Origin of the sequence: Echinicola soli, assembly GCF_006575665.1 — a bacterium.
Lineage (GTDB): Bacteria > Bacteroidota > Bacteroidia > Cytophagales > Cyclobacteriaceae > Echinicola > Echinicola soli.
In genome coordinates, this window is record NZ_CP041253.1 from 2,145,001 (window position 1) to 2,202,671 (window position 57,671).

The 57,671-nt window shown below is 43.4% G+C and carries 47 protein-coding genes, 2 rRNA genes and 1 pseudogene (1 of these 50 running past the window's edge); 27 read left to right on the forward strand and 23 right to left on the reverse strand.

What is annotated here, in order from left to right; genetic code table 11:
- The 5 genes from FKX85_RS08690 to FKX85_RS08710 all read left to right on the forward strand — a co-directional run.
- A 23S ribosomal RNA gene (locus FKX85_RS08690) occupies positions 1–978 on the forward strand; it begins 1,906 nt to the left of the window's first position.
- 102 nt (positions 979–1,080) lie between these two features.
- Positions 1,081–1,192: ribosomal RNA gene (gene rrf / locus FKX85_RS08695) — 5S ribosomal RNA — on the forward strand.
- A gap of 645 nt (positions 1,193–1,837) precedes the next feature.
- Positions 1,838–2,155, forward strand: coding sequence for a hypothetical protein (locus FKX85_RS08700; protein ID WP_141614357.1), 318 nt, complete (start codon positions 1,838–1,840; stop codon positions 2,153–2,155).
- Positions 2,156–2,370: 215 nt separating this feature from the next.
- Positions 2,371–4,275, forward strand: coding sequence for an ABC-F family ATP-binding cassette domain-containing protein (locus FKX85_RS08705; protein WP_141614358.1), 1,905 nt, complete (start codon positions 2,371–2,373; stop codon positions 4,273–4,275).
- 1 nt (position 4,276) lies between these two features.
- On the forward strand, positions 4,277–5,302 hold the full coding sequence (locus FKX85_RS08710; protein ID WP_141614359.1) for a flavin-containing monooxygenase: 1,026 nt from the start codon (positions 4,277–4,279) through the stop codon (positions 5,300–5,302).
- A 39-nt stretch (positions 5,303–5,341) separates the two neighbouring features.
- On the opposite strand, the gene FKX85_RS08715 is transcribed toward FKX85_RS08710, so the two are convergent.
- From FKX85_RS08715 to FKX85_RS08765, 11 genes are all read right to left on the reverse strand, one after another.
- Complete coding sequence (locus FKX85_RS08715; RefSeq protein ID WP_141614360.1) at positions 5,342–6,205, reverse strand: nucleoside phosphorylase; 864 nt, start codon at positions 6,203–6,205, stop codon at positions 5,342–5,344.
- A gap of 10 nt (positions 6,206–6,215) precedes the next feature.
- The gene (trhO, locus tag FKX85_RS08720) at positions 6,216–7,175 is read right to left on the reverse strand and encodes an oxygen-dependent tRNA uridine(34) hydroxylase TrhO (protein WP_141614361.1); all 960 of its coding nucleotides are present in this window, start codon (positions 7,173–7,175) and stop codon (positions 6,216–6,218) included.
- Positions 7,176–7,305: 130 nt separating this feature from the next.
- The gene (locus FKX85_RS08725) at positions 7,306–7,944 is read right to left on the reverse strand and encodes an acetyltransferase (RefSeq protein ID WP_141614362.1); all 639 of its coding nucleotides are present in this window, start codon (positions 7,942–7,944) and stop codon (positions 7,306–7,308) included.
- A 55-nt stretch (positions 7,945–7,999) separates the two neighbouring features.
- Positions 8,000–9,292, reverse strand: coding sequence for a DUF2851 family protein (locus tag FKX85_RS08730; RefSeq protein WP_141614363.1), 1,293 nt, complete (start codon positions 9,290–9,292; stop codon positions 8,000–8,002).
- A gap of 302 nt (positions 9,293–9,594) precedes the next feature.
- Positions 9,595–11,673 (reverse strand): TonB-dependent receptor plug domain-containing protein, encoded by a 2,079-nt coding sequence (locus tag FKX85_RS08735; protein WP_168196238.1) that lies wholly within the window; start codon positions 11,671–11,673, stop codon positions 9,595–9,597.
- Between the two features lie 78 nt (positions 11,674–11,751).
- Positions 11,752–12,546, reverse strand: coding sequence for a tetratricopeptide repeat protein (locus FKX85_RS08740; protein WP_141614365.1), 795 nt, complete (start codon positions 12,544–12,546; stop codon positions 11,752–11,754).
- 552 nt (positions 12,547–13,098) lie between these two features.
- Positions 13,099–13,302, reverse strand: coding sequence for an HTH domain-containing protein (locus tag FKX85_RS21895; RefSeq protein ID WP_141614366.1), 204 nt, complete (start codon positions 13,300–13,302; stop codon positions 13,099–13,101).
- A gap of 469 nt (positions 13,303–13,771) precedes the next feature.
- Positions 13,772–14,590, reverse strand: a complete 819-nt coding sequence (gene pyrF, locus FKX85_RS08750) for an orotidine-5'-phosphate decarboxylase (RefSeq protein WP_141614367.1) — start codon at positions 14,588–14,590, stop codon at positions 13,772–13,774.
- A gap of 1,071 nt (positions 14,591–15,661) precedes the next feature.
- Positions 15,662–16,315 carry a LolA family protein gene (locus tag FKX85_RS08755; protein WP_141614368.1) on the reverse strand — a complete coding sequence of 218 codons (654 nt, stop codon included), beginning with the start codon at positions 16,313–16,315 and terminating at the stop codon, positions 15,662–15,664.
- A gap of 30 nt (positions 16,316–16,345) precedes the next feature.
- Positions 16,346–18,820 (reverse strand): FtsK/SpoIIIE family DNA translocase, encoded by a 2,475-nt coding sequence (locus tag FKX85_RS08760; RefSeq protein WP_141614369.1) that lies wholly within the window; start codon positions 18,818–18,820, stop codon positions 16,346–16,348.
- A 63-nt stretch (positions 18,821–18,883) separates the two neighbouring features.
- Positions 18,884–19,924, reverse strand: coding sequence for a quinone-dependent dihydroorotate dehydrogenase (locus tag FKX85_RS08765; RefSeq protein WP_141616746.1), 1,041 nt, complete (start codon positions 19,922–19,924; stop codon positions 18,884–18,886).
- Between the two features lie 350 nt (positions 19,925–20,274).
- Between FKX85_RS08765 and FKX85_RS08770 the strand changes: the two genes are divergently transcribed.
- From FKX85_RS08770 to FKX85_RS08790, 5 genes are all read left to right on the forward strand, one after another.
- Positions 20,275–22,656 carry a glycoside hydrolase family 95 protein gene (locus FKX85_RS08770; protein ID WP_229239808.1) on the forward strand — a complete coding sequence of 794 codons (2,382 nt, stop codon included), beginning with the start codon at positions 20,275–20,277 and terminating at the stop codon, positions 22,654–22,656.
- 931 nt (positions 22,657–23,587) lie between these two features.
- Positions 23,588–26,782, forward strand: a complete 3,195-nt coding sequence (locus FKX85_RS08775; RefSeq protein WP_141614370.1) for a SusC/RagA family TonB-linked outer membrane protein — start codon at positions 23,588–23,590, stop codon at positions 26,780–26,782.
- Positions 26,783–26,794: 12 nt separating this feature from the next.
- Positions 26,795–28,333 carry a RagB/SusD family nutrient uptake outer membrane protein gene (locus FKX85_RS08780; protein WP_141614371.1) on the forward strand — a complete coding sequence of 513 codons (1,539 nt, stop codon included), beginning with the start codon at positions 26,795–26,797 and terminating at the stop codon, positions 28,331–28,333.
- 24 nt (positions 28,334–28,357) lie between these two features.
- Entirely contained in the window at positions 28,358–28,996 is a 639-nt protein-coding gene (locus tag FKX85_RS08785) for a fasciclin domain-containing protein (protein ID WP_141614372.1), read from the forward strand.
- A 13-nt stretch (positions 28,997–29,009) separates the two neighbouring features.
- Positions 29,010–30,116, forward strand: coding sequence for a DUF5007 domain-containing protein (locus FKX85_RS08790; protein ID WP_141614373.1), 1,107 nt, complete (start codon positions 29,010–29,012; stop codon positions 30,114–30,116).
- 92 nt (positions 30,117–30,208) lie between these two features.
- Here the strand turns inward: FKX85_RS08790 and FKX85_RS08795 are convergent.
- Positions 30,209–30,421 (reverse strand): annotated as a pseudogene (locus tag FKX85_RS08795) (tyrosine-type recombinase/integrase); the annotation flags it as partial.
- Between the two features lie 852 nt (positions 30,422–31,273).
- On the opposite strand from FKX85_RS08795, the gene FKX85_RS08800 reads away from it, so the two are divergent.
- From FKX85_RS08800 to FKX85_RS08815, 4 genes are read left to right on the forward strand one after another with little or no spacing between them, the layout of a single operon-like run.
- Complete coding sequence (locus FKX85_RS08800) at positions 31,274–34,471, forward strand: SusC/RagA family TonB-linked outer membrane protein (RefSeq protein WP_168196239.1); 3,198 nt, start codon at positions 31,274–31,276, stop codon at positions 34,469–34,471.
- Between the two features lie 12 nt (positions 34,472–34,483).
- The gene (locus FKX85_RS08805; RefSeq protein ID WP_141614375.1) at positions 34,484–36,022 is read left to right on the forward strand and encodes a RagB/SusD family nutrient uptake outer membrane protein; all 1,539 of its coding nucleotides are present in this window, start codon (positions 34,484–34,486) and stop codon (positions 36,020–36,022) included.
- 23 nt (positions 36,023–36,045) lie between these two features.
- Positions 36,046–36,684, forward strand: coding sequence for a fasciclin domain-containing protein (locus FKX85_RS08810; RefSeq protein WP_141614376.1), 639 nt, complete (start codon positions 36,046–36,048; stop codon positions 36,682–36,684).
- A 12-nt stretch (positions 36,685–36,696) separates the two neighbouring features.
- Positions 36,697–37,806, forward strand: coding sequence for a DUF5007 domain-containing protein (locus FKX85_RS08815; protein ID WP_141614377.1), 1,110 nt, complete (start codon positions 36,697–36,699; stop codon positions 37,804–37,806).
- A gap of 215 nt (positions 37,807–38,021) precedes the next feature.
- On the opposite strand, the gene xerD is transcribed toward FKX85_RS08815, so the two are convergent.
- A complete protein-coding gene (xerD, locus tag FKX85_RS08820; RefSeq protein WP_141614378.1) occupies positions 38,022–38,927 on the reverse strand; it encodes a site-specific tyrosine recombinase XerD in 906 nt (301 codons plus the stop codon).
- Positions 38,928–39,144: 217 nt separating this feature from the next.
- Between xerD and aroQ the strand changes: the two genes are divergently transcribed.
- From aroQ to FKX85_RS08845, 5 genes are all read left to right on the forward strand, one after another.
- Positions 39,145–39,564: a type II 3-dehydroquinate dehydratase gene (gene aroQ, locus FKX85_RS08825; protein ID WP_141614379.1), complete on the forward strand. Its 420-nt coding sequence runs from the start codon at positions 39,145–39,147 to the stop codon at positions 39,562–39,564.
- Positions 39,565–39,576: 12 nt separating this feature from the next.
- Complete coding sequence (locus FKX85_RS08830; RefSeq protein ID WP_141614380.1) at positions 39,577–40,632, forward strand: aminotransferase class V-fold PLP-dependent enzyme; 1,056 nt, start codon at positions 39,577–39,579, stop codon at positions 40,630–40,632.
- A gap of 57 nt (positions 40,633–40,689) precedes the next feature.
- Complete coding sequence (locus FKX85_RS08835; protein WP_141614381.1) at positions 40,690–41,268, forward strand: MarC family protein; 579 nt, start codon at positions 40,690–40,692, stop codon at positions 41,266–41,268.
- A 76-nt stretch (positions 41,269–41,344) separates the two neighbouring features.
- Complete coding sequence (gene rnhA, locus FKX85_RS08840) at positions 41,345–41,800, forward strand: ribonuclease HI (RefSeq protein ID WP_141614382.1); 456 nt, start codon at positions 41,345–41,347, stop codon at positions 41,798–41,800.
- A gap of 60 nt (positions 41,801–41,860) precedes the next feature.
- Complete coding sequence (locus tag FKX85_RS08845; RefSeq protein WP_141614383.1) at positions 41,861–42,580, forward strand: tRNA1(Val) (adenine(37)-N6)-methyltransferase; 720 nt, start codon at positions 41,861–41,863, stop codon at positions 42,578–42,580.
- Here the strand turns inward: FKX85_RS08845 and FKX85_RS08850 are convergent.
- Positions 42,569–43,912, reverse strand: coding sequence for a saccharopine dehydrogenase family protein (locus FKX85_RS08850; RefSeq protein ID WP_141614384.1), 1,344 nt, complete (start codon positions 43,910–43,912; stop codon positions 42,569–42,571). The two genes, FKX85_RS08845 and FKX85_RS08850, sit on opposite strands and share 12 nt — an antisense overlap.
- A 123-nt stretch (positions 43,913–44,035) precedes the next feature.
- Here FKX85_RS08850 and FKX85_RS08855 point away from each other — a divergent pair, with 123 nt between their 5' ends.
- Both FKX85_RS08855 and FKX85_RS08860 read left to right on the forward strand, forming a co-directional pair.
- Positions 44,036–44,518: a cytidine deaminase gene (locus tag FKX85_RS08855; protein ID WP_141614385.1), complete on the forward strand. Its 483-nt coding sequence runs from the start codon at positions 44,036–44,038 to the stop codon at positions 44,516–44,518.
- 6 nt (positions 44,519–44,524) lie between these two features.
- A complete protein-coding gene (locus tag FKX85_RS08860; RefSeq protein WP_141614386.1) occupies positions 44,525–45,175 on the forward strand; it encodes an alpha/beta hydrolase in 651 nt (216 codons plus the stop codon).
- Between the two features lie 4 nt (positions 45,176–45,179).
- Here FKX85_RS08860 and FKX85_RS08865 read toward each other — a convergent pair whose 3' ends face one another.
- From FKX85_RS08865 to ubiE, 5 genes are all read right to left on the reverse strand, one after another.
- Complete coding sequence (locus tag FKX85_RS08865; RefSeq protein ID WP_210416919.1) at positions 45,180–45,956, reverse strand: ThuA domain-containing protein; 777 nt, start codon at positions 45,954–45,956, stop codon at positions 45,180–45,182.
- A gap of 33 nt (positions 45,957–45,989) precedes the next feature.
- Positions 45,990–46,763 carry a M15 family metallopeptidase gene (locus FKX85_RS08870; protein WP_141616749.1) on the reverse strand — a complete coding sequence of 258 codons (774 nt, stop codon included), beginning with the start codon at positions 46,761–46,763 and terminating at the stop codon, positions 45,990–45,992.
- Between the two features lie 2 nt (positions 46,764–46,765).
- Positions 46,766–47,521, reverse strand: a complete 756-nt coding sequence (locus FKX85_RS08875; RefSeq protein WP_141614387.1) for an SDR family NAD(P)-dependent oxidoreductase — start codon at positions 47,519–47,521, stop codon at positions 46,766–46,768.
- Positions 47,522–47,649: 128 nt separating this feature from the next.
- Complete coding sequence (porT, locus tag FKX85_RS08880) at positions 47,650–48,426, reverse strand: type IX secretion/gliding motility protein PorT/SprT (protein WP_141614388.1); 777 nt, start codon at positions 48,424–48,426, stop codon at positions 47,650–47,652.
- Complete coding sequence (gene ubiE / locus FKX85_RS08885; RefSeq protein ID WP_141614389.1) at positions 48,375–49,097, reverse strand: bifunctional demethylmenaquinone methyltransferase/2-methoxy-6-polyprenyl-1,4-benzoquinol methylase UbiE; 723 nt, start codon at positions 49,095–49,097, stop codon at positions 48,375–48,377. Before ubiE ends, porT begins: the two co-directional genes overlap by 52 nt.
- Positions 49,098–49,224: 127 nt before the next feature.
- Here ubiE and yihA point away from each other — a divergent pair, with 127 nt between their 5' ends.
- The 3 genes from yihA to FKX85_RS08900 all read left to right on the forward strand — a co-directional run bounded on the left by yihA (position 49,225) and on the right by FKX85_RS08900 (position 50,704).
- Entirely contained in the window at positions 49,225–49,830 is a 606-nt protein-coding gene (gene yihA, locus FKX85_RS08890) for a ribosome biogenesis GTP-binding protein YihA/YsxC (protein WP_141614390.1), read from the forward strand.
- A gap of 60 nt (positions 49,831–49,890) precedes the next feature.
- Positions 49,891–50,328, forward strand: a complete 438-nt coding sequence (locus FKX85_RS08895) for a DUF5606 family protein (protein WP_141614391.1) — start codon at positions 49,891–49,893, stop codon at positions 50,326–50,328.
- A gap of 73 nt (positions 50,329–50,401) precedes the next feature.
- A complete protein-coding gene (locus FKX85_RS08900) occupies positions 50,402–50,704 on the forward strand; it encodes a hypothetical protein (RefSeq protein ID WP_141614392.1) in 303 nt (100 codons plus the stop codon).
- A 1-nt stretch (position 50,705) separates the two neighbouring features.
- Here the strand turns inward: FKX85_RS08900 and fbp are convergent, their stop codons facing one another.
- Positions 50,706–51,737 carry a class 1 fructose-bisphosphatase gene (gene fbp / locus FKX85_RS08905; protein WP_141614393.1) on the reverse strand — a complete coding sequence of 344 codons (1,032 nt, stop codon included), beginning with the start codon at positions 51,735–51,737 and terminating at the stop codon, positions 50,706–50,708.
- Between the two features lie 58 nt (positions 51,738–51,795).
- On the opposite strand from fbp, the gene FKX85_RS08910 reads away from it, so the two are divergent.
- Complete coding sequence (locus tag FKX85_RS08910; protein WP_141614394.1) at positions 51,796–53,073, forward strand: aspartate kinase; 1,278 nt, start codon at positions 51,796–51,798, stop codon at positions 53,071–53,073.
- Between the two features lie 474 nt (positions 53,074–53,547).
- Here FKX85_RS08910 and FKX85_RS08915 read toward each other — a convergent pair whose 3' ends face one another.
- Genes FKX85_RS08915 through FKX85_RS08925 form a run of 3 tightly spaced genes read right to left on the reverse strand, consistent with a single transcriptional unit; the run spans position 53,548 to position 55,890 of the window.
- Positions 53,548–54,420: a fructosamine kinase family protein gene (locus FKX85_RS08915; RefSeq protein WP_141614395.1), complete on the reverse strand. Its 873-nt coding sequence runs from the start codon at positions 54,418–54,420 to the stop codon at positions 53,548–53,550.
- Positions 54,413–54,898: a low molecular weight protein-tyrosine-phosphatase gene (locus FKX85_RS08920; RefSeq protein WP_141614396.1), complete on the reverse strand. Its 486-nt coding sequence runs from the start codon at positions 54,896–54,898 to the stop codon at positions 54,413–54,415. Before FKX85_RS08920 ends, FKX85_RS08915 begins: the two co-directional genes overlap by 8 nt.
- Positions 54,899–54,900: 2 nt before the next feature.
- Positions 54,901–55,890, reverse strand: a complete 990-nt coding sequence (locus tag FKX85_RS08925) for a DUF6588 family protein (protein WP_141614397.1) — start codon at positions 55,888–55,890, stop codon at positions 54,901–54,903.
- Positions 55,891–56,040: 150 nt separating this feature from the next.
- Between FKX85_RS08925 and FKX85_RS08930 the strand changes: the two genes are divergently transcribed.
- Complete coding sequence (locus FKX85_RS08930; RefSeq protein ID WP_141614398.1) at positions 56,041–56,454, forward strand: Fur family transcriptional regulator; 414 nt, start codon at positions 56,041–56,043, stop codon at positions 56,452–56,454.
- Between the two features lie 52 nt (positions 56,455–56,506).
- On the forward strand, positions 56,507–57,136 hold the full coding sequence (locus tag FKX85_RS08935) for a peroxiredoxin (RefSeq protein ID WP_137402241.1): 630 nt from the start codon (positions 56,507–56,509) through the stop codon (positions 57,134–57,136).
- Positions 57,137–57,671 lie beyond the last annotated feature (535 nt).

A 57,671-nucleotide genomic window follows, 5' to 3' on the forward strand; every position in this document is an offset into this window, starting at 1 on the left:
AAACGGCGGCCGTAACTATAACGGTCCTAAGGTAGCGAAATTCCTTGTCGGGTAAGTTCCGACCTGCACGAATGGTGTAACGATCTGGGCACTGTCTCAGCCATGAGCTCGGTGAAATTGTAGTCGCGGTGAAGATGCCGCGTACCCGCAACGGGACGGAAAGACCCCATGAACCTTTACTGCAGCTTAGCATTGGCATTGGGCAAACAATGTGTAGGATAGGCCGGAGGCTGTGAGCCGGCGTCGCCAGGCGTCGGGGAGCCACTGTTGAAATACGGCCCTTTGTTTGTTCGGTGTCTAACCCGTCAAGGACGGGGACATTGCTTGGTGGGTAGTTTGACTGGGGTGGTCGCCTCCAAAAGGATAACGGAGGCTTCCAAAGGTTCCCTCAGCACGCTTGGTAACCGTGCGTGGAGTGCAATAGCATAAGGGAGCTTGACTGTGAGGCCGACAAGCCGAGCAGGGTGGAAACACGGGTATAGTGATCCGGCGGTACCGTATGGAAGGGCCGTCGCTCAAAGGATAAAAGGTACTCTGGGGATAACAGGCTGATCTCCCCCAAGAGCTCATATCGACGGGGAGGTTTGGCACCTCGATGTCGGCTCGTCACATCCTGGGGCTGGAGAAGGTCCCAAGGGTTGGGCTGTTCGCCCATTAAAGTGGCACGCGAGCTGGGTTCAGAACGTCGTGAGACAGTTCGGTCCCTATCTGTTGCGGGCGTGGGAAACTTGAGAGGATCTGACCTTAGTACGAGAGGACCGGGTTGGACGGACCGCTGGTGTACCGGTTGTGGTGCCAACTGCACTGCCGGGTAGCTACGTCCGGAAGGGATAAGCGCTGAAAGCATCTAAGTGCGAAACCCACCTCGAGATGAGGTTTCCGTATAGGGTTGTCAGAGACGATGACGTTGATAGGCTGCAGGTGTAAAGCCGGAGACGGCATAGCTGAGCAGTACTAATAGCCCGAAAGCTTGCCTGTTTGGAGTTGTATTATCTTTTGTAGGGTCGAAAGGCTTATAAGGAACAGAAAGGAAAAAAAGAAACGCGTTGTCCCTTTTCAGAGAGGGGCACATAAAGAGCTTAGGGCGGTACGGCACAGGGGATCCACCTCTTCCCATCCCGAACAGAGAAGTTAAGCCCTGTCGCGCCGATGGTACTGGGGTCACACCCGGGAGAGTAGGTCGCCGCCCGATTTTATCAAGGCCCTCCGTATATACGGAGGGCCTTTTCTTTTTTATACCTGGGTGTCCCGTACACGGCTTTCCAAAGAAGGATATCCCCAACCACCGGAATCCATGTTTTTCGGATCAATCAATATTTCTGGGGGCGGGAGAAGATTTATATTCATTTGGTATGTCGCCACGAAGTCGCCAAGACACGAAGTGTTTTGTAGGCAGGTTCCAAATTTCATGGAAAACAAACAGCTTTGGGTCTTAGAATCTTTGTGGCAAAAAAACAAAAAGGAAATCCTATTAAAATAAAGGGATTCATGCCCTCAACTTTTTCGCTTGCCTCCTTTTTAGCATATTTTGAGGACCAAGCAATATTTCTGGAAGATGAGAGATTTCCAGGTGGTTTTGGTAAGCATATTTCTCTTTAATTTAGCAATAGTAATGCGTGCTCCGGTATAAAAAAATCAGCGTAAATCTTATTAATTTGCATCATCTGCGTGCTATCGAAACCAACCCTAATCCCCACAACTTTTCCGCTTGATCCATTATGCCCTGCCTCTTCCAAATGGGTTTTAACGTGAATTTATGGGCATTATTTCAGCGTAATCTACTAAAAGCCACTTGTGGTTTGTATATTGATATTGTATTTACCTAATTGACTTAACTATGGCCACTAAGAACACATCTTTTGACGAAGTAGAAAAATTACTTCAGGAAATCGGGCATAAAATTGAAGAACTTATCACCAAAGGCGCTCAAATGAGTGGGGATGCTAAAGTGGAAGTGGAAAGTAAAGTAGAAGCGCTTAAAAAGGATAAATCTTCTATTGAAAAGGAATTCCATAGACGGAAGAAAGAGTTTGAGGAAGAATATAATTCAAAAAAGGCGTCCGTAAGCCCTATGCTGGAGAAGTCCAAAGCGCATTTCCTGGCTGGGCTCAAAGAATTAACGCAAGCAGTCAAGACCCTTATCAAGAATAAATAGGCAGCTTTATTGCTATCTTACTATATTAGTATAAGTTTTCACGAAAGAGGGTAATTATTCAGCCTGCTCCAGAATACCTAATTCTCCATTCTAAGCATTTACCAAACAATCGCCGCAGTGTATGCCTTTCTGTTCTTGCCATTAAACAATAGAAGCTTTAACTATTTCCCAATAGACATTTGCTTCAAACGAGCAATTTTTGCTTATTTTTGGACATGAATTACCTTTCTGTAGAGAACCTCTCCAAAAGCTTTGGAGACAAGCCGCTTTTCCACCAGATTTCTTTTGGAATAGATCAAGGGCAAAAAATTGCTTTAGTAGGTATTAACGGTGCCGGAAAATCCACCTTAATGAAGATAATCATGGGACTGGAAATTCCCGACGAGGGAGATGTGGCCATGAATCATGGCATAAAGACAGCCTATGTGCATCAGAATCCCGTTTTTGAAGCAAACTTGTCCATTTATCAAACCTTGTTTTCAGACTCATCAAGTGAGCCGATAAAGGCGATTGAGCAATATCAAAAAGCGATGCTAATAGCTCAGTCGGGCAAGGATAATGCTGATGAGCTTAATGCCATCATGGAAAAAATGGACAGGCTACAAGCCTGGGACTTCGAATATCAAATAAAAGAAATACTGGGAAAACTTGGACTTCATGACACCGATCTTCCAGTTGGTAATCTCTCTGGAGGCCAACGGAAGCGGGTGGCATTGGCCAAGGCTATTTTGGAAAAGCCAGATTTACTATTGCTGGATGAACCTACCAATCACTTGGATCTAAAAACGATTGAATGGTTGGAAGAGTATCTTTCCAAGGCTAATCTGTCGCTTTTTATGGTTACACACGACCGTTATTTCCTAGAAAAAGTTACCAATGAAATATTGGAGCTGGATGCTGGGAAAATTTTCAGGTACAGTGGTAACTACAGTTATTTCTTGGATAAAAAAGCAGAAAGAAGGGAAATCGAAGCGACCGAGCAGGAAAAGGCGAAGAGCCTCTATAAAAAAGAACTCGAATGGATTCGCAGACAGCCTAAGGCCAGAGGCACCAAAGCCAAATACCGAGTTGATGCTTTTGAAGCAACTAAAGAAAAAGCATTCCAACGAAAGGAGGAACGGGAAGTGGCCCTTCAGGTGTCGGCTAAGAGACTTGGCGGTAAAATTGTTGAAATCGATAAACTCTTCAAGCACTATGGGGATAAAGAGATTGTCACTGATTTTTCATATACCTTTAAAAAAGGCGATAAAATTGGGATTGTGGGGCCAAACGGTGCAGGTAAAACCACATTCTTAAATCTTCTTACAGGCGCCCTTGCCCCTGATAAAGGGGATGTAACCATTGGCCAGACCACTGCTTTTGGCTATTACAGGCAAGAGGAGGGATCATTTGATGAAAGCAAGCGACTTATTGATTTGGTGAAGGAAGTAGCAGAAGTGGTCACACTGTCCAATGGCAGCACAATTACGGCATCGCAATTCCTCAATCAGTTTGGTTTTCCACCTAAGCAACAACATACCCCAATATCCAAGCTCTCAGGAGGTGAAAAAAGGAGGTTACAGCTCTTGATGGTCTTGATCAAGACGCCAAACTTTTTGATTCTTGATGAACCAACCAATGATCTAGATATTGTTACTTTAAATACTTTGGAAGAATTTTTGGAAAATTTCCCAGGTTGCATGATTATTGTTTCACATGATCGGTACTTTATGGATCGTTTGGTGGATCACATCTTTGTGTTTAAAGGTGAAGGCAGGATTAAGGATTTTCCGGGCAATTATACTGATCTAAGGGAGTGGGAGAAGGAAGAGGAGGCCAAGGCTATTGCTGAAAAGCAAGCGGCCAAGGAACAAAAACCCCTCCAGCAAAAGCCCCCTGAACCTACCAAAAGGGTCAGTAAAGCCTCTTTTATGCAAAAGCAAGAGTTCAAAGAAGTGCAGCAAAAAATCAGTCACCTTGAGGAAGAGAAAGAAAGCCTCATCAGTAAAATCAATCAAGGTGCCGAAGATCATGAGGCCCTTTTGGAATGGTCTACTACGATCCAACGTATTGATGAGAAACTTGAAGAACTTGAATTCAGATGGCTTGAACTGAGCGAGTTGGATGATATTATGAATTAGGATGAAAGAAATTGAGTATGTAATCATTGGAGCTGGCCAGTGTGGCCTGTCAGCGGGCAGGTATTTGCAAAAGGCCAATAAGGATTTCATTATTTTGGATCAGCACCTTGAGGTGGGGGATTCTTGGCGAAATCGTTATGAATCGCTTAAGTTGTTTACCCCTGCTGCATACTGTCAGTTACCGGATTTAAAAATGGCTCTCCCCCCAAATGTCCGACCTACAAAAAATCAACTTGCTGATTACTTTTCACGTTACGCTAGCCATTTTAACCTCCCTATTCATACCAAAAACAGGGTCGCCGAAATCACCAAGACGGGAGAAACGTTTTTTATTAAGACAACCTTTGAGGAAATAAAGGCCAAAAAAGTGATCGTTGCCAATGGTCTGTGCCAAAAGCCATTTATCCCTGAGTGGGCTGAAAAGTTGAATATCCCTTATATCCATAGTAGCCAATACCGAACACCTATCTCTGTAAAAGGCAAAAAGGTGCTGGTCGTAGGAGGGGGGAATTCGGCTGCTCAGATTATTGCTGATCTTACCAGTTATTTTGATATTCACTGGTCTACGCTACGGAAGCCCAAATTAAGGTCTTTGACCGTGTTGGGTAAAAATATCCTTTGGTGGGGAGATAAATTTAATCGCTTGGAAAAGGCTCCCAAAGTAAAGAAAATCAATAAGTCCGAACCTGTTTACCTTTTTGATGAACTTAAAAAGAGCATTAGAAAAGCTAAAAGACAGCCGGAGGTGATCGGAGCGGGAAGTAATCAGGTTACTTTCTCTAATCAAAAAACCGAGCAATTTGAATTTGTGCTTTTTGCCACAGGATTTCTCCCTGATTACAGCTTTGTAAATATCGAGGGTTTTGAAAATGACATGGATACGTTAAGAAAGCAGCATGGTATTTCTAAGATTGCCGGGCTGTACTTTTTGGGTATACCCTTTCAGCGCAGCAGAAGCTCTCACCTTATATATGGTAGCCAGAGAGATGCTGAGTTTATCGTAAGGCATGCCAAAAACCCGGTTTAGTGGCCATTAGTTTAGGGGGATAGGCCAGAAATGTGACTATTAAATACCCTCCAAGGTATGGCGGATCAAGCGGTTCACTACCGCAGCTGGATCATCTACGAACTCGTGCGTAATACGATTGGCTACAATGGCATTAAGGCTGAGAACCTCGTGACCAAGCATTTTTCCCATGGCATAATACCCCGCGGTTTCCATCTCGAAGTTGGTAAGTTGAAAGCCATCTACATCAATAGCTGCCAGTCGTTCGATAATGTCCGGTAAAGCAGGCTTAAGTCTCACTTCTCTACCTTGTGGGCCAAAAAATCCTGGGCAAGTAGCGGTATTTCCCATAACCACTTCGTTTGTACATAATCTATTAAGCAGGCTCTTGGAGCCTTCAAAACAGTAGGGACGAAAACCTAACTGTAGTGATTGCTGAACAGCATCCCCTATGGCCAGTTCTTTTTGGCTGTAGTCCGCTGTATAATATTGCATTAAGGTATCCAAGCCCACGGCAAAGTTAGAAGCAACCAGTGCCCCTGCGGGAATCTCTTTACGCATGCTTCCTGAAGTGCCTACCCGTACAATCCGGAGGGTAGTATGTTTGGGCTTGATCTTTCGTGTCTGTAGATCGATATTGACTAATGCATCCAGCTCAGTCATAAAAATTTCAATATTATCAGTGCCCATTCCTGTACTCATCACGGAGAGTCGCTTTCCCTTGTAAGTACCCGTGTGAGTTACAAACTCCCGCTTGGCGACTTTCACCTCTATCTGGTCAAAGTATTGCGAAATCATGCCTACACGCTCGGGATCACCCACGGTAATAATACTTGAAGCCAGAAATTCTGGCTTCAAGTTTAAATGATAGATGCTTCCATCAGGATTAATGATAAGTTCAGATGCTGGAATTACCTTAGCCATCGTTGATTGGTTATATTTTTTCCGGCTTTCTATGCAATCCTTTGTAGGGATTGTAACCATTGGTGTTTTTTTGATAGTAGCCTGTGCCGTCGTACGGACGTTTTTCGGGATGCTCCTTGCATTCGTCGGAGCAAGCTCCTTCATATTTCCAGCCACATTCCTCACAGATAGGCACGTGGATGTTGCATTCCGGATTGGCACAGTTGACCATGCGATCAGATATCGTCCCACAACAATGGCACTTGGAAATCACTTTGGGATTGACCTTGTTTACATCTACGGCGACCCTATTGTCAAATACATAGCATTTTCCTTCAAAATCTGCTCCATCTGCTTCCATGCCATATTTGATGATTCCCCCGTGCAGTTGATATACATCTTCGAATCCCTGCTCAAGCAGATATGCAGACGCCTTTTCACATTTGATTCCGCCAGTGCAGTAGGTGAGCACCTTTTTGTTTTTGAGATGCTCAAGCGCTTTCACTTTTTCGGGAAAGTCCCTGAAATTGTCGATGTCCAGTCTTACTGCATTTTTAAAGTGACCAAGTTCATGTTCGTAATTTGACCTTACATCCAGGATGACCACATCATCCTGATCCTTCAATGCCCTGAATTCAGCAGGTTCGAGGTGTTTACCTGCTCGTAAGTTTGGGTCGATGTGACGAAGGCTGGAATGAACTATTTCAGGTTTTACCCTTACATGGATTTTTGCAAATGCATGCTTGTCAAAATGATCCACTTTAAATTCCGTTTTTGCAAATCGTGGATCTGATTTTACATATTCCATGTACTTGTCACAATCTTCCTTCAGACCGGAAACTGTGCCGTTCAGGCCTTCAGATGAGATGATGATTCGTCCCCGGATATTGTTTTCTACACAGAATAAATGATGTTCTTCTCTGTATGCCTCAGGATCCTTGATCTCGGCGTAGCAGTAATACAGTAAAACGCTATAATCTAAATTTTCCATAACTAAAGCCCTGTTTCCGACAGGGTGTTTTGGTACAAGTTTAAGTTATTAAGTTACTAAAATATATGGTTATTTGTCCACGGTTCTTCGCTAGGAATCCACCGCTGATAGTACCATTTATTGCCCATCCTTAATTCTTCATTGCCACGGCAGGATTACCAAAAACTGTAGTTTCTTCCTCCACGTCGGCCACCACTACTGAGCCAGCTCCTACACGCGCGTCCTTTCCGATTTTCACACCGGCTACCACCGTCACACCAGAACCGATAAAGGCTCCCTTCTCGATGGTCACCCCAGAGTTGATCACAGCGCCTGCCCCTACCTGTACAAAATCGCCCAGCTTGGCACCGTGGTCAATGGTAGCAGCGGTATGGAATATCCCGTGACTGCCTATTTCGGCACCTGTCCCAATATTTACCCCGGCATTAATGAAGTTTCCATGACCAATAACCGCATCAGTGGAAATATAAGCCGTTTTATGAATTGCATTTATGGGCTGGGTCTTTCTTCTTTCATTGAGCAATTTTACCAGAAATTGCCGATACTGATTATCATCCACTGCCACAAAAGCCTCGGATTTTTTACCGATTAGCTTCAAATAGCCATCATCTTCCGGGTTTCCCAATACGGGAACGACGTTTATCTCCGTACCGTGCAGGCTTTCGTCCTCATCCAAAAAGCCATAGACCGTAACCTCATTGCTGTTGAATATTTCCAAGGCTGGCTGGGCGATGCCTTTAGCACCTAATATAATTACTGGTTTTTCCATGCTTTCAGTCGTTTAGTCCGCAAAATTACAGCAAATTCCTGTTGGAACCAAAACATCATTTTGCTGGTCTCAAGACGTTTTGCCCAATTTTACAATCCAGGCATTTTTTTGGATGGCAATAACCATGGTGGATGCCGATCATTCCTTGCGTATCAAAAGCATTTTCCGGTGACCAATCTTCCTTTTCAAAGGATGCGATTATCCGGTTTTGCTCTGCCGGGATTTCTTGTAAAAAGTCAAAACACCGTTCCCGCCAAGGCGCCTCATCTACAAATTGGCCATAAGCATACCAAAGTGGCACAATGAAATTGATCCCCAGCAGATAAATGGTCTGATTGCTTAGCAATCTATTTTGGCGTTTTAGACCAGGTTTGCTCAGTTGATAATGATGTTCCCAGTAAGTGTTTGGTTTTGCATGAAAAAACACCATTAAATCTTTTATGGAATGAATTTTTTTTGTCAGAAAGGAAAATAGACCTGGGCTTTTGGAAAGTACTGCTGCAAGTTGGCCAATACGGACCGAGGGGTAATTACTCGGCCTTACCCGCATAAATCGCCATTCAGAAGGATAAACAGCTTCCTGTAGCTGATACTTTTTTCGGTAAAATTCATATTCCTTCTTTAAAAAAATGGTATAATCATCCGCTTCAGATTGATAGCAAAAGCCTGCTTGGCCTAGCAGTAAGGCTTCCTGTATCAATGGTTGGTCGGCATGTTTTTTAAGCAATCGATAGGGCATGGCACGTGCCAGTTTGAGCATGGGCGTGCTGTTCACTTTAAATCCGAAGCAATAGAAAAGCCATCTGTAGGCCACTTCTTCCCAGTCACCGGCGGTGGCTGCCACTTCTTTATGGATGAGCGATGATTTGAGGTGTAACCGTTCTACCAGTGCTCGTTCGAGCATAGAAAACTTGATGATGGGCTTTACATGATCCAAAAAATCGCTGCAAAGCAATTGTTTGCGCGTATTTATCAATCGTTGGTAGTTTCTAAGTACATCCAGGAACACTTTGCCTTTTAGCGCTAAGGTGGGAATAGTGGTGCCATCCTTTCTGCGCACTTCCTGATCATGCTCCCAAACGACGTGCAGGATGACCGAGTCATAATTTATATCCTCTTCATGACCATGGGCATTCCAATCAGAGGAACGGATATGAACCTCAATATTACCAAAAAGATCTATTTTGTCAATGACGATATGCGCCTCTGAAAAGTCCGGTCCTTCATGGAAATTTTGAAAACCAATTTTCTTGATTTCCAACTCCGAATCAGCGACCGTCGTCAGTCCCCGTTTGTCAAAATATTGGTACTTCCACAAAGCATGGATGAAATCCTCCTTAAAACTCATGATAAAAAGTCATCTTGAATTTGAAATTCTAAAACTAAACCATTTCCCATGTTCTGGAATTTAGCGGAAAATCTGATAAACAGAAAAATATCCTCTAGGAAACCAATAGTTTAGGTTTTTACCGATTATAACTGGCGATAAATAGTAGTAAAACTATGTTTTGTGTTGATTTTGTTTCACTATTCTATCCCCTCTTCAGTCTTATCAGCCTGCCATCCTACTTCCCGCATCTTCACTGGTTATATCTGTCAAGCAACTTTGCCATTTCCGCCTGGAGTTTTTGTGTAAGATCCTCTTACCAATTAATAATTTAATTGCCATATTAAACCGATATAGACTGTCCTAAGCTGGTAATAATCAAAGTGCTTGATCGAATAATTCTGGTTATACTGTGCTGTTCTTTCGTTACGAGTATTAAAAACATTGTTCAGTGAAGCAAATGCGATCAAAGCGTTTTTGCCCAAGGACATGTACTTACTCACACCAATATCGAGACGACCATAGCTCCCATATTGCTCATTGAATAGATCAACTGAAAACATTGGTCTATAGAAGCCTGACTGGTTATCGAGTGTGGCACCTGCTACTTCAGTATAGTAGGTGCCTGGACGTTTATTATATATTAATGACATGGAAAATAGGTCAGGGTTATTATACTTCAATGCGGCTTTTATCAGGTAATTCAGGTCTTTAGGCCCATGGTAAGACTCCTTTCCAATCTTTATTTTTTGATCTATAAGAGCGTTGGAAATAAAAAAACTGAGATGCTTTTGAATGCTATGTTCGCAGAAAAACTCCAACCCAAAAGTAGTCAACCTATCAGTAGAAAAATTAATATTAACAGGCTGTTCACCTGTTTCATCTTTAAAATAAATAGCAGCTTTTACCTTGGTACCCTCCAGTTCATATGAATAATCTAAAGCTACTTGGTGACTGAACAGGGGCCGATATGTTTTAGTATAATAGCTCGGTTGAGAATAACTGTGATATCTACCTCCGCTCAGCAAAAAGGTGTGTTTTTGATTTTCTTGGTACCTTAAGCTTAATTGGCAACTTAGGTAATCTTTTTGGTTTTTGACAGGCAGATTCTTACGCATACCTGATGAAAGCAACCACTTGTCGTTAATATCCCATTTTGCATACCAGAAGCCCTCCAGTAAATGATTACTGGTAGAAGTTCCTGAAAACTGGCTGGGCGAATCAGGCGATAACGCATAATAATATAACGGCTGATCATCTCGAAAGCTATTTCGTCTAAAGTCATGCGAAATCCCCAAGTGTAGATTTAGCCTTTCCCATATCTCCCGTTCATAGCTCATCGACGTAAATAATTGACGACGCTTTTGCCTGGAATTAATATTGCCAAAACGAAAGTGCTGAGAAGCATTGTCCGCTCCAATATTTAAACTGAACACAGCTCTTTTTGAATAAAGTCTTAGATTATTGACCGTAAAAAATCTCCTGCTATTTGTAGCGTTCTTTCCTTTAAAGGTAAACTGCTCACCATAACCGTCAAACTGTTCATCGATAAAATAATTGTAAGAATTCAAATCGACTTTTTTCCCAAGTCTTTGATGGAAATTGATTCCCGCGTCTTTAGTATAAAAATTATTCACATAGGGCAGCTTTTCCTTTTGGATACCCACAAAAGCATCCGAAAACTGGTAATTGCCATAAGCCTGAACAAAGGAAATATTTTTTTTGATATTTTGTGATAGCATAAAGCCAGTACTTGCCAAACTGGCGGAAAGCTGTAATTGATTACCCATCAAGTTTTTTAACGTCTGAATCTCAACTAACCCGGCACTCGTGTTGCCATAGGTCAACGGGGGATTGCTGGCATAGACATATTGTTTATCTATCATTTCGGGATTGAATAAACTAAAGAAACCCTGGTTATTCAGTTGGCTGGACCTTACAGGATTATAGATAGGTACACCATTTAACATCACCCTTGACCTGTCCGGAGAACTTCCTCTCAGTGAAGGGTTGGCTGTTTCATCGACAGTGGTTGAAGCAGGCAAAGCGGTAATGGCTTTTAAGGGGTCTCCCTGGGCCATTGGATTGAAGTATATGTCCATTTTCTCCATGCGTACCACCGAAAATTGCTCGGATATAGGATCCTTTGTTGTAATTATGATTTCCTCTAATGTCAGATCGGTTCCCCTCAGCACGACCGTTAGCTCCTTAAGCTTGTCAATGGAAGAAAGCAAGATTTTTTTGGTTTCATAACCAATGAAAGATACTACCAATGTATCATTGCTATTACCGATATCCAAGCTGAATTTTCCGTCAAAATCAGTAGTTACACCGTTTTCTGGAGCTGATTGCGAAAAAATATTAGCGGCGAACACTGGCTTTCCCCTTGTGTTTTTTACCACTCCATTTATAACAGATTGACAAAAAACAGCATCTTCAATAAATAGTAAGAAAATGATGATAAATAAAATCCTCACCGATTAATCTACCAGTTTTGGAGCAAGCTGGTTAATAGTATAACTCTCTGGAAATTTGGAAATCCCTTCCTGAAAATATTTTTTTGCCAGCCCCCACTTTTCCTCTTTTATATAAAGCTTGATCAGCAGTTCATAGGACTCCTCCTTTCCCCAAGAGGGCAAATACGGGTTTTTTACTTTTTGGGCAGGAAGAGAAATCGCTTTTAGTAGGTATTGTTCAGCTTTTTTTCCCCCACCATATTTTTTGGGCGTATGGAAATCATTGCTCCCATACACGTAATAAGCCCTTAGGTTGGTGGAATCCTGGGCTATTGCCTGCTTTATATTACTTTTGATGTCCATCGAAATAACCATTGCCTTTAATCCCTTGAATTGAATACCGAAGCCCTGTAGCATGGCAAGAAGTGCATTGTCTTCCGAGTTTCTTTTCTTCAACTCTTCCAACAATTCTATTCCCTTATCGATTTCCTTTTCTGCATTTTCCTTATCGCTATTTTTGAGATAAAATATGGAAAAATAGAACTGTAAATAAGCCCGCCAATAGGTGATTATCGGTTGTCCCTCTGTTTTATTGAGTTCAGTTAATTGATCACTTAATTGAACAAGTGAACTTTTGTCCTGGGATACCACACTTTGAACAAATACATCATATATTTTATCTTGTATCCCTACAAGTAAGGTGTCGGGATTTGCCAATTTTAGTTGCTCTTGGTAGCTTGGACCTTCTGCTTGAGCTGATTGGGATGTATTTCCCGTACAGGAAATAAAAAGCAGCGAAATAAATAATAATCGTATCATAGCATGAACGTTTTAAATTTTACAAGTGAGACAATAATTAGGGTCCATGTCATAAAATGGGCGTACCATCTTAGCGTATATTGATGTTTCTGGAAATGTTCCTTATTATTTTTCTTTGATTTATTTCTTACTTTATCCTGCTTATTATTACTTGCCATTGCTATGGTGAAGTCAGAATAAAATGGATTGGTCTCAATAGTCAGCTGGACTACAAATGCCCAATACAAAGCTTCCAACCCGAAAAAATGATAATAGATGGAAGTTAAATTACAAACCCCATATTGGATAACTCCATCTGCTTGAAACAAACTATCTTTAAACTAATTCTTCACTGTCTCCCCAACTACAGCAAGTGTTACAGTTACAACAGGTACAACAGCAGCACGGTACTACTAACAAATCGTGCCCAAGTGATCTTCGGCTAAGTCTTGTTATTTTCATGGTGAACTAGCGTTTTGATTAATTATTATGAATGGCTTTTATTTCGAGTTCATTCTATCCCCGATTCATTTGCTAAATTTCAACCATCAGGAGGACAGATTCTGTCCTCTCCTATTTTTCATTAAGAAAAAATCTCATAGACACCTTACAATAGCTAATTTTGTATCCTTGGTCTCTCAATTCAGCTATCATTCTTTTTACAGTTCTCCGGCTTACTTCAAAATTGTTTGCAACTTGAGACAAGGATATACACCTTCCTTTTTCAATCAATTCCAGTAAATAGTCTAGTTTTTCCTTCCGTTCAATAAATCTCATTTTTGGCTTTCTTTATATAAAAAAACAAGGTTTAGCCTAAAAGCGATTAAGAATCACTTAATACATGATTTCTGTTCGTTCAACCAATTAATCAAAAAGCTCTGAAATTAATATAGCCAATAGATAGTGTAACAACAAAATATAATGTATAAAAATCAGTATAAAAAAGTATAATATAGTAAATAAAGATGGTTTTAAGTAATAAAAACCTGATTTAACACCCTTAAGCTCAGTTCAATTTAAAAATCGTCACTGCTAAGCGTAAGAAGGGAGTTTGAGGGAAGGAACTATGGCAGCTCGTCGCGGCGAGTTGCCGCGGCCTTTTCCAGCGCACTATACAGCCTAAAGGGCTCGCGATGAATTGTTGTATAATACTAATTATGAGTCGAACTCAGGTCCCTTATTAAATGGATGGGAGACGAATACCTGCCCCATTCCATTTGGATCGGTCATCCTACTTCCCGCACCTTTATCGGCAATACCGCTCCAGGTACTTAGCCATCTCTTTCTGAAGTTTCTTAGCCTCTAACCTGGCCTGATCGCCAAAATCCTTACCATCGGAAGCGTAAATAATTCCCCGGGATGAATTCACTAACAGGCCACAGCTCTTGTTCATGCCGTATTTGGCCACTTCCTCTAAGCTTCCTCCCTGGGCACCGACTCCGGGTACCAAAAAGAAATGTTCGGGAGCGTTGCTTCTCACCTCAGCGATTTTTTCTCCGCGAGTAGCCCCTACGACATACATTAGGTTATTATCCGTTCCCCACTGTTGGCTCTTTTCGAGGACCTGTTGAAATAGTGGCTTGCCACCTTCTGTTTCCAGTACCTGGAAGTCCTTACTGCCTTCGTTGGAGGTTAGCGCCAATAGGATTACCCACTTATCCTCAAATTCCAAAAATGGGCTCACACTATCCTTTCCCATGTATGGCGCGACAGTAATGGAGTCAAATTCCATTTGCTCAAAAAATGCTTTGGCATACAACTTCGATGTATTGCCGATATCCCCTCTTTTGGCGTCAGCAATGGTAAAGATATCCTTCGGGATATAATCAAGCGTTTTTTGGAGACTTTCCCAGCCCTTGGGACCCAGGGCTTCATAAAAGGCAATGTTGGGCTTATAGGCCACTGCAAAGTCCGCGGTTTTGTCTATGATCTCTTTGTTAAATGCAAAGACCGGATCTTCTTCTTTCAAGAGGTGCTGAGGGATTTTTCCCAAGTCCGTATCCAAGCCTATACATAGAAAAGATTCTTTTTTCTGAATATTGCCAAAGAGGGTTTTCTTGTCCATTTTTTCTGAAGGTTTTCGCAAAAGTATAAAATAACCCGCCAATCTGAAACCCCGCGTTCGTGATTGAGTGATTTTTCAATAAAAGTAAAATACATCCTTCTCCTGGCAGGTTTGGTCTAAAACCAGGACAGGTCATTGAGGCTTCCCGGGAAAGCGGAAAAGTTGGGGCATGAAACCTTTTTACCTGAGTCGACTATAAATTCGATGTCATTCCGTAGCGAGCCTGTCTGGTGCCAAACAGGCCTGTCTTCGGCCAAAGGAAAGCCCTTTAGGATGGGGTGTGGTTCGGAAAAGGCGTAGCAACTCACCGTGGAGAGCTGCCACGATTCCTTTCCATAAATCCCCCTCTAAGCCTCGCAGGAAGGGTGTTTTTCGAGCTCAGGTTATTATAAAAAATCAGCGCAAATCTTATTAATCTGCGCCATCTGCGTGCTGTCGGAACCAACCCTAATCCCCTTATTTTAATATGGTTTCTTTTTAATTTTTTTGCCACAAAGACCCGAAGGCACAAAGGGGGATTTGTCGTGCAATTGGCATCTTTTATTTACAAATAATTTAGTGGCTTGCTTTTTTTGCTACAAAGATTCTAAGACCAAAGCTGTTTGTTTTCCATAAAATTTGGAATCAGCCTACAAAATACTTCGTGTCTTGGCAACTTTGTGGCGACATACCGAATATATGGAAACCGGATCAAACCATATTTCCAGGGGAATGTCCTTGGGTTAACCAAATAGGAACAATAGGGCGATACTTCCCCAATCGACTTAGCTGCTCACCCTATGTTTTAGGTGATGACCACTTGAATTGTATTTACCTCCAACTTTTCGTTTTATCCAATCTATTTGCATGCCATCCAACAAAAGGTAATGGCTTGGTCAAGCCTCTGTTATTAAAAAAAAAATCAACGGATATCTTCTCTATCGGCGTCATCAGCGTGCCATCAAAATGGTTCCACAGCCCCAACTTTTTCACTTGATCCGGCTTGACCGAATAACAAGACCTCATCACTGAGAAAGTAAGCATAAAAAAAGCCAGCAAGTATGCTGGCCGATAAAGGGGGATGGCATGGGACTAGCGTAAGTCAATGACTTCCACACCGGGATGTTTTTTGGGATCAAAAGTGAAAAAGGATTTTCCTAAATTGACATCAGTGTCCACTTCGTTAAACTCGTACTTAAAGGTCCCTCCGTCACTATCAGATACTTCCCACGCCAAAAGATCTTTATTGCCTTTATCCACAAACAAAATGATTTTTTGGAATTGCGCTTTGGTATTTTCGGCAGTGAGTAAAATTTCTTGGATGTTCTTGCCATTTTGGTTTTTCTCACCTTTCAGCTCAAAATTATAGCCTTTTTTATACAAGTTGTAAATACTTGATGGCGTGAGTTCGTCAGTGTTTTCACTGACCGTGTTTACGGTAACCTCTTGGTAATTATTGGATTTGATAAAGGTCCAAACCGTTTCGCCATCATTATAAACCTCCTGATCTGGTAGAACCAATTTATACCGATCGCCATTTACGGCCACTTCGCCTGTGCTTCGCTGGCTGGCTCCGTCCAGGTCATTGTAATAATAATATTCAAAAGTGGCTTTAAGCCCATCTAGGGACTGATAGCGCTCACTCATCTGATCCAGCAGTGCCTTGGCATCAGGATCTTTTTGTGCCCATAAATTTGTATGTATACAGCCTATAAGCAGACTGAGTAGGATGATTTTCTTTAACATAATTGTAATCCAGTTAGTAAGCTCTCGCTATTAGAGGCTACTCAATAACTGTTCCAAACTAACTTCATCTTGAATTAATACTTCCCTTGCTTTGCTCCCCTCAAAAGCACCTACTACTCCTGCAGCTTCCAGCTGGTCAATGATCCTTCCTGCGCGGTTATACCCAAGCTTTAACTTTCTCTGTATCAGCGAGGTGCTTCCTTGCTGATGCATTACGATCAACCTGGCGGCATCTTCAAAAAGCGGATCACGATCGCTAAGGTCCACTTCCCCCACACTGCTGTCTCCATCTTCCCCTTCAAATTCCGGCAAAAGATAAGCATCACTGTATCCTCGCTGCTCTCCGATCCATTCACATACCCTTTCTACTTCAGGCGTGTCCAAGAAAGCACACTGAAGGCGGATGACATCAGAGCCCTGCGATAGCAGCATGTCCCCCATGCCAATAAGCTGTTCGGCGCCACCTGCGTCCAAGATAGTCCTACTGTCCACTTTGGAAGTCACCCTAAAAGACAGCCTGGCAGGAAAGTTTGCTTTGATGATACCAGTAATCACATTTACGGATGGACGCTGTGTGGCCACTACCAGGTGGATTCCGATCGCCCTTGCCAGCTGGGCCAGCCGAGCTATTGGCCCTTCAATCTCTTTGCCTGCAGTCATCATTAAGTCCGCCAACTCGTCAATCACCAGTACAATGTATGGCATGAATTTGTGCCCTTTTTCAGGGTTGAGCTTTCGGGCTACAAATTTGGAATTGTATTCTTTTAGGTTTCGGCAGCCCGCATCTTTCAGAAGGTCATACCTGTTGTCCATCTCGATACATAGGGAATTTAGCGTGTAAATTACTTTCTTGGTATCGGTGATGATCGCATCTTCCGCGTTGGGCAGTTTGGCAAGGAAATGCCGTTCGATTTTATTGAATAAGGTCAATTCCACCTTCTTCGGATCGACCAATACAAATTTCAACTGCGAAGGGTGTTTCTTGTACACCAGTGATGCCAAGATTACATTCAAACCAACGGACTTACCCTGGCCAGTAGCACCGGCCATCAGCAGGTGGGGCATTTTGGCCAGGTCAAAGACAAAGACTTCATTGCTAATGGTTTTGCCCAGTGCAACAGGAAGGTCTTTATCACTCTTCATGAATTTTTCCGTTCCCAGTACGGATCCCGCAGCTACCAGTTCCCTGTTTTTATTGGGAACTTCTATACCAATGGTGCCTTTTCCGGGAATGGGGGCAATAATCCTAATTCCCAGTGCCGCCAAACTCAGGGCGATATCATCCTCCAGGTTTTTGATCTTTGAAATTTTTACCCCGGGATCAGGGACAATTTCATATAACGTGACGGTAGGGCCAATGGTCGCTTTGATCTCTTGAATCCCGATTTTGAAATTGACCAGGGTTTCGACGATCTTGTTTTTGTTTTCTTCCAGCTCTTGTCGGGTCACGGTTACCTTTTGCTGGTCGTATTCATTGAGCAGGTCAATACTCGGATATTGGTAACTAGGAAGATCGAGAGTGGGGTCGTAGGGATCCAGGTTCTCTACTTCGCTGACTTTCTTCTCTTCATGCGCACCCGTTTCTACGGTGAACTTCTTATCGTCAGCTGCTTTTTCCTCTTCCTGCACATCATCGGCTGTTTCCAGTTCATCAATATTGAAGGCCGGTTCTGAAACAGGTGCCTTTTTCTTCTCAGCTTGGTTGGATTTGATCGTCCAGCTCTGATCGTCTTCGTCCGGGTTTCCTTCCTCATCGACCATTGCCTCATCCTCTTCGCTCATTTCTGCCTGCATGCTGCTCCTTGCCTCTTTTACCACAGGAGCTGTAGGTTCATGGGCAGGTATTGGACCGTCAGATCCTAGATCGCTCTGTAGCCAGTCAATATGGGTGATGTTAAAGAAAAATATGACGAAGATCAGCAGTGAGCCAAAGATCAAAATGAACGTTCCCCAGCCTAGAAACTCATCCGCTAGTACGGCCATTTCGTAGCCAAATCCTCCGCTTAGAAACTGTAGGTAGTTGAAGCCTTTCAGGATGTGGACCACATAGCCGAGTAAAAGTCCTAGCCAAAACACAAAGAACAATCCAAAGGCACTGTACTGGGTCAAGGGAATCAAGGATTTTTTGAAGGCCCATTTGAAGCCAAGCAGAAATAGGAAAGGGGGCAATAAAAAGGCTGCCAATCCAAACCATCTAAAGATCAACCAATGGGATACATAAGCACCCGCATATCCAAGCCAGTTTCTGGCCTCAGCGGCATTTTGTCGCAAAGTAACTTCTGGGTTTCCGCCTGTTACTACGCTTTGATCCGCAGGGCCCGAGAACAAGTATCCCAAAAAGGCAAAGAACAAAAATAGCCCGACCATCATAAACAATATTCCAAATGAGAGCCCTATTTTCTTGTCTTTTAGCGCTCCCAATGAAAAGTTAAATGATGAGCTTTTCTTCTTTTTGGCTTTTTCTTTTTTTCTGAATGTATTTGATTTATAAGTGTTTGAAGCCATAATTCTTCAATATGTCCCTGGTATAATAGGTAAGTTAATTGTAATCGACTAATAATTAAAGCATCATTTGCTGTAATGCTCTTTTAGGCCTTTTTTGATGGCTTTCATCAATCCTGGCCCTTCGTAAATCATCCCAGAGTAAACCTGTACCAATGAAGCACCTGCCTCAAGCTTTTCGATAGCGTCATGAGCACTGAAAATCCCTCCCACGCCGATAATAGGAAAAGCTTTTTTGGATTTCTCGGACAGGTAACGAATGACTTCCGTACTTCTTTTACCAAGGACCTTGCCACTAACGCCTCCTGCACCCACGGCTTCCACCTTGCTGGCATCCGTCCTTAGCCCAGATCTGTCTATGGTCGTGTTGGTCGCTATCACGCCATCGATCTGTGTCTCTTTGACAATTTCGATGATGTCATCCAGCTGTCCGTCTGTAAGGTCTGGGGCTATTTTAAGTAAAATAGGTTTGGGATGGTCTTTTTGGTCATTGCGCTCTTTTACGACGGATAGCAGTTGTTTGAGCGGTTCTTTTTCTTGGAGATCACGAAGGTTGGGCGTATTGGGAGAGCTGACATTCACCACAAAGTAGTCCACATAGGCATGCAAGGCGTCCAAACAATATAAATAGTCTGATGCAGCATGTTCGTTAGGGGTGACCTTGTTTTTTCCAATATTACCACCTATCAGTACCTTGGAAGTTCGCTTTTTCAATCTTTTCACAGCTTCGTCCACACCGCCGTTGTTAAAGCCCATGCGGTTGACCAGTGCTTCGTCTTCTGGTAGCCGAAACAGCCTTGGCTGGGGGTTGCCATCTTGAGGTTTTGGGGTCAGCGTGCCTATCTCGATGAAGCCAAACCCCAACATAGCCATTTCATCAATCAACTTGGCATCCTTGTCAAATCCAGCTGCCAATCCTACGGGATTTCTAAACTTCAGGCCAAAAACCACCCGCTCCAGTGATGGGTGCTCATACCCCAGCATGCTTTTGATGACACCTTTCACCAATGGCAAATTAAATGTGCTTTTTGTCAGTGAAAAGGTGAAGTGATGGGCTTCCTCTGCGCTTTTCTGGAATAAAAATGGCTTTAAAAGGGATTTGTACACAGACATTGTCGATTGATTTATCCGCTAAATTAATTGAATTAGACGAAACCTTCATGATGGAATAATTAATATATAGAAATCAATTACGAATCGTCAACATTAATTGTCTCCTAAAGCCTGAAAAGCAAGCACCTATTTCTTCTTATCGTTTTTGAAGAAGAAGTTAACGGATGAACCTTGACTTCTCCTTTTTATCCTAATGACTTGTGGAAATAGCAAAGATTGTATTAGAGATGGGTAAGGCTATTGAAAAATCCCATTAAGGCATATGCACTATTTTTCTTATATTTACTCATTATTCCTTTTCTAAAATTTTATCGTTTTTGTAAATGATTAACAGAAAACCCTTAATGATGCATAAATTTACCCTGATCCTCGGTCTTTTGGTGGGCGGTACTTTGTTTTCCTGCTCTCCTAATGTTTCCAATGAAAATCAAGATACTGCTTCCACCGTGCTGTGGTACGAACAGCCTGCTGCCACATGGGAAGAAGCTTTGCCAGTAGGGAATGGGCGATTGGGTGCCATGGTCTTCGGGCAGACAAATACAGAAAGAATCCAGCTCAATGAGGACTCCATGTGGCCGGGAGCTGCTGATTGGGGAGATAGCAAAGGTACACCAGCAGACTTGGCTAAGCTTCGAAAACTGGTAAAGTCCGGAAAGGTCCACCAAGCGGACAAAAGCATTATCGATATGTTTTCCTATAAGGCAATCGTACGTTCCCATCAGACCATGGGAGATCTTTATATTGACTTTGGTGAGGATAGGGAGATTAAAAACTATACACGAAAGCTGAGCTTGGATGATGCCTTGGCCACGGTGAGTTATCAGTCAGGAGGGGCGCAATTCACCGAAGAAGTTTTTGCTTCTGCCGTAGATGACGTATTGGTCATTCGTCTTACCACCACAGATGAAGCAGGGATGGATTTTAACCTTAGCTTAGATCGTCCTGAAGATAATGGTCACCCCACCGTACAGGTAAATGCTCCATCAGATAATGAATTGATCATGAACGGGGAAGTGACCCAATATGAGGGGAGTAAAGGAGGTCAGCCCACGCCGTTGGATTATGGGGTGAAATTCCAGACCAAGCTTAAGGTCATCCCTACAGGAGGGACCACTTCGGTGGAAAATGGAGCTTTGCGCTTGGAAGGGGTCAAGGAAGCCACGATTTATTTGGTCTGTAACACTTCTTATTACCATGAAGATTACGCTGCGAAAAACGATGAATCACTACAAGGGTTGGACTCAAAAGGATTCAAGGAGCTGCTTTCTGCCCATAAAGAGGATTTCAGCCAGTTCTATTCCCGGGTGGACCTGGATCTGGGAGACCATGAGCTTGACAGCCTAGCTACTGATAAGCGCCTTAAAAGGGTTCAGGATGGTGCTAAGGACGCAGGATTAGCTGCTACCTTGTTCCAATATGGCAGATATTTGCTTATCTCTTCATCACGCCCGGGGACTAACCCCGCCAATCTCCAAGGGCTATGGAACAAAGACATCAAAGCACCATGGAATGCAGATTACCACCTTAATATTAACCTCCAAATGAACTATTGGCCGGCAGGCCCTACCAACCTTTCCGAGATGCAGCTCCCTCTATTTGATTATGTGGATCAGTTAATAGAGCGGGGCAAGGTCACTGCTAAGGACCAATACGGTATCCATCGAGGAAGTGTGATGCACCAGGCTTCTGACCTGTGGGCTGCTCCTTGGATGCGTGCAAAGAGGGCTTATTGGGGCGCGTGGATTCATGGAGGTGGCTGGATATCCAGACACTACTGGGAACACTTCCAGTTTACCGGCGATACCACTTTTCTGAAAGAGAGAGGGTATCCCGCTCTAAAAGAATTCGCAGCTTTCTATATGGACTGGCTTCAGAAGGACGAACAGACAGGATTATATATTTCTTACCCTGAAACATCCCCCGAAAACTCCTACTTGGCTCATGATGGCGAGCCTGCAGCAGTATCCTATGGTGCTGCCATGGGACATCAAATCATTAGGGATGTGTTCCAGAATACCCTTGCTGCTGCAAAGGTGCTCTCCATCGAAAATAACTTCACCAAGGAGGTTGAAGAGAAATTGGCCGTGCTGTACCCAGGAGTGGCTATCGGCCCTGATGGGAGGATTTTGGAATGGAATGAGCCCTATGAAGAACCAGAAAAAGGGCATCGGCACATGTCCCATCTCTATGCACTGCATCCCGCAGATGACATCACGGAAAGCATTCCCGAAGCATTTGCCGGAGCACAAAAAACCATCGATTACCGCCTCCAGCACGGCGGGGCAGGCACTGGATGGAGCCGAGCCTGGATGATCAGTTTTAACGCGCGGCTTCTGGATAAGGAATCGGCAGAAGATAACTTGTACAAGCTCCTCCAGGTTTCCACAGGGAAAAACCTATTCAATGAACATCCTCCTTTTCAAATTGATGGAAATTTTGGATATACTGCAGGGATAGCCGAATTGTTGTTGCAATCCCATGAAGACTTCCTTCGTATTCTTCCCGCGCTGCCAGAAAGTTGGCAAAATGGATCCGTAAAAGGCTTGGTGGCCAGAGGAAACATTGAAGTGGATATCATTTGGGAAGGCGGGCAGCTGCTGAAACTTGGTCTAAAGAGTGCTTCTAACCAAACCAAACCCATTTTCTACAACGGTAATAAATTGGCCCTCACACTCGCAGCCAATGAAAAAATTTGGTTGGATAAAGATTTTAACCTGATTGACTAGATGGTGTGATCCATCAAATTGCCCAGGAGGCTGTCTCAAAACTACCGCATCATTTTGATAACAGTAGAAGGCTTACTGTTTTTTTATAGTGAAGTATAAGATTTTTTTACGCCTTCAGAATGATGAGTGATTCCAGTTTATGAGACAGCCTTTTTATTAAACCCTATACGTTTCTATACCGGATCAAGCAATATTTCTGGGGGACGAGATTTATAGGTGGCTATGGTAAGCATATTTCTCTTTAATTTAACAATAGGGATGCGTGCTCCAGCATATAAAATCAGCGCAAATCTTATTAATCTGCGCCATCTGCGTGCTATCGGAACCAACCTTACCCCCCCCAAAAAAAAACTTTTCCACCTGACCCTCTATGCCTTTATTTTTTTACGTGAAACTGCATTTATCGGCTAGTTTCGTTGTTTTAGTAGTTTTTATTACCACTAATTATAGTAATGATTCGATATCGAATCGCTATATCTTAGCTTTTAAATTTCGTTTGGTGCTTATTGTATTTTGAAGTGTTTTCAAATGCTTAATTTTTTAGTTAATAAATAATGTTTTGAAAATTTTACACTTAAAAAGTGTGTGTTTTTAGTAAATTTTACTACATTTATTTTTGTTCCGGAACATTAAACGAAATTATTCAAAAGAAATAGCAAATAAGAAGCAATGAAATGATGTAAAATAAGATAGTGTTGCTACCAAATAAAATAGCGTAATACGTTTTAGCAGCCAGTACCTTGCCCCAACGGTAAGTGGCTTAAGTAGTCTTTCTTAATTCACCCTACTAAGATTTTGAAAAGGAAGACAGCCAGGCCGCCCGATTGCCTCATTTGTAAAAGCGGGCAAGGTTTTGCGGGGAATCCGGTTTAGCCTCATGGATTCTTTTAAGAGAAATACTTCTAATCATAACAACTAAACACACAACAGTATGATGAAAAATATACTCGTTTTTCTATGCACTTTTTGTTTGTACGGTCTCGCGACAGCACAGACAATTTCGGTGACCGGAAAGGTCACTGATGCCGATTCCGGGGAGCCTATCCCCGCCGCTAATATCCTTATAAAAGGAACCGCTAAAGGAATGGTCTCGGACGTGGACGGTTCTTATCGTATCTCGATGGAGGAGGGACAGACCCTGGTATTCTCTTTTATTGGCTATGACACACAGGAAGTCCCTGTAGCTGATCAGCATGAGATAAATGTCTCTTTAAAATCGAGCGCCTCCGATCTTGATGAATTTGTAGTCGTGGGGTATCAGTCGGTAGTCAAGAGGGATGTAACAGGTGCTGTAAACAGCATCCAAAGTGAACAGTTGGAGGCTATCCCTGTTACCAATGTTGCGACGCTCATCGGTACGCAGAGTACAGGGATCCAAAGCGTCAACATCAGTGGAGCAGCAGGTGCGAGAGGTGCTTTGGTCATTAGGGGGAATACAGCGGTATCCAGCGGTCTCGATGGGGGTGAGCGGTTTACGGCATTTAGTAGCCCCCTGTATGTGGTCGATGGTGTCCAAACCTCCCTTGAGGACTTGGCGGGTTATGGTGTTTCCAATACGGATTATTTGGCTTCGCTGAATCCAAATGACATTGAAAGTATCGATATATTGAAAGATGCTTCCGCGTCTGCTATTTATGGATCACGGGGTGCCAACGGTGTGATCATCATCAAAACCAAGCGTGGTCAGGCATTGGATAAGCCTCAGTTTGACTTCTCCACAAGCATTGGGTTTCAGCCGATCCCTAATTTGGTGCCAATGCTGGCAGGGGCAGCAGAAAGAAGAACAAAAATGGGGATGTTGGAAAAATGGTGGGATCATGAATTCCTACTTTCAGACCATGTCCCCATCATGCTGACGGACAGCCTTAACCCAGCGTTCAATAATAGCGTGAATTATCAAGACCTTTTCTATCAGAAAGGCATTTCCCAGCGGTACAACCTGAGCATGAGGGGAGGCAGTGAGGAGACCAATTACCGTTTGTCATTTGGATATAATGATGACAAAGGTGTAGTAAAGGCAACGGGTTTTACACGTTACACCCTTAATGCCCATTTAAACACCAAGGTTGGAAAGAAGTTTACCAATCAATTTCTGGTAAACACTTCCTTTACCGAAAACCAAACAGGCCAGGGAAATCCAGGAGGAGGATCATTTAATCTGGACAACAGTCTCCCTACAAGCCCCAACAGCCTGAACTCTTCACTGTTCTATTTGCCCGAAGCTCAGAAACAATCTCTCCAGGGGGAACTTGATGAAAAGCTCAATACCGACGAACAGTTAAAAGTCACCTTTTCCAATTTTGCACAGTTGAAGATTATCGAAGGCTTGAAGCTCAATTCACAGCTTACATTTCAGTACGATCTGAACAAGAAAAACTTTTATGAACCATCCTCCATCAGGCCAAATGGTGATGGATTTGCCGCTTATTCCCTGTACACGAGGAAAAACCATGCCTCTGACCTCTATCTGGATTATTTCAAAACCTTCGGAGATCATGAGATCATTGCCATTGCGGGTAATCGTGTCGACTACAACAAGTATGAAGATATGAGAATGTCAGCGGTGGGCTTTGGAAGTGACGCCATCCAGGTAATCAACAACAGATATGAAAAAGACAATATCGATGGATACACGGATATCAGTGAGAATGCCCTTCTTTCCTATTATGCCAGGATGAGTTATAAATACAAGGACAAGTATCTATTGAGTGCCAACTTCAGTACAGATGGTTCTTCTCGATTTGGAAAGGATGTCCGCTGGGCCAAATTCGGCTCCTTATCCGCTGGCTGGGTGATTTCGGACGAACCATTTCTCAGGGAAGTGGCCGGGCATTGGCTGGATTTTGCAAAACTCCGGGCCAGCTGGGGAAGAAACGGCAAGCAGTTTAGCCAGAATTATTTGCGATTCGGTGCCTATAGCCTGGGATATGGCGGCACACCATCTGCAGGATACAATACCAACCAAATGAACGTATCTTCCTATGGAGGAATTACGGGAATAATTCCTAATTATGGCTCGATTGGCAATGACAAGCTGTCTTGGGAAGAATCCGAGCAATGGAACATTGGGTTTGATATAGCGATGCTTGATCAGCGGTTAAACCTTACTTTTGATGCTTACCATAAGAGTACTGACCAGTTGTTTTTTGATATTGATTTCCCCTCTTATTCGGGATATAATACTGCCAAAGCCAACGTCGCCGGGGTGCTGAACTATGGCTGGGAAGGTCAGATCCGCTATGATATTTTCCCAAGGGCCAGCCACTGGAAGCTCCAGCTTACCGCTGGTTTTGCCAAAAACGAGAACTATGTCAGCAAATTACCAAATGGCAACAGGGATTATCTGATCGGTTCCTATGGCTACGTGGTCGGCCGCCCGCTGAACTTATACAGGATTTTCCTCAATGACTATATTATAGATAATCTGGAGCAACTGCCAGTCAATCCCTATACAGGAGAGCCCCTTACCGGAAAATCAGCCTGGGCTAGTATCCGTCCCGGACTACCGATTTGGAAGGATATCAATGGAGACTACCTCTTGGATGAAGCAGGTGATCAGATCATGGCATTGGAATATTCTCCTGTTCCTGATATCCAGGGTAATTTCAATATTGATCTTCGTTATAAAGGCTGGTACCTACAGGCTTATAGTCAATTCTCTTTTGGCGCAGACATCATGAACACCGTACTGAATAGCTACATGGACAGGTATGACAGAGGTGGTACAAACTGGGCCACATCAGGCCTGGCTGATCTAAGCGAGTTTACCTTCTGGGAAAAACCAGGTGATGGTGCTGCAGGTGTACGCTTTCCTGCATTATTTCCTGCTGGCGGCGGTGAAAGTCCCTTTTACGCTTTCAGGGGAAATCAGTCTTTATGGATAGAAAGTGGAGATTACTGGAAGATTACCAATGCTTCTGTTGGCCACATGTTCAATAAGGACACCTTTATAAAAAAACTAGGTCTGAGTCGATTAAGGGTTTATATCTCAGTATTGAATCCCTATCAATGGCAAAAATCCAAGAGTGTCGTAGATGCCTCCATGGTAGATGCACGAGGACATGTATTGGGTAATGGATACCCGCAAGCTCAAACTTATTTCTTTGGTCTAGATGCTAGATTCTAAAAATTGAACACCATGAAAAAATTCCAAAAAATATATTTATCTATTCTGACGGCCCTGACCATTGGCTTTTCCAGTTGTTCGGGGATTTTGGATCAGGAACCCATTACCATCACTCATCCTGATGTATACTGGAGTTCACAAAGTGAAGCGGAACAAGCCTTGGCAGGTTCTTATGCCCTGCTCAAGAACGCGCTCTTGACACAGTCGAGTTTCTTGATATGGGGTGAATTCCCTGCTATGACACTTATGGACAGCCAGTTCTGGATAATGAACTATATCGAAAACAATGGTAATTACAGCCTCCCTTATCGCGGTGAAACCGCTGATTGGAAGTTGTTTTACAGGGCTGCCAACTGGGCATTTACGATAGAAAAATACGTAAACGAGATGCCCGAAGAGCTGTTTGCTACCAGTCAGGAAAAGAACAGGGTATTGGGCGAAGCGGCCTTTGTAAGGGCATTGTCCTATTTCTATATGGCCAGGATATGGGGGGAAGTACCGATTGTACACGAGTCCATAGAAACCTCGGATCAGTTGATTACAGAGGATGGCTTTATCGTGGAAATAGGTCGGTCGGACGAGAAAGAAGTACTGGAATATATCCTGGAAACCACTGATAAAGCCATTAGCTTGCTGCAATATTCAGCCCCAGGCAATCAGCGTTGGGCGATTTTTGCCAATAAAGCCAGTGCTGAGGCGCTGAAAGCCCATGTGTCGCTATGGTATGCCGGCAGGGATGGTGATAACTCCGGGATGATCCAGCAAAGCATCGATGCGGCCACCTCGGTCATTAACAATAGTAACGCGAGTCTGATCGATTATGTCGCCGAAGGCAACGAAGGTTTTGAAAGCATGGTCAGGGGCCAATCCAAAACAGGTCTTTTTGAGCTTAATGTCAGTACAGATGTTGATGAATCATACCGGGTTACAAAAAATGACAATACAGTCCCCGGACTTACTTTAAATGCACCTTTGCAAGATGGAAACAATGGAAATGCTCCATGGGGCAATCCAGATTTCTATGGATTTGAATTTATGGTTCAGCCCGAACGGGAAAGTGATGTGAGGAAAGATCTTTTCTTTTACGATTTTGAAGATCTCGGGCCAGGTACTTTCCCAATGAAGTATGCATTGAGTTCTGATGATCCTGACTCAGAAAATACCTATGCCGTATTCTCAGAAGCAAATATTCTCATTTTTAGAATGGCAGACATTTATTTGTTGAGAGCAGAAGCCTACACCAGGCAAGGGGATTATGCCAGTGCTATTGCGGATCTGGATATGGTGCGCAGCAAGGCGGGTGTTCCTGCGTATGACGGCCCTTCTGATCGTCCAAGTCTTATCAAAGCCATTTTTGACGAAAGGGCCATTGAATTGGTCGCTGAAGGGCACGCTGCTTTTGACAGGATACGAATGGACTATTTCGAAGGGGTGTCCTGGATGGGCAGCAACCGGAAAGCCCAAAAAGGATATTTCTGGCCAGTATCCCCAGGGATTATTGTCAAAAACCCTTCCATCGTACAGACAGAGTACTGGCAAGGACGTTTATAATCGAACCTTAAAATCGGACAAATAATGAAACGATACATATATATTCTCGCAATCGCGTTTGGCATGATGTCATGCATTCAAGACGACTATTTAGTGGATGGAGGCGTAAGCAGCCCAGAGATAGGGACTGATACGTACACTTTCTTACAATCCCATCCGCAATTGGACACTTTGGCATTATTGATCCAGCGAGCGGGGCTGATCGAAGAAGTCAATGATGAAAATACGCTTTTTGCTCCCAATAATCTTTCTATTCAAAGGTATGTTGATGAAGTACTGGCTGAAATGAGAGAAGTGGACCCGGAAGCAGTGTATACGGTAAATGACATCCCCACGGATACTCTGGAAAAGTACATGGGAGGTTATATCTTTCCCGGAAAGATTACCCGAGAAGACATGAGTGAGGGCGGAGAAATCATGACGGCCATCAATGGAGAGCAAAGAAGGATTTCCTTAGAGCCTAGGGAAGAATATACCGGTCAGCTGAGTAGTTTTCCTGAATATGTCTTTTACACCTATAAAAAAGGAGATGAATGGGATGAATGGAACAGGATAGTGGACGATAAGCTAATCCGTGTGAGGACTTCAAACTTGTTATCCACCAATGGGGTGATCCATGCCCTGCAGGGGAACCACACCTTATTCGACTACGAAGGAAATTAAACAGACCTAAACCATGAAAAAGACAATATATCAAATCATAGCACTATCATTTGTTGGGGCAGTGTCTTGTACGCCTCCTGAAATTGGGTACCTAAGTGACAGCATTCACTCTGCCCAAGATACGATTTCAGTTCCGAGAGGAGCATTTACAGTAGGGGCACGCCCCATGGTAGAAAATTCAACCGCTCCACTGCATTGGGAGATTGTGGGGTTTAGTGATCTTGACGGTAATCCCAATAATGCGCTTCTTGAAAAGCATGAAATCCGTGTTTGGAAAGAGGCATATAACGGCGACACGGACACCACCTTGGCACTTGCCGAGCAGAAACTGGAGCTTTCCGAAGAGCCATCGGTTTTGCTCAATGAGGTGAGTGGTGAATTTGCATTTACCCAATCCACCAAGTTTGTAGAGGGCGATATGTTTAAAGTAGATGTGGCGGTATCCAATGTGAAAGGCGAAAAACTTCTTCAGGACTACACTATTATAAAATTGGAGCCTTTTGTGCCAGTGGAATTTCCTACTGAAATGAGGTCTAGATTACTCCTTGATAAGGACAATGGCAATGATATCGCCCATACAGGTGTCATTTCTGGACCAGAGGATGACAATATCCCCGGCGTGCTGGATGGTACCAATCCTTATTTCTCTATCCAAAAAGTAAGTGAGGAGCCGAGCCAGTCCGTAAAGGTCAACATGATCATCGAAGATAGTTATGGCAATGCAGTGGATACGGATAAAATAGTTTTCTATCCAAGTGGATCATCCTATCTCCAAAACTATCATGACAACTCAGTGGAAACAGAAGTAGGAGAGAAACAGACTTCTTTCTTTTTGCCTGCCCCTCCTTTTCCCCAGTATGGAAGATCGTACAGTGGTACCAGTACCTATCTAATGTATTACCTTTCCAGAGGTGATGCTTTTGAGGTAGACAGGGAAGCATATGAAGCTGACAATGGCCCGAAATCTCCGGAAGAGTGGGAGGAGTTCTGGGCTCCGTACAAGGATCCTGATACCGGGAAAATCCGAAATCACGCTTACATTCGATGGGGAATTAAAATCAATGACTCAGGTACGTGGGATTTGAGAATGAAGATTCCTTATACCAAGATCAAGGAGTAAACATAGTGCGGAATATGCTCCTGGACTTACCAAGCCAATCCAATAGTAATGGATTGGCTTTTTTCATGCCCCTCCTTTTTGAGATAGCATCTTCACTTCCTCGGATGGAAGTCCGTCAATACCTGTCGTAGGTATTCGCGGTCCAGATGGGTGTAAATCTCCGTGGTGGTAATGCTTTCGTGCCCCAGCATTTCCTGGACCGCCCTGAGGTCGGCACCTCCCTCGATCAGATGTGTCGCGAAACTATGCCTGAAAGTGTGGGGGCTTACTTTCTTTTTGATGCCCACCTCTTCTACCAGTTTTTTGCTTTCGTTGTGATGGGAGCTACATCCATGCATTGTTTAAACTCGATAACATTAAAAGCGCCCTACTTTTCTGCTGGCATTCAGGCTTGCCCTTCTTATTTTCTTGTCTCTGATCAGTTTTTTTCTTGTTAAAGCTTTGTTTAAGTTAAAATACAGCGTAAAAAATATATTAAATAATTAAATATAAATTAATATAGGTTGTAATTACATGTTTTCAATATTTTGTATCGATTTTATTTTTTGTTATCATGATTTATGTATACATTAGATCAAACGAAAGGAATCAAAAGCATAATAAGCCCAAATGATTAGAATATGAATAATTTAAAGATCATTATCTTGTTTAATCTTAAGACTCACCAATAATTTAGTAAGTCAGCGGTAACAGCTCAAGAGCAACTTACTGTAAGCAGTCACTCAGGTTACAAATTGCTATCAGAAAAATCTGATAGTATAGCAATAGTGACACGGCACCTTCTTCTATACCACTGAAAAGCCATACCATCTCATACTACCAAAGAAAAGCGGCCAAAATGGAATCGTCTGTAAGGAGACTATTTCATTCCCAGTGGACGGGGTAGGAATGAAGCAAAACAGAATGCGATGTGCTTTAACGGTACATATTAAGGAGATAGTCTACCTGTCGTGGGCAAACTTCTACGTATTTGTGCCCTAGGCATCCTTCTTCCAATCGATCCCCATTTTGGTCTAAGACAGCACCAGATGTGCGGGCCAAAAAACAACCAACCTAGAATTACGAACAGGAGGAGGTATTCACAAAGAATCAGGATAATACCTATCCCGATTCTTCCAGTAAGAGAGTTTTCTCATAACAATCAAACATTCAAAACTATGATTAAAACACTACTATTAGGCTTAATGTTCGCCTTATGCCTGGGTAGCTTTTCAGCAGCCCAGACAGTTTCAGTGAGCGGGTCGGTCACCGACCTAGAATCCGACGAACCGATCCCGGCCGTGAATATACGGATTAAGGGAACAGGCTCAGGCATCGTTTCCAACATTAACGGAACATATAAAATCTCTGTTGAAAAGGGACAAACCTTGGTTTTCTCTTTTATCGGTTATGTCACGCGTGAAATTTTGATCACTAACCAAACCAAGCTTGATGTTGCATTGGAAACAAACACATCACAACTTGACGAAGTAGTAGTGGTCGGGTACCAATCTGTCATCAAAAAAGATGTAACTGGTGCTGTTAACAGTATCAGCAGCGAACAGTTGGAAGCGATTCCCGTGACAAATGTAGCCAGCCTTATAGGTACACAAAGTACAGGTATCCAAACTGTAAATGTCAGTGGAGCGCCCGGGGCTAGAGGAGCATTGGTCATCCGTGGGAATACAGCGGTATCCAGCGGTCTCGATGGGGGTGAGCGGTTTACGGCATTTAGTAGCCCCCTGTATGTGGTCGATGGTGTCCAGACCTCCCTTGAGGACTTGGCGGGTTATGGTGTTTCCAATACGGATTATTTGGCTTCACTGAATCCAAATGACATTGAAAGTATCGATATACTGAAAGATGCGTCCGCAGCGGCCATTTATGGATCCAGAGGGGCCAATGGTGTCATCATCATTAAGACCAAGAGCGGACAAGCTCTTGAAAAGCCTCAATTTGATTTTTCTACAAGCATCGGTTTTCAGCCCATACCTGAGCTGGTACCGATGTTGGTCGGTGCTGCAGAAAGAAGAGAAAAAATGGGCATGCTTGAAAAATGGTGGGATCACGAATTCCTGCTTTCAAACCAAGTGCCCATGGTACTGACAGACAGTCTTAACCCGGCATTCAATAATAATGTGGATTACCAAGGAATGTTTTACCAGCCTGGTGTTTCCCAACGATACAACCTGAGCATGAGGGGAGGCAGTGAGGAGACCAATTACCGTTTGTCATTAGGATATAATGATGACAAGGGTGTCGTAAAAGCAACGGGTTTTACACGTTATACCCTTAATGCCCATTTAAACACCAAGGTTGGAAAGAAGTTTACCAATCAATTTCTGGTAAACACTTCCTTTACCGAAAACAAAACAGGCCAGGGAAATCCAGGAGGAGGATCGTTTAATCTGGACAACAGTCTCCCTACAAGCCCCAACAGCCTGAACTCTTCATTATTTTATTTACCGAAGGCAAAGCGACAATCGCTCCAGGGAGAACTTGATGAAAAGCTAAATACCGATGAACAACTAAAAGTCACCTTTTCCAATTTTGCACAGTTGAAGATTATCGAAGGCTTGAAGCTCAATTCACAGCTTACGTTTCAGTACGATCTGAACAAGAAAAACTTTTATGAACCATCCTCCATCAGGTCAAATGGTGATGGATTTGCCGCCTATTCCCTGTACACGAGGAAAAACCATGCCTCTGACCTCTATTTGGATTATTTCAAAACCTTCGGAGATCATGAGATCATAGCCATTGGAGGTAATCGTGTCGACTACAACAAGTATGAAGATATGGGGATAAATGCGGTCGGATTTGGCAGTGATGCCATACAGGTAATCAATAGCCGGTACGAAAAAGACAATATTGACGGCTATACCAACATCAGCGAGAACGCATTGCTCTCATATTATGCTCGGTTTAATTATAAGTACAAGGACAGATACCTTTTCAGTGCCAACTTCAGCACGGACGGCTCTTCGCGATTTGGAAAGGATGTCCGCTGGGCCAAATTCGGTTCCCTGTCGGCCGGATGGATATTTTCGGACGAGCCATTTTTCAGGAAAGTGGCTGGAGATTGGCTGGACTTTGGAAAACTCCGTGCCAGCTGGGGAAGAAACGGCAAGCAGTTTAGCCAGAATTATCTGCGATTCGGTGCCTATAGCCTGGGATATGGCGGCACACCATCTGCAGGATATAAAACCAACCAAATGAACGTATCTTCCTATGGAGGAATTACGGGAATAATTCCTAATTATGGCTCGATTGGCAATGACAAGCTGTCTTGGGAAGAATCCGAGCAATGGAACATTGGATTTGATATAGCGATGCTTGATCAGCGGTTAAACCTTACTTTTGATGCTTACCATAAGAGTACTGACCAGTTGTTTTTTGATATTGATTTCCCCTCCTATTCAGGATATAATACGGCTAAGTCAAACGTAGCAGGGGTGCTGAACTATGGCTGGGAAGGGAACATCCGTTATGATGTTTTCCCCAGAAGAAATGATTGGAAGCTGCAACTTACCGCTGGATTTGCCAAAAACGAGAATTACGTCAGTAAATTACCAAACGGCAACAGAGACTATCTAATTGGTAGCTATGGTTATATCGTGGGCCGGCCGCTGAACCTATACAAGGTTTTTGTCAATGACTATATTATTGATAATCTGGAACAACTGCCCGTAAACCCTTACACTGGTGAACCTCTCACTGGAAAATCAGCCTGGGCTAGTATCCGTCCAGGACTTCCGATTTGGAAGGATATCAATGGAGACTACCTCTTGGATGAAGCAGGTGATCAGATCATGGCATTAGAATATTCTCCTGTTCCGGATATACAAGGGAACTTCAATATCGATTTGCGATATAAAGGTTGGTACCTACAGATTTATAGCCAGTTTTCTTTTGGTGCAGATATAAAGAATACCGTTCTGAACAGTTATCTGGACAGGTATGACAGGGGAGGTGATGACTGGGCCGAAAAAGGCTTGGCCGACCTGAGCGAGTACAGTTTTTGGGAAAAACCAGGTGATGGTGCGGCTGGTGTACGCTTTCCTGCATTATTTCCTGCAGGTGGAGGGGAAAGCCCTTTCTACGCTTTCAGGGGGAACCAGACATTATGGATTGAAAACGGGGATTATTGGAAAATCACCAATTCCTCATTTGGCTATGTCTTCAACAAAGATTCTTTTATTGAGAATATAGGCTTGAGCAGGCTTAGGGTATATCTTTCGGTGCTGAATCCTTATCAATGGCAACGCTCCAAGAGCATCGTAGACGCCTCATTGGTGGACGCACGTGGGCATGTCCTGGGCAACGGCTATCCGCAAGCTCAATCCTTTTTCTTCGGTTTAAATGCAAGATTCTAAAAACCCATTACCATGAAAAAAATCACAAAAATATACTTTCTGGTCTTGGTCGTACTGACACCATGCCTGTACAGCTGTTCAGATATTCTCGATCAAGAGCCTGTTACCATTACACATCCGGATGTTTACTGGAGTTCTCAAAGTGAAGCAGATCGAGCCTTGGCTGGATCTTATGCCCTGCTCAAGAACGCGCTAATGACACAGTCGAGTTTCTTGATATGGGGTGAATTCCCTGCCATGACACTTATGGACAGCCAGTTCTGGATAATCAACTATATCGAAAACAATGGTAATTACAGCCTCCCTTATCGCGGTGAAACCGCTGATTGGAAGTTGTTTTACAGGGCTGCCAACTGGGCATTTACGATAGAAAAATATGTAAACGAGATGCCCGAGGAGCTGTTTGCCACGCCTCAAGAAAAAAATAGGGTGTTGGGCGAAGCTGCCTTTGTAAGGGCCTTGTCCTATTTCTATATGACCAGGATATGGGGAGATGTTCCGATTGTCCATGAATCCATAGAAACCTCCGATCAGTTAATTACTGAAGATGGTTTTATCGTAGAAATTGGCCGATCAGATGAGAAAGAAGTATTGGAATATATCATGGAAGCTACTGAAAAAGCGATAGGTCTATTGGAATATTCCAGTCCCGGGAACCAGCGATGGGCGATTTTTGCCAATAAAGCCAGTGCTGAGGCACTGAAAGCGCACGTAGCGCTATGGTATGCCAGCAGGGATGGAGACAATCCTGAATTGATCCAGCAAAGTATTGATGCGGCCACTTCGGTCATCAATAACAGTAACGCTAATCTGATCGATTATGTCGCTGAAGGCAACGAAGGTTTTGAAGACATGGTCAGGGGACAGTCCAAAACCGGGCTCTTTGAGATCAATATTAGCACAGATGTGAGCGAATCATATAGGGTTTCCAGTGGAAACAGTACGCCAACTGGTCTGACATTAAACCAACCCATACTAAGTGGTAGCAATGGTACTGCTCCTTGGGGAAACCCTGATTTCTATGGTTATGAATTTATGTTACAATCAGAAAGGGACAGTGATATTCGAAAAGACTTGTTCTTTTTTGACTTTGAAGATGTGGGGGGAGCGACTTTCCCGATGAAGTACGCATTGAGTTCGGACGATCCTGATTCTGAAAGCGTATATGCTTTATTCTCTGAGGCAAACATCTTGATATTCAGACTAGCGGACATCTATTTGTTGAGAGCGGAAGCATATGCCAAACAAGGAGACTTTGCCAGTGCCATTTCGGATATGGATTTGGTGCGCAGCAAGGCAGGTGTCCCTGGCTATGAAGGGCCTCAGGATAGGCCGGAACTCATAAAAGCAATTTTTGATGAACGGGCCATTGAATTGGTTGCCGAAGGCCATTCGGCATTTGATAGAATACGAATGGATTACTTTGAAGGGGTCTCTTGGATGAACAGCAAGAGAAAGTTGCAAAAAGGATATTTCTGGCCTATTTCTTCCAGTATCATTGTTAAAAACCCATCAATAGTCCAAACAGAATACTGGCAGGGACGCCTCTAGTTTAACTTTAAATTAAAAAAATAATGAAAAGACATCTATATATTCTAGCACTGGCATTTGGCATGATGTCATGTATCCAAGATGACTATTTGGTCGATGGAGGAGTGAGCAGCCCAGAAGTAGGAACTGACACGTACACCTTCTTACAGTTTCATCCGCACCTTGATACCTTGGCATTGCTCATAGAGCGAGCGGGACTGATCGAAGAAGTCAATGATGAAAATACGCTATTTGCTCCCAATAATCTTTCTATTCAAAAGTATGTTGATGAAGTACTGGCTGAAATGAGAGAAGTGGACCCGGAAGCAGTGTATACGGTAAATGACATCCCCACGGATACTCTGGAAAAGTACATGGGAGGTTATATCTTTCCCGGAAAGATTACTCGAGAAGACATGAGCGAGAGAGGGGAAATCGTGATGGCCATAAACGGAGAAGAACGAAGGATTTCACTGGAACCGAGAGAAGATTATGAAGATGAATTGAGCAGTTTTCCCGAATATGTCTTTATTACCTATAAACGAGGTGAAGAATGGGACGAACAGGGAGTAATCATAGATGATCAACAAAGCATCGTAAGAACATCTAATTTGATATCCACCAATGGGGTGATTCATGTGTTGCAAGGTGACCATACCTTGTTCGACTACCAAGGAAATTAAAAGAAGTAAATTATGAAAAAGGCAATATATCAAATTATAGCACTATCATTTTTTGGGGGAGTCTCTTGTACTCCTCCAGAAATCGGTTATCTAAGCGATAGTATCCATTCCACCCAAGATACCATTTCGGTATCACGGGGGGCATTTACTGTCGCTGCTCGTCCGGCGACAGAAAATTCCACTGCGCCACTACATTGGGAGATTGTGGGGTTTAGTGATCTTGACGGTAATCCCAATAATGCACTTCTTGAAAAGCATGAAATCCGTGTATGGAAAGAAGCATATAACGGCGACACGGACACCACCTTGGCACTTGCCGAGCAGAAACTGGAGCTTTCCGAAGAGCCATCGGTTTTGCTCAATGAGGTGAGCGGCGAGTTTGCTTTTACCCAATCCACCAAGTTCGTAGAGGGCGACCTGTTTAAAGTAGATGTGGCGGTGTCCAATGTGAAGGGCGAAAAACTTCTTCAGGACTACACTATTATAAAACTGGAACCTTTTGTACCTGTAGAGTTTCCTACTGAAATGAGATCAAGGTTGTATTTGGATACTGACGATGGAAATGATATTGCCCATACGGCCAAGATAACAGGGCCGGATAATGAGGACATTCCCAGCGTGCTAGATGGTACTCATCCTAATTTTTCGATCCAAAAAATAAGTGAGGAACCGAGTCAGTCCATAAAGGTCAACATGATCATCGAAGATAGTTATGGCAATGCAGTGGATACGGATAAAATAGTTTTCTATCCAAAAGGATCATCCTATCTCCAAAACTATCATGACAACTCAGTGGAAACAGAAGTAGGAGAGAAACAGACTTCTTTCTTTTTACCTGCCCCTCCTTTTCCCCAGTATGCTAGATCGTATAGTGGCTCAAACTCTTACCTTATGTACTACCTTTCCAGAGGTGATGCTTTCATAGTAGACAGGGAAGCATATGAAGCTGACAATGGCCCGAAATCTCCGGAAGAGTGGGAGGAATTCTGGGCTCCGTACAAGGATCCTGATACCGGGAAAATCAGAAACCACGCTTACATTCGCTGGGGGATTAAAATTAACGATACGGGGACCTGGGAAATAAAAATGAAGATACCTTATACGAAGGTGAACGGAAATTAACATTCAAATTGCTTTCTGACCGCCACAATTGGCTACCATATCAAAACAAGTAGGTGGCAAATAAAGAGGCTGTCTCATAAGTCGATATTGTATTTCATCCGTCTAAGTCAGAAGGAAGAATCTCTTCCGCTAATGAAATCTAACGAAACCAGCCCATTCCTAATGGGCTGGTTTGTTTTTTATCGGGAGGATTGCCATCCTCCATTATAGCTACCTCACTTCCTCGGATGGAAGTCCGTCAATACCTGTCGTAGGTATTCCCGGTCCAGATGGGTGTAAATCTCCGTGGTGGTAATGCTTTCGTGCCCCAGCATTTCCTGGACCGCCCTGAGGTCGGCACCTCCCTCGATCAGATGTGTCGCGAAACTATGCCTGAAAGTGTGGGGGCTTACTTTCTTTTTGATGCCCACCTCTTCTACCAGTTTTTTGATAAATATAAAGACCATTACCCTTGTAAGTTTTTTGCCTCTCCTGTTCAGAAAGACATATTCCTCATGGCCTGGCGCTATCTTTTGGTGGTGGCGCACCTGCTCCAGGTACAGGTTAAGATAGCGTAACGCATCTTTGCCCACGGGTACTAGCCTTTCCTTGTTTCCCTTGCCGATCACTCTCAGAAAACCAATATCAGCATATACCATCCCCAGTTTTAGATCGACCAGCTCCGAAACCCTCAATCCGCTGCTGTACAATACCTCCAGCATGGCCCGGTTTCGGTGGCCTTCTGGCTCCCCGAGCTTTATTCCCTCGAGCAATTGGACGATTTCCGCATAGCTGAGTGTATCCGGTAGTTTCCTGCCCAGTTTGGGAGCTTCCAGTAGGATCGCGGGATCTTCCTCTAGCCTGTCTTCATAAACCATAAACTTAAAAAAAGCCTTGACACCTGAAATTACCCTGGCCTGGGTATATTCAGAAATCCCGAGAGAAGCCAGTTCATTTACAAAAGCCCTGAGGTGCGGTAATTGCGTGGTCATAGGAGTGATGTCAGGGAAAGCACCGGACATAAAAGCAGAAAGCTTTTCCATGTCACTCCGGTAAGCTGAGATGGAATTTTTGCTCAGAGACCGTTCTATTTTCAGATAATGCTCAAATTGCTTGATATGATTTTCCCAGATATCCGGCATGATGGTTTCTTTTTCTGTCCAAAGATAAAATTAAAGCCCCGCATTTTTGCTCAAATCCTCCTTTCAATGCTTAACTTTGACCAAAATTTCGGACAGTGCACTATAAACCATTTAAAATTTTGAAACCGACTTGATGCAGGTAATCATTACTTTATTTCCTATGATTATCTGTATCATCCAAGGTTTCTTGTGACAAATGAATTTAATATAAAACCTCATGAAATTACTGATCATTAACGGGCCGAATCTCAATCTTTTGGGGAAAAGAGAGCCGGAAATTTATGGCAGCCAATCGTTCGAAGACTACTTTGAACAGCTGAAATCAGCATTCCCTGAGATTTCCTTATCTTATTACCAAAGTAATATCGAGGGGGAACTTGTCGACAAAATTCATGAAGTGGGATTCGGGTTTGATGCCATATTGCTGAATGCAGGAGCCTATACGCATACTTCAGTGGCGATCTCTGATGCCATCGCCGGTGTGACCACCCCTGTAATGGAAATCCATATTTCCAATATCTACAAAAGAGAAGAATTTAGGCACAAAAGTATCATTTCCAAAGAATGCGTCGGCATGATCTCGGGCCTTGGGCTAAAAGGTTATGAGTTGGGCATTCGGTATTTTCTTGAAAATTAACTCCTACCAAAAATGATTACATTCGCTCCAGGGCCATCAAAGGTCTATGACCAACTGGCACAATACCTTCAGGACGCTTTTGACCAGGGCATCATGAGTGCCAATCACAGAAGCGCCACGTTCATGAACCTTTATCAGGAAACAGAAACGCTGATCAAGGAAAAACTCCATGTCCCTGAAGATTATAAATTACTCTTTACTTCCTGTGCCACCGAAAATTGGGAAATCATCGCCCAGTCCATCGTGGAAAGCGCCAGTTTTCATATCTATTCAGGATCATTTGGGAAGAAGTGGTTGAACTTTGCTCAACACTTGAATGCTGAAACAGCCTCCCTAAAGCTGGATACTGAAACGGAATTGGATGTTGCTTCATTGGAAATTGGCGAGAAATTTGACCTGATCGCCATCACCCAAAACGAAACCTCCAATGCTACCGAAGTACGTAATGAGCTGATCCGGCAGGTGGGCAATAAATTCCCCAATAAAATGATCGCCGTGGACACTACCTCTTCCATGGCGGGTATTGAGCTGGACTTTACGGCTGCTGATATTTGGTACGCATCTGTCCAGAAGTGCTTTGGGCTTCCTGCTGGGCTGGGATTGCTTATCCTTTCTCCCAAGGCCATCGAAAAGTGCAAAAACAAAGGGGAATCAGGCCGATACAACAGTCTAAGCTTTATGCTCGAAAATGCAGCCAATTACCAAACGCATTATACGCCGAATGTACTAGGCGTTTATTTGCTGAAGCGTAGCCTGGAAGATCGTCCAGAGATACAAGAAACCGATCAAATGCTTCGTGATCGCATGCGAAAGCTGGAAAATACCATTGCCCAATCCGACAAGCTGATGATGCTGGTACAAAATACCGATACCCGAAGTAAAACCGTCATGGGTATTTCCGGTAAAGAAGTGTTTATCCAGGAAATCAAAAAAGCCGCAGAACAGCACGGGATGCAAATGGGCAGTGGCTATGGCCCTTTAAAGCCCACCAGTTTCAGAATAGCCAATTTCCCGGCCATTACCGATGCGGAGTTTGAAAAATTATTAAGCTTCTTAAAGGAATATTAATCCAAAAAATGAGATTAATCAAAATTTAAATTCTAATTTCGCGCAAAAATTTAGATAATGTTTGATTTCAAAGAGGTTGTTTCGGTTACGCTGATCTTGTTTTCGGTCATTGATATCTTGGGCTCTATTCCCATCATTATCAATTTGCGCCGGAAAGCAGGCCATATTCAGTCGGGAAAGGCGACGATTGTGGCGGGCATCTTGATGGTTTTATTTCTCCTATTAGGGAAAAATATCCTTAACCTTTTTGGGATAGGAGTAGCTGACTTTGCCATTGCAGGTGCCTTGATCATTTTTGCCTTGGGTGCGGAGATGATTTTGGGCGTGGAGATTTTCAAACCAGATCCTGAAGCAGATGCTTCCAGTACGTCGATTGTGCCGATTGCCTTTCCGCTGATTGCTGGTGCAGGGACGATGACCACGATCCTGACACTCAAAGCGGAGTTTTCCCAGATCAATATTGCTATTGGGATTTTGATCAATTTGGTGGTCGTTTACATGGTGCTGAAAAGTACCACTTGGCTGGAGAGAAAACTGGGAAAAACAGGTTTGGATGTCCTTAGAAGGATTTTTGGAATTATTTTGTTATCCATTGCCATCAAGATTTTCAAGACCAATTTATTTGATAACTTCTAAGCACTTACACAAAATACCTTAAATTACAATTTAAATGTCAGCTAGAAATGGCTGACATTTTTTTTACTTTTGAAGCATGATTTTGATTTATACAGATGGCGCAGCCAAAGGGAACCCCGGAAATGGAGGGTATGGAACGATCTTAAAATACCGACAGCATGAGAAAGAGCTGTCAGAAGGTTTTCGACTGACCACAAATAACCGAATGGAGCTATTAGCTGTCATCAAAGGACTAGAGGCTATCAAGGTAGATGGGATTCCCGTAAAAATCTACTCAGACAGTAAGTATGTGGTAGATGCTGTAACCAAAGGGTGGATATGGAGCTGGCAGAAAAAAGGTTTCAAGGACAAGAAGAACGTGGATCTCTGGAAGCGCTACATTTCCCTTCACAATAAATACAAGCCCCAATTCCAATGGGTCAAAGGACACGCAGGTCATCCTGAAAATGAACGCTGTGACCAGCTGGCTGTAGATGCAGCGGAATCGTCTAAGTTATTAGTGGACGAGGCCTACGAGAGAGAGTCCAAATGAAGTAAGGCATAATCCCTCCAAGCCGTTCGTAAAAGTCAAAAATCACGGTATACAAGTATCATGGCAAACACGTATTTTCAGTTTAAACAATTTACCATTCACCAGGAAAATTGTGCCATGAAAGTAAGCACCGATGCCGTCATTCTAGGAGCGCTCGCCTGCCATTCCAGTCCTGCCTCCATTTTGGATATTGGTACTGGTACAGGAGTGATCTCGCTGATGCTCGCCCAACGCTATCCCGAAGCAACCATTCACGGCATTGAGGTGGACGAAGCTGCGGCTGGACAAGCCACCGGAAATATTCAAGCAAGTCCTTGGTGTGACCGTGTTCATGTCAATCATACACGTTTTCAGGAATTTGTGAAGAATGCTGCTGGTGAATATCCGCTAATTGTCAGCAACCCTCCTTATTTTCCCAATCATATCAAGTCTACTGATATACAGCGAAACCTGGCGCTCCATAATGACGAATTGCCCTTTGGTGATTTGATCAAAGGTGTAGTGAAATCACTGGATAAAGAAAATGGGAAATTTTGGATAATCTTACCTCCCCAGCAAATGCTGGAATTGGACAAAATCGCCCGCTTCTTTGGGCTCTATTCCCACGAGTGGTATGCACTAAAAGACCGACCGTCCACCAAAGTCCTGCGGCATATCAAGGCCTACTCCTTTGCCGAGGCTTCAATACCGGAAATCAGCACTATCTGCATTAAAAACAATGATTTTTCTTACACGGACAGCTACCAGGATTTGCTGAAGGATTTTCTGCTAATTTTTTGAGAGGACCAATTCTTCTTCGAAATGAATGCCATTGGCCGCCAATAATTCCAAAACTGGCGAGTATATTTCTTTTTTAATGGGAAGGTGCAGGCCGCGTAGCTGAATTTTCCCTTCCAAAAACAAATCTATAGCTGCGGCCAAAGGTAAACCAACGGTTTTGGCCATGGCGGTATATTCATGGTTTTCTCCTTTGATGACCATACTGGAGGTGATTTTCTTTCTTATCCCAGCAGGAGACTCTGTTTCAAGCTGGTGCTGCATGACCACCATGTCCTTGTCTGTAGGGGTAAGCTTCCATTTATCTTCCAAGATGCCTTGTAGAATGTCTGCTGGACTTCCTTTGAATATTGGAAGTGGTGTTTCATCAAAAAGCCCCAGCCAAGCTAATTTTTCCATGATCGCTGAGTCCACCCAAGGTAAAAGTCGCTGGATTTTTTCCTCTACCCGATGAATAGGATCATATGGCAAAAAGGAATTAATGAACATACGCATGGTGAAATCATGGGGCAAATCCATCTGGAATGAATTGTCCGTTAAGCCCAGCTGTACCAGCACGTCCCAACTTTTACAGAAACCTGCCCGTCGAAGGGTGCCACGGATGATAGTGGGGATGCCTTCCAGCCCATAGACCTTTCTATAACTCAATGAATCCCTATTGGCATATCCATCAAAATCACCAGTCTCTTTAAAAGTTACCAGATCAGTACGCCTGAAAAGCATGTGGTAGGGGATGAATTTGTACCGGCCATTTCTGATAAATTGGGAGGTGCTTTGTCCTGCCAAGACTACATTTCTAGGGTTCCATGTAAACTTATACCTCCAGGGATTGTTAGACTCACTTTCTGGCGAAAGCAATCCACCGCAGTAGGATTTAAAAAGGACGATGTTATGCCCATCTGCCTTTTCGGTATCGATCAGCTTCATGGCCGACATGTGGTCAATTCCTGGATCCAAGCCACATTCGTTCAAGAAAAACAACCCTTTTTGTTTAATTTCTCCGGCCAGTGCCCTCATTTCGGGGGATTCATACGAGGCTGAGAAAAAATGCTTCCCTTCTCTTATACTCACCTTCGCCACCAAAGGATGTAAAAATGCAGGCACCATGGAGACTACGAGGTCTGCTTGCTTGACAAGTTCTCCAAGTTTTTCGGTGTCATGAATGTCTATGCTCCTGGCCGTGCCTGCGGGGTGTCCACCTAGCTTCTTTTCAGCCACTCGTGCGTCCACATCGGCAAGAATCAGTTTCCGCTCCTTGGTCTGGGCATCCTTCAGCAAGAAATCCACCAGCACCTTGGAGGATTTGCCAGCTCCGATGATCAATATTGTCTTCATCTCGATTTTATTACTTTGGGTTATATGAAGATGAACATTTAATCTTTGACCTTAAAATATTTTAGTGGAAATTAGTCGGGCGTGTTAATGTACGCACCTTGTTAAATGAATTCACTTATTATAATGGGGAAAAAAATAGAACATAAAGTAATATTACATTTGCTGGAAAAAAGTGAGCTTAATGAAAAGGAAGTTGAGCTTTTGGAGAAGGCAAAAGAAGTCGTGAAAAAAGCTTATGCTCCTTATTCCAATTTCTGTGTAGGTGCTGCATTGTTGTTGGAAGATGGGCAGATATTGACAGCCAATAACCAAGAAAATGCCTCATTTCCAGTAGGAGTTTGTGCAGAAAGGACACTTTTGGGATATGCTAACGCCAACTTCCCTGAGTTAAAGCCTTTAAAAATCATGATTGTGGCCAAGCGAAGGGATGATTCCAATTATGCTACGGTTTCCCCTTGTGGACTGTGTCGGCAAACCATTAATGAGTATGAGCTCAAATTTGGCCAAGCCATAGAAATCTTCATGCTAACACCGGAGGGCAATGTCCTCAAAGCAGAAAATATCAGTCAGTTGCTCCCGTTCAAGTTCAATGATCTAAATAGTTAAATCACCATGTACCAACATGTGTCTTTTGAATCCATCGGCGCATACGCTACTTCCCAATTGCCTCTGGGAGAAGAAAATGACCTTTGGATCGCCTTACATGGTTACGGCCAATTGGCTCCTTATTTTCTCAGGAAATTTAAAAGCCAATTTCACGAAAAGCGGCTGTTCATCGCTCCAGAAGCACAAAACCATGGTTATTTAAAAGGATTTTCTGGTCGCGTGGGGGCTAACTGGATGACCAAACATGAAAGGGGAAATGCCATTGCTAACAATAATCGTTTTTTAAACCAGATATTGGCCAGGAATTTAGAACAGTTTACTGACCCTCCGTCGATTCACATTTTGGGCTTTTCACAGGGCTGTGCCACCGCCACTCGATGGGCCTCACAACTTTCCTGTCCCATAAAAAGCCTGATTCTTTGGGGAGGTGGATTTGCACACGATTTGGATTTCAGTATGGTCTCTTCAAAGTTGTCAGAAACACGAATTTGGTCTGTGGAGGGCGATAGCGATGAGTTTTTGACCGATGAGCGGAAGCTCGAACAGGCCGAAATCCTGTCGCGGATGACCGTAAAAAAAGAATCAATCCTTTACAGTGGAGGTCATGATATTTATGAGGCTCCACTGGAAAAGATTGTTCAGCTGGCAGAAGTCTAACCTGTTACTGGATAGGATATCCCATGGCAGCCCACCAGATACCTCCATAGACGTGATCCAAGAAATCATCATCTTCATAGGCGGCTTCCACATGGCCTAGTGCCGTGTAAAATACCCGGCCACCATCGTATTCATGGTACCAGGACATCGGATGTACTTCACCCATGGCCATGGACTTTCCATCCCTGGAACCAGGCTCGTAGGAGGTCTCATCCAGTTGCAATAGGATGTGTACCTCCTCATTGAAATTTTTGAAAGCATACCATTCATCCGTCCAAAGCCACTTTTCGTTTAGGTGATAGGTGGCGGGATGATTTCTGTCCACTACGTTTAGCCTGGCGGTTTGCTGGGCAGGGTGGTGCATAAACTGTCCTCCGATCAGCTTGGTGTACCACTTCCAGTCATACTCCGTATCGGTAGCACTGTGAATCCCAACAACCCCTTTTCCGTTTTGCACAAATCTTTGAAACGCCTCTTTTTGGCCATCTGATAGAATTTCCCCTGTGGTACTGGCCATGATGATGACATCATAATCTTTCAGGAATTCATCATTAAAGACGGTAGCATCTTCCGTGGCATAAACACTAAACACACGGGTTTTGGCCATATCTTTTAGGGCTTTTACGGCATTGGGAATGGATTGGTGCCTAAACCCTTGGGTCTTGCTGAAAATAAGTGCTTTGAATTGTCCGCGCTGGGCAAAGGACTGACCAGCTAACAGCAGGGTGGTAATTAGAAAAAAGGAGCCGATAAGCACCGACTTCCGGATAATGAGCTTCATAGGAAATTATTTAAGGTTTAAAGTTACTAATGACTATTCTACAATTTCGTAGCGTTCTTTAGCTTGTCGAAGGCTAAAGGCATTAAAATGCCACCATTCAGATCCGATTTCAGAAAATCCTGCTTTATTCATTGCCGCTCTGAGGGTTTTTCTGTTCTTGATTTGCTGGGCAGTGATCTTGCCTGCTGCGAGCATTTGCTCTTCACGATCGGGATAAGCAGGATAACCAAAATAATCATAGTGCGTCCCCATGTCCAAAGGCTTTCCCGTGGTGCGGTTTGCCAATGTCAGGTCCACCGCTACACCATAATTATGAAGACTGCCTCGTTGCGGATTGGCCACGTACAAAGGTTTAAGGCTGTCTGGTTTGTCAAGGTCGTCCCATAGGATTTGTTGTACAGATCTTGGACGGACACCGTCATAAATAAGAAATGTCAAATCAAGGTTGTCTTCCTGCAAATGCTTCAATGCCTCCTTAAGCATTTTGATCACTTCTGGCTGCAAGTAACAATTGACCAATTTTCCGTACACGTCCTTTCCGAAAAAATTATCCGTTGTGCTGTACTTTAGCTTTACGTATACTTCCGGAAGGTGTGATTTTACATTTTGAAGTCCTGCTTCTATGAGACTTTTTTCCAATTGGCCTATGGAATCCTGAAGAGGAGTGGCTTTTTTGTTTTCCGATGCAGGAACCATGATGAAGGGATCTTCTACAGGCTTATCAGCTGCAAGCCGGGATTGGTTGCCTTTTTTTCCATTACATCCGACGCATACTGATATCAATAAAATAAATAGATAATTCCGCATCATTACTGGTCTTTATAAACGGTGTTGCTATTGGCCTGCTTGCCTGCCAAGACGGTGATGTCTGTCATGACTACATGCGCTGGCCTGGTGACAGCAAAGTGAACGATGTCTGCTATATCTTCTGGTTTTAAGGGGGCAAATCCCTCGTAAACATGCTTGGCCCTTTCCTCATCACCTTTAAATCTGACCAGAGAAAATTCAGTTTCCACCAAACCTGGGTGAACACCGGTTACGCGTATGTTGTACTTGGTCAAGTCCAGCCGCATTCCCTTGGTGATGGCGTCTACGGCATGTTTGGAAGCACAATAAACGTTACCATTAGGGTAGACTTCTTTGGCAGCAATGGAGCCGATATTAACGATATGCCCTGATTTCTTGTCGATCATAATCGGCATGATCTTTTTGGAGACATACAGCAATCCCTTGACATTGATGTCCATCATCGCATCCCAATCTGCGGTATCTCCCTCATGGATCGGATCCATACCATGCGCGTTTCCAGCATTATTGATCAATACATCAATAGCTGTCCACCGTTTGGGGAGGCTGTCAATGGCAGCATCTACCGCTGCTTTATCCCGCACATCAAAAACCAAATAGGTGTAGTCAGTTTGTGGTGAAAGTTCATTCTTCAGTTCCTTAAGTCGCTCTTCCCTTCTACCGGTAGCAATAATGTCATAGCCGGAATTGGCCAAAGCTACCGCACATGCCTTGCCTATCCCGGAGGTTGCTCCTGTTATTAATGCCGTTTTTTTCATCCTTTTAATTTAGCTCAAATAGGCATTTAATAAAAAGAAAGTTATAAGAATGGTGAAAAATCCAGTTCTGGGATTGCTCAATAAGCGATATTTAGCATGTAGGTTTTCAGGGACAGGTTAGAACCTTCTTATTGGAAATTCAGGTAAAGTGTGATGGACTTGCGGCGAAGCTCATCAATGGCACCGGCGAAGTTTTGATCAGAAGTTTCTGCTTTATAGATGTTGCTCAGGCCATGCGAAAACCTGATTTCCAGTGAAAATTTAAAAAACTTAAAGTAAAAGTCGAATCCCATTCCGAGTTCTAGTGCCACATCCTTGCTTTTGAGCACCAGCTGGTCTGCGTCGGCTTCATCTTGGGATTTGGTACGAAACATGGGGTTGGCGCCAGCGACAAAAAACATGCGGGTATTGTCAAACCGCATGGATTTATACTTAATGAGCAAGGGCATTTCGACCATGGTCATTTCCGTGATCAGGGATTCCGTCCGTACACCCAAACTATTTTGTTCAAAATCATCCGTTTGGAAATAATTGACATCAGTGCGGAATTCATAAAAGCCGACCTTTGGAGTACCCGTGAAGGTTAACTGGTCATGTAAGCGCATTTTCAGTAAGAAACCCAAGGAAAAGCCAGGGGAAAATACCGGCTGAATGCTCTGGATATTGGCGAAATCAGGATTTTCAGGATCCATAAAGGCGTCACTGTACTTCAGCCTAAGGCTGGAAGTATGGGCTGCCAGGAAGAAGCCATAGCTCAGAAACTGGTCGTCCTGACCGGATTTGTTGATGGGCCTATAATTGTCCTGGGAAAATCCGGACAGTATAATGCCTCCCAGAAGAAAAAAAGTGAGGGTTATTTTTCTCCAATATAAATCGAACTTATGCCAAATGTTAATGGTCTGCATTTTGTGTTTTTAAAGCCGACTTTTTCCAGCACTGTAAGGAATTTATCCCCATCGGGAAATGCTTGTACGGATTCTGGTAAATAGGTATAAGCGGACTGATCCTTAGAAACAAGTTTTCCTATCTTCGGTAAAATATACTTGAAATAAAAGTTGTATCCTTGTTTAAACGGAAACTTTTTAGGTTTTGAAAACTCTACAATAACGGTTTTTCCGCCCGGCTTCAGCACCCGGTACATGTCTGCCAATCCTTTTTCGAGGTTTTCGAAGTTCCTCACTCCAAAAGAAACGATGACTGCGTCAAATTTATTTTCTTCAAAAAGCAACTTTTCCGAATCCCCTAATTGCATTTCGATCAGGTGGTCCAGTTTTTTGTTTTTGATTTTCTTTTTGCCTTCAGCCAGCATTCCCTCAGATATATCCACACCAATAACCCTTTCAGGATTAAGGGCCAAGGCCTCAATGGCAAAATCCCCAGTACCTGTGGCAATGTCAAGAATGACCTTGGGCTGGTCCTTTTGGAGCATCTTAATGGCCTTTTTTCGCCAGGTGATGTCAATTCCCAAGCTCAAGAGGTGGTTTAGCAAATCATAACGCTTGCTGATATTGTTAAACATATTGGCCACTTGGGCCTTTTTACCTTCTTGTTGATCTTTGTAGGGAACTACTGACATGGGATTAAAATACTGTTTGAGAGCGCAATATTACTAAGTAAACACGAGCAATGGAAAAATGTTAACCATTAATTGGTTGTCAGGTTTTAACTGGAAAGGCTTACCTTTGTATAAAATTAACATAAAGATGATAAAAAAGGCGACATTTTTAACCAGTAATTCGGATTTTAGAAACTGCCCTGAGCCCACCAAGCCGGAGTTTGCCTTTATTGGTAGGTCGAATGTGGGGAAGAGCTCTCTGATTAATATGCTGGCCAATAATAAAAACCTGGCAAAAACTTCCGGTAAGCCGGGAAAGACACAGCTTATCAATCATTTTGATGCTGAAGGGAAGTGGTGGATCGTGGATTTGCCTGGGTATGGATTTGCCCAAGTGAGCAAGAGCCTGAAATCAGGCTGGGAAAAAATGATCAAAGGCTACCTGACCAGTCGGGCGAACCTTCAAGCGACCTTTGTGCTTATCGACAGTCGGCTGGATCCCCAAAAGAAGGATTTGGATTTTATACTTTGGTGTGCTCAAAACGGGGTGCCCATCGTGCTGGTATTTACGAAAGCAGATAAGCTGTCCGTCAGTAAGGTGAAAGGAAATATCAATAGGTTTTTGATGGCATCACAAACGATATTCGAGGAAGCACCATTGTATTTTGTGACCTCTTCTACTACTGCTGTCGGCAGGGAAGAGCTAGTAGGATTTATGGCAGAGCTGTCAGAGGAATTTGATCCTGAAAGTTAATTTGACTTGGGCTTTTGAACCTAAAGCCTATATTTGCAAGCTGATTTTAAAAGAAGAAATATGGAGTTTAAAGAAATAGCTACCGTGGCTGGAAAGCCGGGATTGTATAAAGTGCTTAAACCTAGCAGAAGTGGGGTGATTTTGGAATCGATGGATGCCAAGAAAACCAAATTGGTCGTGGGAGCAAATCACAGGGTATCCATCCTGAGTGAAATTTCCATTTATACAATGACAGAAGAAGGCTCTAGTCCGCTTCAGGATGTCATGATCACCATCGAAAAGGAATTTGAAGGTGATACTGGCTTGGCGAAAGGAGCGGATAATGATGAGTATATCGCTTTCATGAAGCACATTTTGCCGGAATTTGATGAGCAGAGAGTTTATCCGTCCGATATCAAAAAACTGATCTCTTGGTACAGGATTATCCGTGAGCAGGCTCCAGAAGTCTTGCAAGAGGAAACTGCGGCTGAGGGAAATGGTGAAGAAAAAGAAGATTGATTTCTCGGTAACCAAAAAAAGAAATGGCTACTTTTATGGATAACCTTAGGTGTTCCAAAAAGTAGCTTTTTTTATGAATACTTCAGCAGATATATCAGAAAGCATTGCCCTGCTCCAAAAGGATTTTGACCTTACTGTTCCTGATGAAGAGCTAAGTCGAGAGCAGCTCATCAAATTGTTGGTCCCGATAGTAGGGGATTTACTCAACCGGGATTTGGAGCGCTTGCTTCAGATTTGTTACCGTATTGATTTAGGGGAAGAGCGCCTGAAGCGACTGCTTCATGAGGCAAACCCAGAAACGATGGCCACAGAACTCAGTGAAGCATTGGTAGACAGGCAGCTCCAAAAGGTCGAAATCCGAAGAAAGTACCAGTGAACTACTGGCTTATCTCTGCTTCTTTTAGAAATTCGTGCGATTCTTCGACCATTACCCTAGATCCAATGTAAAGCGGTGTTCTCTGGTGCAGAGAGGTGGGGATGATGTCCAATATCCTGTTTTTGCCATCTGTGGCAGCTGCACCTGCTTGCTCGGCAATAAAGGCGAGGGAGTTGGCCTCATAGAGCAAACGCAGTTTTCCGTGAGGGGCTTTTTCTGTACTTGGATAGATATAGATTCCCCCTTTGAGTAAGTTTCGGTGGAAGTCCGCCACCAAGCTGCCAATGTACCTCGCGCTATAATTTCTTTCCTTACAGGCCTCAATATAATTATTCACACCTTCATTGACTTGGGATTTTAGCCCTTCATTGATGCTGTAGATGTTTCCATCCTCAGGGGCTGTCATGTCCGGATGACTAAGGAAAAACTCACCTAGGGACTGTTCATAGGTAAAGCCATTTACTCCCCTGCCTGTAGTATAGACCAACATGGTCGATGAGCCGTAAAGCACATAGCCTGCAGCTACTTGCTTGGATCCCGGCTGCATAATGTCTTCTGGCTGAATAGGACTGCCTACTGGCGTGACGCGGCGATATATGGAGAAAATGGTCCCAATAGAGATGTTGACATCGATATTGGAAGAGCCGTCCAATGGATCCATGGCCACGACATATTTTCCACTGCTGTTTTGTAAATCGATCACTTCATCATCTTCTTCAGAGACGATGGCACAGACTTCACCGCCTTTGGTCAGCGCCCTGCAGAAGCGAATGTTTGCCACGACGTCCAGTTTTTGCTGTTCTTCTCCTTGTACGTTGGTGTTTCCGAAGGCTCCGCTGATGTTTGAGAGTCCTGCCCGGTTGATCTCACGGTTGACGATTTTGGATGCCAATGCAATGTCCCTGAGGATCTGTGACAGCTCTCCGGATGCAAATGGAAAATCGTCTTGTTTACTCTTGATAAACCGGTCAAGGGTGACGCCTACTGAATAGCCTAATGCAGAGTTATTAGGCTCATATGGTTTTGTCTTCATATCTTTGAAAAAGTAAATTTTGAAATATAACCCAGTGTAAATTACTACTTATATTTTTATGACAAAAGCAATTGTATACAAATTTGGCGGGGCTTCAGTAAAAGATGCTGCAGCGATCAAAAACCTCTCAAACATCCTATTCAATCGATTGCGGAGCCCGATGGTGATTGTCGTTTCGGCGATTGGCAAAACGACAAACGCACTGGAAGAAATTTTAAGGTTGAAATATGAGGAGGAAGATTTTTATTCGAATTTTACCAATGTGAGAAAAAACCATTTAGCAATATGTGAGGAGCTTTTTGAAGAAGGAGACCTGGTGTTTGGAATGGTGGAGAATATATTTTTACAGCTGGCAAGGGTATTGGAAGGTAAACTGACCAAGGAAAATTATGATGAATATTATGACCAAGTGGTGGGGTTTGGGGAGCTTCTTTCTTCTAAAATTATCCAGGCCTACCTGTGTCACTGCCAGCAATATTGTATTTGGCAAGATGCCCGTGATTTTATTCGCACAGATGGTAATTTCCGGTTTGCCAAAGTGGATTGGGATAAGACGACAAAGCTGTGTCAGCAGAATCTGGTGCCCGTGCTCAAGCAGCTTCCAGTGGTGACCCAGGGCTTTGTCGGAAGTACCAAGGACGGTAAGCCAACTACCTTGGGGAGGGAGGGCTCTGATTTTTCAGCAGCTATTTTTGCCAGCAGTTTAGGTGCTGGGACAGTTACCATATGGAAGGACGTTCCAGGGGTGCTGAATGCCGATCCCAAGCGCTTTGAGGATACAGTTAAGTTTGATCAGCTGGATTATAAGGAGGCGGCAGAAATGACTTTTTATGGAGCGTCGGTGATCCACCCGCGTACCATTAAGCCATTGGCAAATGCCAACATCCCGCTGCATGTGAAGTCATTCGTGCAGCCTGATGAACAGGGTACAGTCATTGGGGATTTTGGGGCAAGCAAAGTATCCATGCCTACTGTAGTGGTGAAGGACCGGCAGGTGTTGGTTACATTCGAAGTGACTGATTTTACCTTTATCAACGAGTCGCATATGCATCAGGTATATGCGGAATTGGATAGACTGAAACTACGGGCCAACTTGATCCAATCCTCTGCGATTACGATTTCGATTTGTACCGATAGGGAAATGTTCAAGCTCGAACAGCTCTTGGCCGAGATGAGACCGGTGTTTAATGTCAGGTACAACGAGAACCTTCAGCTGATCACCGTTAAAAATTACGATGAAAAAATAAAGAGCAGGTTTTTGGCTCAAAGTGATGTGCTGTTAGAGCAAACTACAAGGAGTACCTTTCAGGTGGTCCGTCGGGCAAAGGAAGCATAGGATGTAGAGCTCTAGAGTTAACGAATTGTGTGTGGGGGATCCTACTTTACCTTAAGATTTTTGGAAAAAATGGCTATCGGTAATTTTACACGTAGTGGTACCATTCCAAAATGCGATTTCGAAAGTAAAGGAAGTCCCTTGGTGAGATCGGTTTAAGAAAAATGAGCAGGCCGTTAAGAAAATGAATTAGCTCGCGTCGTGGAACAGCGAGATCCATTCATTTTCAGGCCGGAGCAGTTTTCTTAAATTAAATTGGGTAACGTATTGTCCTCCCTGGAAAACTTGTTTTCCCAATTTAAAGATCTCACCACCGGACTGGATTTTTGGTCATTTTTATCAATGGAAATGCGTAGCATTCATGAAGACCTATTGAAAGCAATTTTACACCTGAATAAAAGGACGGAAACACAATTTATTCAATTATGCTTGGCTACGTGTATGATTGCGGATACTCATATTGGGAAATCAGTAGGCTTAGACAAATTTCTTAATGACTTTTTTAATGCCAGGTAGGTAGCTTTGGCCAAATAGGTTGAGGTGTACGAGCAGGGGATAGAGATTGTGGATGTCTACCCTGGTTTCGAAATTAGGCTCTAGCGGAAAAATTTCATGATAGGCTTCATAGAATTCACTTCTAAAGCCACCGAAAAGCTTGGAAAAGGCCAGGTCCATTTCCCGATGGCCGTAGTAGATCGCTGGGTCGATCAAACAGGGATCGCCTTTGGTATTGACAATTACATTTCCAGACCATAGGTCCCCATGGAGCAAGGATGGCTTTTCGTTTGGGATCAGACTATTTAGCTTGGGGTAGATCTTTTGGAATTTTTTGTAAAAATCCTTGCTGATCAATCCATCATAATAGGCTTTTCCAGCCATAGGCTCAAGCCTTTCTTTGATAAAAAAGTCGGCCCAGCTATCGTTTAATATGTTTCGCTGGGGGAGCACTGCGATATAATTGTCCTCTTCCAATCCAAACTGGGGGTAAGTGGCCATATGCAGTTCTGCGAGCCCATGGCCTAAATTGTCCCAGTAACTGCCGTTTGGATAACCGCCATGAATCCATTCGATGAGCAGGTAGTTTTGGGAAACTACGTGGCCAGCACCGATAGTTTTGGGGATTTGGAGTGGAGCGTGTTTGTGTAGGAGGGTGAGTCCTTTTATTTCCTGCTGAAACATATCCGACGAGGGCAGGTGATTTGACTTTAAAAAAAAGGCACCCTTATCGGTGTCCAAGAGGACACTTTGATTCATGGTTCCGGCAGAGATCAGCCGGACAGATTTCAGTTTGGTAGGTTCTGGTATGGCATCGAGTAAGACTTCTTCATAAAATGAATTGGACTTATGCATACACTTGATGTTCTTTTTTCAATTGAACAATGAATTCTTGGATGGATTCGTTCAGGATTTGATAAACATTTTCGAATCCATCTTCTCCACCGTAATAGGGATCCGGGACTTCTTTGGAGCTTGCTTTTGACTGAAAATCCCTCATCAGGTAGATGCGGTCATGGCTAAGATTATAGCTTTCCATCAGTTGGATGATGTTCTTTTTGTTTGTACTGTCCATGGCAATAATGTAGTCAAAATCCCTGATGTCCGCATGGTTCAGCTGCCTGCCACGATGGGAGATGGCTATGCCGTGTTTTTTTGCACTGGCCATACTACGTTCATCTGGCAATTCCCCGATATGGTAATCGGATGTGCCACAGCTGTCACTTTGGAACTTGTGGTTTAGCTCCAGTTCATTGATTTGGTGGTTAAAAATCGCTTCCGCAAGCGGTGATCTGCAGATATTGCCTAAGCAAACAAATAAAACTTTAATCATTTTTATCTAATTGAAACTCCTAATCCTACATTCACGGTATTAAACTCCTGGAAAGTATAATCTCCATTGAGGAAGATGGGGCCAAACTTAAGCCTTGCTCCCAATGTCCCCATGGCGCCTTTTGCTTCATAATTTAATCTTACTGGATCAATGAGCGACTCGGATGTGCCATTGATCTCGTATGTGCCGAGCATATTATAATCAGATGACCCCGAATTATACCCGATTGCTCCATAGACCGTCAGGATGGAGATTTTCTTACTGAGCAAGCCTTGGACAGTCCATGTGTCCACGTTCATGGTAGCTACTTGACCTTGGGCTTTGTCGATGTGGTATTTGGCGTCTAGGGAATTGTAGGCGACCAAGACAGAGAAATCAACCGGTATAATGTTAATTCCTTCAAAATACTGTTTGATGTCATGCTTCACGCCAAGTCCCCACTGGGAAACCTCTGTGTCTTCAATGGTAGTCTTTGGGATAAATCTCCCGATGATTTCAAAGCCAGCAGGTAATCCCACGGCTCCTTGGATCAGTGGAGCAGGTACGTACTTTACAGGGATGTCGATCCCCGGAGGAATATCTGCTTCAGCGAGCAATGTCTCTCCTTCATAAATCTCAAGTGATCCGGTAGCATCAGGATTGCCGTATAATGTGGGAAGTTGTACAGGGCCATTGGCTCCCTTCACCCGGATTTTTTCATACTCGGATGGGTCAAAGGTGAACGTCTCATACTGGCCAGGAACAGCAGCACCGCTGACAGCAAATTTAAGGTCAAAACCAAGTGTTCCGTGGGGTTTGGCTGTTTGGGCCCATCCGGATCCCATGCTGTAGATAAAACCTTTTGCCGCAGGTTCTGCATAGTACCCCATGTAGGTGTTCAGATCTTCTTTGCCGGCATTTAAAATTTGTTCTACGTCGACGTTACCTTGGGCTAAGGCAGATGATCCATTGAAAATCAGTCCTGCAAAACAAAAATATAATAATTTTTTCATCAGGTCAGTTCGTTTAAGAAATTAAAGGTAATGAAATTTAGAGTAAACTCTCCAAGGTAGAAACGACGGAAAGAAATAATTTTTGCATTTCCCTGTAACTTTCTTACTTTTGCGGAACTATTATCAGATAATAATCATTCTCAACAAGGAATGGATACCGAGGCAATAAAAGATAAAATAGTGCAAGGGGGACTGAAGTTTACCCATCAGCGGATGGTGATCTATGAGGCAGTATCGAAGACCCATAATCACCCCACGGCTGAATGGGTGTATGAGCAAGTCCATGAACAGAACCCTTCCATTTCGCTAGGGACAGTATACAAGACCTTGGACACCTTTGTGAATGCCAACATAATCCAAAAGTTTGTCGACAACAATGGTGTGATGCGCTTTGATGGAATAATGGAAGCACATAGCCATTTGTACGATAATGAGACCAATGAAATCAGGGATTACCGCAACCAAGAACTGGAGAAATTGATCAAGGAATTCTTTGATAAAAACAAAATCCGGGACTTTGAAGTGGAGGATATCTCAGTGGTCATCAAGGGCCACAACAAATAAATTTAAAAATCATATTTTCTAAACATAACTAATAAATTTAAACGTAAAAAGTATGTCATTAGTAGGAAAAAAAGCCCCATTATTTAGCGCACCAGCAGTGATCAATGGTGAAGAAATCGTAGAAAACTTCTCTTTGGAGCAGTATGTCGGTAAGCAAGAAGTGATCTTCTATTTCTACCCAAAAGATTTTACTTTCGTGTGTCCTACTGAAATCTTGGCTTTCCAGGAGAAGTTGGCTGAATTTGAAAAAAGAGGTGTAGCCGTAGTAGGTGCTTCTTGCGACACCGAGGAAACCCACCTTGCATGGTTGGCCACTCCTAAGGCTAACGGTGGTATCGAAGGGGTTACTTATCCTTTGGTAGCTGATCCAGCTAAAACCATCGCCCATAACTTCGGTGTTTTGGCCGGTGAGTGGAACTACAACGAAGAAGGTGAATTGATCTATGAAGGTGCTCCAGTAGCATTCAGAGGTTCTTTCCTTATCGATAAAGAAGGTGTGGTAAGACACGAAACCATCAATGACCTTCCACTTGGAAGAAACATTGATGAGATGATCAGATTGGTAGATGCTCTTCACCACGTAGAAAAACACGGTGAAGTTTGTCCAGCTAACTGGGAAGAGGGTAAGGAAGCGATGAAAGCGACCAAAGAAGGTGTATCTGAATACCTAGCCAAAAACTAATTATTGCTGAAATAGCGAATATTTAAAAGCCCTGGAGTTATTCAGGGCTTTTTTTATGTGCCCCCCAATACTGATTATGGATCAAGCGGTAAAGTAGAGAGCATTAATCCTTTGATTATAATATACTTTCTTTATTGTTTTTCTGCCAGAAAGATCCTGTGTTAAAAGCCAAGGTATAAGCCTGTTTTTTACCTGATGTTCCAACAGCTTTGCTGGGGAACCATGAGCAGTGAGTTTTCAACTCAACACCTGTTAAAGTACGGGCGGCATAGCGCATTAGTTCTTTTCTATTAAGTGGTATATCAACGCCAATTGGTCTGCTCCGCCGTTAGGTGGGCTAGCTTGGTAACCAATAAGATATGGATAAGCCACAAAGTCACCAAGGCACTAAGTTCCTTGGAAATAAATGCCGCTGGCACGACACCTCCCAACCAATTCACTTCTCCCAACCAATTCACTTTGTGACTTCGAGCCATCGTGGCAAAAAAAAACAGGCCAGCTGTTGTTCCGACAGCTTTGCTGGGGAACCATGAGC

What these genes read in the sequence shown, in the direction of transcription:
- FKX85_RS08775 (WP_141614370.1), top strand. Translation starts at nt 23,588, where the DNA reads ATGATGAAAAATATACTCGTTTTTCTATGCACTTTTTGTTTGTACGGT.
- rnhA (WP_141614382.1), top strand. Translation starts at nt 41,345, where the DNA reads ATGATTTTGATTTATACAGATGGCGCAGCCAAAGGGAACCCCGGAAAT.
- FKX85_RS08810 (WP_141614376.1), top strand. Translation starts at nt 36,046, where the DNA reads ATGAAAAGACATCTATATATTCTAGCACTGGCATTTGGCATGATGTCA.
- xerD (WP_141614378.1), bottom strand. Translation starts at nt 38,927, where the DNA reads ATGCCGGATATCTGGGAAAATCATATCAAGCAATTTGAGCATTATCTG.
- FKX85_RS08860 (WP_141614386.1), top strand. Translation starts at nt 44,525, where the DNA reads ATGTACCAACATGTGTCTTTTGAATCCATCGGCGCATACGCTACTTCC.
- FKX85_RS08935 (WP_137402241.1), top strand. Translation starts at nt 56,507, where the DNA reads ATGTCATTAGTAGGAAAAAAAGCCCCATTATTTAGCGCACCAGCAGTG.
- FKX85_RS21895 (WP_141614366.1), bottom strand. Translation starts at nt 13,302, where the DNA reads ATGAGATTTATTGAACGGAAGGAAAAACTAGACTATTTACTGGAATTG.
- FKX85_RS08770 (WP_229239808.1), top strand. Translation starts at nt 20,275, where the DNA reads ATGATGCATAAATTTACCCTGATCCTCGGTCTTTTGGTGGGCGGTACT.
- fbp (WP_141614393.1), bottom strand. Translation starts at nt 51,737, where the DNA reads ATGAAGACAAAACCATATGAGCCTAATAACTCTGCATTAGGCTATTCA.
- FKX85_RS08875 (WP_141614387.1), bottom strand. Translation starts at nt 47,521, where the DNA reads ATGAAAAAAACGGCATTAATAACAGGAGCAACCTCCGGGATAGGCAAG.
- FKX85_RS08800 (WP_168196239.1), top strand. Translation starts at nt 31,274, where the DNA reads ATGATTAAAACACTACTATTAGGCTTAATGTTCGCCTTATGCCTGGGT.
- FKX85_RS08900 (WP_141614392.1), top strand. Translation starts at nt 50,402, where the DNA reads ATGAATACTTCAGCAGATATATCAGAAAGCATTGCCCTGCTCCAAAAG.
- FKX85_RS08710 (WP_141614359.1), top strand. Translation starts at nt 4,277, where the DNA reads ATGAAAGAAATTGAGTATGTAATCATTGGAGCTGGCCAGTGTGGCCTG.
- FKX85_RS08705 (WP_141614358.1), top strand. Translation starts at nt 2,371, where the DNA reads ATGAATTACCTTTCTGTAGAGAACCTCTCCAAAAGCTTTGGAGACAAG.
- FKX85_RS08855 (WP_141614385.1), top strand. Translation starts at nt 44,036, where the DNA reads ATGGGGAAAAAAATAGAACATAAAGTAATATTACATTTGCTGGAAAAA.
- FKX85_RS08920 (WP_141614396.1), bottom strand. Translation starts at nt 54,898, where the DNA reads ATGATTAAAGTTTTATTTGTTTGCTTAGGCAATATCTGCAGATCACCG.
- FKX85_RS08845 (WP_141614383.1), top strand. Translation starts at nt 41,861, where the DNA reads ATGGCAAACACGTATTTTCAGTTTAAACAATTTACCATTCACCAGGAA.
- FKX85_RS08700 (WP_141614357.1), top strand. Translation starts at nt 1,838, where the DNA reads ATGGCCACTAAGAACACATCTTTTGACGAAGTAGAAAAATTACTTCAG.
- FKX85_RS08780 (WP_141614371.1), top strand. Translation starts at nt 26,795, where the DNA reads ATGAAAAAATTCCAAAAAATATATTTATCTATTCTGACGGCCCTGACC.
- trhO (WP_141614361.1), bottom strand. Translation starts at nt 7,175, where the DNA reads ATGGAAAATTTAGATTATAGCGTTTTACTGTATTACTGCTACGCCGAG.
- FKX85_RS08850 (WP_141614384.1), bottom strand. Translation starts at nt 43,912, where the DNA reads ATGAAGACAATATTGATCATCGGAGCTGGCAAATCCTCCAAGGTGCTG.
- FKX85_RS08895 (WP_141614391.1), top strand. Translation starts at nt 49,891, where the DNA reads ATGGAGTTTAAAGAAATAGCTACCGTGGCTGGAAAGCCGGGATTGTAT.
- FKX85_RS08755 (WP_141614368.1), bottom strand. Translation starts at nt 16,315, where the DNA reads ATGTTAAAGAAAATCATCCTACTCAGTCTGCTTATAGGCTGTATACAT.
- aroQ (WP_141614379.1), top strand. Translation starts at nt 39,145, where the DNA reads ATGAAATTACTGATCATTAACGGGCCGAATCTCAATCTTTTGGGGAAA.
- FKX85_RS08790 (WP_141614373.1), top strand. Translation starts at nt 29,010, where the DNA reads ATGAAAAAGACAATATATCAAATCATAGCACTATCATTTGTTGGGGCA.
- FKX85_RS08725 (WP_141614362.1), bottom strand. Translation starts at nt 7,944, where the DNA reads ATGGAAAAACCAGTAATTATATTAGGTGCTAAAGGCATCGCCCAGCCA.
- FKX85_RS08715 (WP_141614360.1), bottom strand. Translation starts at nt 6,205, where the DNA reads ATGGCTAAGGTAATTCCAGCATCTGAACTTATCATTAATCCTGATGGA.
- FKX85_RS08815 (WP_141614377.1), top strand. Translation starts at nt 36,697, where the DNA reads ATGAAAAAGGCAATATATCAAATTATAGCACTATCATTTTTTGGGGGA.
- yihA (WP_141614390.1), top strand. Translation starts at nt 49,225, where the DNA reads ATGATAAAAAAGGCGACATTTTTAACCAGTAATTCGGATTTTAGAAAC.
- FKX85_RS08930 (WP_141614398.1), top strand. Translation starts at nt 56,041, where the DNA reads ATGGATACCGAGGCAATAAAAGATAAAATAGTGCAAGGGGGACTGAAG.
- FKX85_RS08730 (WP_141614363.1), bottom strand. Translation starts at nt 9,292, where the DNA reads ATGAGTTTTAAGGAGGATTTCATCCATGCTTTGTGGAAGTACCAATAT.
- FKX85_RS08870 (WP_141616749.1), bottom strand. Translation starts at nt 46,763, where the DNA reads ATGCGGAATTATCTATTTATTTTATTGATATCAGTATGCGTCGGATGT.
- FKX85_RS08805 (WP_141614375.1), top strand. Translation starts at nt 34,484, where the DNA reads ATGAAAAAAATCACAAAAATATACTTTCTGGTCTTGGTCGTACTGACA.
- FKX85_RS08830 (WP_141614380.1), top strand. Translation starts at nt 39,577, where the DNA reads ATGATTACATTCGCTCCAGGGCCATCAAAGGTCTATGACCAACTGGCA.
- pyrF (WP_141614367.1), bottom strand. Translation starts at nt 14,590, where the DNA reads ATGGACAAGAAAACCCTCTTTGGCAATATTCAGAAAAAAGAATCTTTT.
- FKX85_RS08740 (WP_141614365.1), bottom strand. Translation starts at nt 12,546, where the DNA reads ATGATACGATTATTATTTATTTCGCTGCTTTTTATTTCCTGTACGGGA.
- FKX85_RS08835 (WP_141614381.1), top strand. Translation starts at nt 40,690, where the DNA reads ATGTTTGATTTCAAAGAGGTTGTTTCGGTTACGCTGATCTTGTTTTCG.
- FKX85_RS08785 (WP_141614372.1), top strand. Translation starts at nt 28,358, where the DNA reads ATGAAACGATACATATATATTCTCGCAATCGCGTTTGGCATGATGTCA.
- porT (WP_141614388.1), bottom strand. Translation starts at nt 48,426, where the DNA reads ATGCAGACCATTAACATTTGGCATAAGTTCGATTTATATTGGAGAAAA.
- FKX85_RS08760 (WP_141614369.1), bottom strand. Translation starts at nt 18,820, where the DNA reads ATGGCTTCAAACACTTATAAATCAAATACATTCAGAAAAAAAGAAAAA.
- FKX85_RS08910 (WP_141614394.1), top strand. Translation starts at nt 51,796, where the DNA reads ATGACAAAAGCAATTGTATACAAATTTGGCGGGGCTTCAGTAAAAGAT.
- FKX85_RS08915 (WP_141614395.1), bottom strand. Translation starts at nt 54,420, where the DNA reads ATGCATAAGTCCAATTCATTTTATGAAGAAGTCTTACTCGATGCCATA.
- ubiE (WP_141614389.1), bottom strand. Translation starts at nt 49,097, where the DNA reads ATGTCAGTAGTTCCCTACAAAGATCAACAAGAAGGTAAAAAGGCCCAA.
- FKX85_RS08865 (WP_210416919.1), bottom strand. Translation starts at nt 45,956, where the DNA reads ATGAAGCTCATTATCCGGAAGTCGGTGCTTATCGGCTCCTTTTTTCTA.
- FKX85_RS08925 (WP_141614397.1), bottom strand. Translation starts at nt 55,890, where the DNA reads ATGAAAAAATTATTATATTTTTGTTTTGCAGGACTGATTTTCAATGGA.